The sequence below is a fragment of the Curtobacterium pusillum genome, assembly GCF_013359865.1.
In the GTDB taxonomy this organism is placed as follows: domain Bacteria; phylum Actinomycetota; class Actinomycetes; order Actinomycetales; family Microbacteriaceae; genus Curtobacterium; species Curtobacterium pusillum.
The window spans coordinates 1-57671 of record NZ_JABMCE010000082.1; the positions used below are offsets into that span (position 1 = coordinate 1).

The window sequence follows — 57671 nt, forward strand, 5'->3', positions numbered from 1 at the left end:
ACCCCGCCCGCGGCCGCGACCCCACCCGCGGGCCGTGCCCCGCCCGGGTCAGTCGGCGTCGGGGGCGAGCCAGATCGCGGACGCGGCGGCCGCCGGCAGGTCGACGAGGGACTCCTCGCCGTCGGCCGACCGCCGTGACACCGCGATCACGCCCGCGTAGTCCCGCACCCGCTCCACCCGCAGGTGCGTCCCGAGACCGACCCCGAGCTCGTCGAAGTACCGCAGCAGTGAGGGGTCGTCGTCGGACACCCGGTCGACGGTGCCGCAGGCTCCGGGTTCGATCGCCCCGAGCAGGGTGCCGGGGGAGTCCGGCACCGTACCGTCCGCGCGGGGGATCGGGTCGCCGTGCGGGTCGTGCGTCGGGTGTCCGAGGTCCTCGTCGACCCGGTCGAGGAACGTCTCCGACACGGAGTGCTCGAGCGCCTCGGCCTCGGTGTGGACCTCGTCCCACGAGTACCCGAGCCGCTCGACCAGGAACGTCTCGATGAGCCGGTGCCGCCGGACCATCGCCACGGCGACCTGCTGCCCGAGGGGGGTGAGCACGACGCCGTAGTACGGGGTGTGCTCGATGAGGCCGTCGCGGTCGAGCTTCCGGAGGTTGCCCGACACCGTCGACGCGGAGACCTTCAGCGTCGCCGCGATGTCCCTCGTCGCCAGACCGGGCCCGCCGCGCTCGCTCGCCTTCCAGACGAGCTTCACGTAGTCCTCCGCCATGGTCGACAGGGAGGGCAGGCGCATACCGCCAATCGTACGGCTGCCCTGGTACAAACAGGACGTGGAACAACCCCGCCGCCGCCGCTGGCCAGTCCCGCCGTCCCTGCTGGTCGCCCTCGCACCGATGGTGGTGTTCGCAGCGATCAGTGCGTGGCGCTCCCGACCGAGCGACGACTACCCGACGCTCGGGCAGACGGTCGACAGCGTCGTCCGGTCGCTCGTCCTCCCGGAGGGCATCGCCGCCGTGGCGCTCTGCCTCGTCGTGACGGGACTCGGGTGGTGGCGGATCGCGACGATCGACGCGACGAGGACGCGGCTGAGCTGGACGTGGCTCGCCCCTGCGCTGATCGTCGTGATCTGCCTCGTCCGACTGCCGCTCGTCGACTGGTCGGCGCTGCCCGGTCACTACTTCCTCCTCCTGGGCGTCGGCGTGCTGTTCGTCGGGTCCTTCGAGGAGCTGATGGCCCGCGGCGTCCTGCTCGTCGGGCTGCGGCGACGGCTGCCGGAGTTCGGCGTGTGGATCGTCTCGTGCGTGCTGTTCGGGCTGCTGCACCTGCTCAACGCGCTCGCGGGTGCGGGCCTCGGGGCGACGCTGGTCCAGGTGGTGTTCGCCGCCTCGTTCGGTTCGACGCTGTACCTGGGCCGCCGACTGTCCGGGAACCTGCTCCTGCCGGTGCTGCTGCACGCGTTCTGGGACTTCGGCTCGATCGCGCTCTCGGCGACGGCGGACGTCCACGACCCGGCGAAGCTCGTGCTCGTCGGGGGCGTCGGGCTGCTCTCGTTCGGGGTGCTCGCGCTCGGCATCGTCGCCGGCGGGGTGGTCGCGTGGCGGGACGGCCGGCCGCGCCGCCTGCGGCGCCGGTGGCGGACGGTACCGCCCATGGGGGCGTACGCGGTGCGGGAGGACGAGCCGCGCCTCCCGGCCGTCACGTGGTGACCACCGTCGGTCCCGTTCGCTCCCGCGGGACGGGGGTCACCCCGAGCCGCACATCGGCACGGCTGGGGTGACTTCCCGACAGCGCGTCGCTGCTCAGCCCGTGGCGCCGCCGATGATGGCCGGACGCTCGGTCGGGTCGTGTTCCTCGACGAACGTGACCGCCTGGGCGCGGAGCTGATCGACCCCCTCGGTGTCGAACCGCAGCGACCCCGTCCAGATCGCGCCGGCCTCGACGAACCGGTACGCCTGCTGCGTGTCCACGATCACGTGGTCGTCCGGGGTGCCGGCGAACGCCGTGGCGTCGATGCTGACCCAGCGGGGAGCATCGCACTCGATCTCCCACTGGACGGTCCCGCTCGTGTGGTCGGCGACCATCGTGGTCGTGTTGCAGCCGGGCGCCTGGGGGTCGCGCGGCTCGGCTGCGGAGGCCGAGGCGGGGAGGGCGCCCGAGGCGATGCCGAAGATCGCGGTGCCGACGGCGGCGAGGGTGAGGATCCGCTTCATCGTGGAACTCCAATCTGATGTATCAGGAGTTCTGAGTCTGGACCGCTCGCAGGCCGAGCGCAACCCCGGGCGGCAACACTGCCGCCACGGATCGAGCGCGTCGCTACAGCTCGACCTCGAACGGTTCGGTGCGGACGAGTTCGTGCACGCCCGAGATGACCTCGCTCGGGCGGAACGGGTACCTGTCGATCTCGGCCTGGTCGCTGATGCCGGTCATCACGAGCACGGTGTGGAGCCCCGCCTCGATGCCGGCCTGCACGTCGGTGTCCATCCGGTCGCCGATCATGCCGGTGTTCTCGGAGTGCGCCCCGATCCGGTTCATCGCCGACCGGAACATCATCGGGTTGGGCTTGCCGACGACGTACGGCTGCTTGCCGGTGGCCTTCTCGATCATCGCCGCGATCGCCCCCGTGGCGGGGAGGACGCCCTCGGCGCTCGGGCCGGTGGCGTCGGGGTTCGTGACGATGAAGCGGGCGCCGTCGCGGATGAGGCGGACGGCCTTGGTGATCGCCTCGAACGAGTAGTTCCTGGTCTCGCCGACGACGACGTAGTCGGGCGCCGTCTCGGTCATGATGAAGCCGGCCTCGTGCAGGGCGGTGGTCATGCCGGCCTCGCCGATGACGAACGCCGAGCCGCCGGGCATCTGCGACTTGCAGAAGTCCGCGGTCGCGAGCGCCGACGTCCAGATCCGCTCCTCGGGCACCTCGAGCCCCGACCAGCGGAGGCGGGCGCTCAGGTCGCGGGGCGTGAAGATCGAGTTGTTCGTGAGGACGAGGAACTCGGTGCCCTCGTCGAGCCACTGCTGGATGAGCTCGGGGGCTCCGGGGAGGGCCTGGTTCTCATGGACGAGCACGCCGTCCATGTCGGTCAGCCAGCACTCGACCTCGTCGCGGGTTGCCATGGTCCTCACCCTACTGGGCGCGTGTGACGGCCCGGCTCGGGGTCGCCTCGGAAAGGGCCGGGAGGAACGGATCGGCTCTTGTGCCCAGCGTGCGGAGCCGAGATGGTCGAGACACCGAATGCCGGTCGGCTTTGCCCTAGGCTTTTCAGGACACGTACCGAATCAAGGAGAAGCACCGTGCTCGTCGAACCCGGAACGCCGACCGCCGCACCCCGAGCCGCCCCGGCGTCGGACCGCGTGGACCCGGCACCGCGACGACGCCGCGGCCGCCCGAACGTGCTCACCCGCGAGCAGGTCATCGACGCCGCCACGGTCATCGCGAACGAGGACGGCCTCGACCGGCTCTCGTTCCGGGCCCTCGGCGTCCGGCTGGGGGTCGCGCCGATGACCGTGCACCGGACGATCGGCGGCCTGGACGACCTGCACGCGGAACTCGTGCGGCGCACCGTCGACGAGTTCACCGCCACGTTCGTCTGGCCGTCGGAGTGGCGCGACGTCGTGCGGGTGTTCGCCACGACGTTCCGGGACCTCATGCGGACGCACCCGCTCGTGCTCGAGTCGCACAGTCGCCGCGGCGCCCTCGTGTCCACCGAGTCCGACGCCGTCGTGGCGAAGGTCGTCGGCGCGCTCCGCTCCGCCGGGCTGCCCGATGCCGAGGCGATGTACGCGTTCTTCGTCGTGTACGACTTCGTGGTCGGACACACGAGCGTGCAGGTCGGCCGCGGCTCGTCCGAGGCGGGGCGGCCGGAACGGCACGCGCTCGTGGGCGAGCTCCTCGGGTCGCACTCGTACGACGACCGCTTCGCCCTCGGGATCGACATCCTCGTCGCCGGGATCGAGGCCCGCGTCCGCTGACCCCGGGCGCGCCCTACGCTTGGGACGTGACCGCAGCGCCCGAACCGTCCCACGAGCGGACGACGAACGGGGTCGGTCCGCACCCCGAGCCGTGGCCGGACGACCCCCGGCTCGACCCGGAGCTCCTCGTTGCGGGCGACACCCGCAACGTGGTCGACCGTTTCCGGTACTGGTCGATGGAGGCGATCGTCGCCGACCTCGACACCCGACGGCACGCGTTCGACGTGGCGATCGAGAACTGGCAGCACGACCTCAACATCGGGTCGATCGTGCGCAGCGCCAACGCGTTCCTCGCCGGCACCGTCCACATCATCGGGCGCCGCCGGTGGAACAAGCGCGGGGCGATGGTGACCGATCGGTACCAGCACGTGCGGTACCACACCGACGTCGCGGCCTTCCTCGCCTCGATGCACGACGAGGGTCGCCCGGTGATCGCGATCGACAACACCCCCGGGGCTTCGCACATCGAGACGGCCGCGATCCCCGAGCGGTGCGTGTTCCTGTTCGGGCAGGAGGGTCCGGGGCTCACCGACGAGGCCGTCGCCGGCGCGGACGGGCACCTCGAGATCGCCCAGTTCGGATCGACGCGGAGCATCAACGCCTCGGCGGCGGCGGCGATCGTCATGCACAGCTGGGTCGTGCAGCACGCCGACCTCGGCTGAGGGCCACCGTCGGGTACCGCCTGCGTGAGGCCACCCCGGCGGTGAGCCGTCAGGGCGCTGTCAGCGTGCCGCCGTCGTCCTCCGGGCGACCAGCCGCGGTTCCACGAGGACCTCGGTGGCGGCGAGCCCCGGGTCGGCGATCCGGGCGAGCAGTCGTTCGCCGGCCCCGCGCCCGATCTCGACACTCCGGTCGTCGATGCTCGTGAGCCCGACGTACCGTGTCGCCGCGAGCGGGGTGTCGTCGTAGCCCATGACCGAGACGTCCTCGGGGACGCGCAGCCCGCGCGCAGCGAGCTCGGACAGTGCGCCGAGCGCCATCACGTCGTTCGCCGCGAACACCGCGGTGACGTCGGGGTGGTCGTCGAGCAGCTGCGCCACCGCCCGGGAGCCGGCGTCCTCGGTCGCCTCGCCGGGCAGGATCGTCACCGCCACGTCCGCCGCAGCGCCGACCGCCGCTTCGAACCCCGAGCGCCGCTCGGCCGACGCCGCGGAGGACGCCCCGATGAACCCGAGCCGCACGTGCCCGAGCCCGAGCAGGTGCTCCGCGGCCATCCCGCCTCCGGCACGGTCGTCGTTCGCGACGGTGTCGGCGCGGGGGATCGACAACCGTCCGCCGGCGATGACGAGCGGCGTGGACGCCGGGATCGCCAGGTCGGTGTCGGGCTCGCCGGCGATGACGAGACCCTCGACGCGCATCGAGAGGAAACCCTCCACCGGGGAGGCGTCGAGCCCCGTGTTCAGGAACCGGTCGGCGACGACGAGACGGTGGCCCTGGTCCTGCAGCGCTTCGCGCAGGCCCGTCAGCAGGTCGACGAACCACTGGTTCCTGAAGTCGTCGAGCACGACGCCGATCGTCCGGGAGCGGGTGCCGGCCAGCGAGACCGCCGCCGTCGAGGGGCGGTAGTCGAGCTCCTGGATCGCCTTGAGCACCGCTTCGCGCCGCTGCTGGCTCACCCGGGGGGAGCGCTGCAGCACGAGCGAGACGAGGGACTTCGAGACCCCGGCGCGCGCGGCGACGTCGTAGATGGTCGCGGGTTTGCCGGCTCCCATGATCTGCATCGACCTCCGTGGCTCTCCCGTCGATGGTAGCGGGGGCCGTGACAGGCGTGCGGTTCGGCCTGGAGGCTCGGCGCGGCTCCGTCCCGCCGCTCGCCTCCCATGGTCAGTCGCGTGCGCGGCCGAGCGGCTGCCTCGCCAGGCCCCCGCCGAGGAACTCCGCGTCCTCCGGCGGCAACTCGTCGCGCTCCTCCGCGTCGAGCACCGCCGACGCGTCGTCCACCGGCCGGAACCCGATCCGTTCGCCGGCCGTGAAGTCCGCCGGAGCGCCCGTGTTCCGCGAGACCGCCCACACCACGTGGTGTCCCGGTTCGGTCAGCTCGACCGTCGCCTGCACGAGCCGGGCCAGGTCGTCCGGCGAGGTCCACATGAGCAGCGCCCGCGCCGAGTTCGGCCGGTCGCCGAACGCTCCGATCCGGGCGGACACGATCGACATCTCGAACCGGTCGGCGAACAGGCTGCCGAGGAGCTCCATCGCGGCCTTCGTCACGCCGTAGTACGAGTCGGGGCGGGGAATCCGGTCGCCGGGGACGCTGCCCGGGGCGTCGGGTCGCTCGGGTACCCGGCCGACGGCGTGGATGGAGCTCGCCTGCACGACGCGGAGGACGCCGTTCGCGGCGGCCGCCTCGAGCACGTTCTTCGTCCCGGTGACGTTCGCGTCGAGCAGCGCGTCCCACTCGTCCTCCGTGGGGATCCCGGCCAGGTGCACGATCGTGTCGACGCCCGGCAGTGCCGTCTCGAGCGCCGAGCGGTCGTTCACCGACCCGGGGACGAAGCGTTCGCGATCCCCGACCGGTGGCTCGGGTGGGCGTTCGTCGAGCAGGACGAGGTCGTGTCCGGCGGCCAGGAGTCTCGGACGTAGTGCGGTCCCGATCCGTCCCGTGGCCCCGGTGATGAGCAGCGTCGCCATGGCCCGGACGCTACCCGCGGTCCGCGTCTACCCGATCAGGCTCGGCCGCAGGTCGCGCAGGGTCCGCGAGCGGGTCTGCCGTGCCGTGACCACGAACGCCACGAGCAGCGAACCGAGCAGCCAGCACGCGAGCACCCCCGCGTCCGACCACGCCGTCCCGAGGTTCCCGCCGTACATGGTCTGCCGGATCGCGTCGACCGAGTACGTCATCGGCAGCGCGAAGTGCAGCGCCGCCAACGGCCCGGGAAGCGTCTGCCACGGGAACGTCCCACCGGCGGTGACGAGCTGCACGAGCATGAGCACCAGGCCGAGGAACTGCCCCACGGAGCCGAGCAGCACGTTGAGCGCCATGATGATCGCCGCGAACGTGGCGGATGCCAGCACCATGATCCCGATCGTGGCTCCGGCGTGCACGACGTTCAGGTCGAGGGCGAACCGGACGATGAAGAACAGCGCGACCATCTGCACGACCCCGAGCAGCACGGGCGTGAGCCACCCGCCGAGCACCACCTGCAGCGGCTTCCGCACCGCGGTGATCGCCCGCTTCGAGATCGGCTTCAGGATGAGGAACAGCGCGTACATGCCGATCCAGGCCGCGAGCGAGATGAAGAACGGCGCGAGGCCGGCGCCGTAGTTCGACGCGGAGGCGACGTCGTCCGTGCCGACCTTCACGGGGTCGGAGATGACCGATGCCTGGTCGTTGCGCTCGGAGGCGGTGGACGCGGGGATCTTGGTGCGTCCCTCGTCGAGCTTGTCGGCGAGCTCGGACGAGCCGCTCTGCAGCTTGGTCAGACCCGATGCGAGTGACTTCGCACCGTCGTCGGCCGATGCCGCACCGGTGGCGAGCTGCGACGCCCCCGACGACAGCGAGGGTGCCGCCGCGGCGAGCTGCGACGTCCCGGCAGCGACCTGCGACGACCCCGACGCCAGCTGCGACGCGCCGTCCGCCGCCGTGGCGATCCCCGAGGCGAGCTGGGGCGACTTCGCGGCCAGCTGCTGGGTCCCTGCGGCGACCTGCGCCGATCCGTCACGGAGCTGGTCGACGGAGGACTTGGTCGCGTCGTACGTGGTCTTCGCGTTCGCACCCGCGGTGTTCACGTCGGTGACGGCCTTCGCGATGGCCGCGGTCTGCTCCTCGCTGAGCGTGACGCCTTCCGGCAGGTTCGCCTCGATCTGTGCGATGACCGTCTCCGCGTCGACGGGCTGCAGGCCGTCGACGTCGCTGCTGAACGAGTCGACCGTGTCGGCCAGCTTCTTGTTGCCCGCGGCGACCTTCTGCGCGCCCTCGTTGAGCTGCGCGGTCTGCGCGGGCAGTGACGCCGTCTGCTGCTTCGCTGACTGCAGGCCGGACGACAGCGATGCCGCTCCCGAGGCGAGCTTCTGCGCTCCGTCGTTCAGCTTCGTCATCTGCGCCGGCAGGTCCTTCGTCCCGGCCGCGAGCTGAGCCGCACCGGACGACAGCTTGCCCGTGCCGTCCGCGAGCGTCGTTGCGCCGTTCGCGGCGTCGGCAGCGCCCGAGGCGAGCTGCCCCGCCCCGTCGACCGCGTCGCCGAGGCTGTCCCGCACGTCGGCGAGTCCGACGAGCAGCGTCTTCGCGGCCTGCTTCCCGACGCGCTCCGCCACGGCGGTGCGCATGGTCTTGCCGGCCTGTTCGGCGATCGTGGACGCCAGGTACGAGTTCGTGTCCGCCGTCGTCATGACGAGCTTCGCCCGTTTGGGGTCGTCGGACTGCGCGGACACCAGGGACTCCGAGAAGTCGTGCGGGATGGTCACGACGAAGTCGTACGTGCCGTTGCGCACGCCGGAGCGCGCATCCGCCGCGGAGGTCTTCGTCCACTTGAAGTCGGCGCCGTCGATGGCCTCCTTCGTGACGTCCTTGCCGTAGTCGACGTGGTCGCCGTCGAGGGTGGCGCCGGCGTCCTGGTCCACGATGGCCGCGGGGACCTGGTCGAGCTTCGCGTAGGGGTCGCGGTTGGCCCAGAGGTAGGCACCGCCGTAGAGCAGCGGCACGACCATGAGCGCGATGAACGCGAGTCGAGCGAGCGGGGTCGCGGTGAGTCGCGCCAGTTCGGCGCGGACGAGCGAGGTGGTGGTCACGCGGTCGCCTCCGTGGGCAGGGTGTCGGTGTCGGTGGGGACGTCTCCGTCGGGTCGGTCCACGTCCTCGGGGTCCTCGGTCTGGACGGTGTCGAGCGGCTCGATGGTGTCGAGCAGGCGCTCGATGGTCGTGGCGGCGGCCTTGGAGGTCACCAGCACGACGGTCACGCCGCGACGGGCGACGTCGCGGACGACCGCGAACCACCCCTCCACGGCGCCCCCGTGTCGCTCGGGCGAGGTGATCACGAGTCCCGTCACGCCGTCGCGCAGCAGGGCGAGCTCGACGAGCAGCCGGATCCGGACGTCCGTGGGTACCCGTTGCACGTGGGTGTCGGCGTAGTCCCGTAGTCCGAGCTCGTCGAGCACGGTGTCGACGTGCTCGCGGGAGGGGCGCTGCCCCGCGAACGCGAGTTCCTCGCGCACGATCCGCTTGACGCTCATCACCGGGAAGGGCTCCGCGACGCCGGGGGTGTCGACGAGGGCGAACGCCTTCCGTACGGCTGCGGCGTCCTCGTGCCCGTCGAGCAGGAGCCGACCGCTGTCGGGCTGCATGCGGCCGCCGGCGACGAGGGACGCGAGCACGGGCGCCTGCTCGGTCTCGACGGCGACGATCCCGGGACGTCCGGGCGCGGCGACGGCGGAGACGACGGGCAGCGCGGCACCGGGCTCGTCGCCGATGCCGACGTGGTCGAGTTCGAGGGTCATGCTCGGTCCTTACTGGGGGAGGCCTTCGTGGGGGATGTCGGGGCGACGGGCTCGGAGAGCATCGCGGTGCGCCAGTCGATGCCTGCCATGCCGAGGGCCGAGAGCACCACCATGCGCCGGCCGTCCTCGTCGGACGTTCCGGACCGGGTGGCTTCGTCGAGCACGGCGATGCAGGCGCCCTCGACGAGTCGGCCGAGCGTGGCGGGGTCGACGTCGTCGCGCATGGCGCCCTCGGCGATCCCGAGCGCGCAGGCTTCCCGGACCTGGGCGCGCAGGGGGGCGAAGACCTCGGCGACCGACTCGCTGAACGGGCTGCGGATCGCGACCCGGGCCATCGACCGGACGTGCGAGACCTCCGCCCAGAGCGTCACCGCGATGGCGGCGAGCCGGGCCGCCGGCGGCAGGGCCCCGAGGTCGGACGTGGTCGGCATCGCGGCCGCGACGCGAGCGGCTCCGGCGGTCACGACCTCTCGAACGAGGTCGTCCCGGGACGGGAAGTGTCCGTAGACCGCACGTCGCGACAGCCCGGCGGCGGTCGCGATGGTCTCGAGCGACGCGTCCGGGTCGCGCTGGAGGACGGTCCTCGCGGCCTCGATCAGCGCTGCGCGGTTCTCCGTCGCGTCACGGCGGGGTGCGCGTCCGGAGTGGTCGGTGGTGGTCACGGGCCCATCGTAATAACCTGCACAGCAGTGTGCAAGTTATGGATGCTGTACCCCCGAACAGGGGCCAGTCCCCCAAAGAGCGGACTGTGCGACCTGAGAGCGAACGCATAACTTCACAGCAATTCCATGCGAACCACGGACGGAGCCCAGAGGTGCGCCTTTTGAACCGTGCAACACCGAACAACGACCCGAACCCGGACCCGCACCGCATCGCGCGCGTCCTCACCGCCGGCCTCGCCGCCGCGGCCCTGGCGTGCGGCGGCCTGGCCGTCGGAGGAGCGGCCTCGGCAGCTCCGTCCGGTCGGTCCGCCGCCGACCTCAAGCTCTCGCAGCCGCTGCGTGACGCGAAGCCCTCGAAGACGATCGCCGCCTTCGTACGGACCACCGGTCAGGGCGCGCTCGAGGTCGACGCGCAGGCGAAGGGCGGCGACCTCGCGGGGCCGAAGACGCAGTCCTCGGCCGCCAAGCAGCGCGTCAAGGCCATCGGCTCGACGGTCGACGCCGTGCGCACCGCCGTCAAGCAGTCCGACGCCGACGCCACGGAGCTCTACTCGACCGAGTACACCGTCCCGGGGGTCGCCGTCGTGGCCGACGTCGCGGCGCTCCGGAAGGTCGCGGCCCGTGCGGACGTCGAGAGCATCATCCCGCTGACGCCGAAGAAGATCGTCGACCCGACGGTGAACGCCGACTCCGCCGCCGCACCGTCCGGCGTCGACCCGAGCCTGACGACGCCCGGCGCGGACGGCGTCACGCCGAAGAACGCGGCGAGCGACGTCTACACCCGTTCGCTCGACGCCTGGCAGCAGACCGGCCACACCGGCAAGGGTGTCAACGTCGCCGTGCTCGACACCGGCCTCGACTACACCCAGGCCGACTTCGGCGGCCCGGGCACCACGGCCGCCTACCAGGCCGCGCTCGCGAACACGGGAGCCCCGACCGCCGGTTCCTACGACGGCGAGAAGTTCCTCGGTGGCTACGACTTCGCCGGGCCCACGTACAACGCGGACTCGACGAGCCCGGCCTACGACCCGACCCCGAAGCCGGACGAGAACCCGATCGACGGCACGGGCGGCGACCACGGCACGCACGTGTCGGGCACGATCGCCGGCTACGGCCTCGACGCCGACAAGACGACCTTCGACGGCGACTACACGAAGCTGACGACGCAGCAGGTGCAGGACATGTGGATCGGTCCCGGCACCGCGCCCGAGGCCGGCCTCTACGCGCTCAAGGTCTTCGGTGACGGCGGCGGCTCGACCGACCTGACCGGTGCCGCCCTCGACTGGGTGGGCCAGGCGCTGACCGAGGGCAAGGACATCAACGTCCTCAACCTGTCGCTCGGTTCGGACTACGGCGCGCCGGACGACCCCGACAACGCCAAGATCGACGCGCTCACCGCACGCGGCGTCCTGCCGGTGATCGCCTCGGGCAACGCCGACGACTTCACGGACATCGGCGGTTCGCCGGGCAACGCCGAGGGTGCCCTCACGGTCGCCGCGAGCGCCACCGGCCAGTCGCTGTACGACGGTGTCGAGGCGACCGCCCCGGCGGACGTCACGAAGACGTACCGCGCGCAGTACTCGCAGAACTACACGGGCACGCTGCCGGTCGAGGGTGACGTCGTCGTCCCGAGCACGGACGTCGACGGCTGCGCCGCGTTCAGTGCCGACGAGGCAGCGAAGATCGCGGGCAAGGTCGTCTGGCTGCAGTGGACCGATGCCGCACTCGAGTGCGGGTCCGCTGTCCGGTTCGACAACGTCCAGGCCGCCGGCGGCGTCGGTGTCCTGCTGGCGGGGACGATCAACACGTTCGACTCCGGCATCGCGGGGAACCAGGCCATCCCGGGAGCCGAGCTGACCAAGGACAGCGTGTCGAGCCTCCAGGCAGCCGCCCAGGCCGGGACCCTGCACGTGCGGTTCGCCGACGAGCTCAAGGGCTTCGAACTCGCCACCGACCCGGAGACCGTGAACACGCTCGCCTCGTTCACCAGCCGCGGCGTGCACGGATCGTTCGACGACATCGTCAAGCCGGACATCGCGGGCCCCGGGGTCAACGTGATCTCCGCGGCCAACGGCACCGGCGACGGCCGACTCTCCATGAGCGGTACGTCGATGGCGACGCCGGACGTGGCGGGCATCGCCGCGCTGACCTTCCAGTCGCACCCGACGTGGACGGCACCACAGGTGAAGGCCGCGCTGATGAACACGGCGACGCACGACGTCAAGGACGGCGACGGGAACGCGACCCTGCTCCGCCAGGGCACCGGCCGCGTCGACGCCCTCCAGGCGGTCACCGCCGGCACCACCGTGCGCAGCATCGAGAACGACCAGCTCGTCACGGCCTCGTACGGGGTCGTCGAGGTCGCCTCGAGGACCAGCCAGCGGCGCACCCTGCAGATCGAGAACACCGACGGCCGTGCGCACACCTACGACGTGGCGTACCAGGCGCAGGTCTCGCAGCCGGGCGTGGCCTTCGCCCTCAGCACGAAGCGCGTGACCGTCCGTGCGCACGGCACGGCGACCGTCACGCTGACGTTCTCGATCGCGGACCCGACGAAGCTCCGCCGCGTGATCGACCCCACCCAGGAGTCGGTGCAGCAGGGCTACCAGCGGGAGTTCGTCGCAGCGGCCTCCGGACTCGTGACGTTCACGCCGACCGACAAGACGCTCAACCCGCTCCGGCTCGGCGCCTACGTCGCGCCGAAGCCGGTCAGCGCCGTGCACGGCTCGAACGTCACCTTCACCGGGTCGCAGCGCACGGCGGACCTCGCGCTGACGGGACGCACCGTCGACCAGGGCGACGTGACGACGGGCTACCACGCCTCCGTCGCACCGTTCGTGCTCGGTGGGACGGACGGCCGGGAGTCGTTCCCGGCCGGTTCGGCGAAGCAGTCCCTGCAGGCGGCGGACATCCGTGCCTACGGCGCGAACTACGACGCGGCGTCCGGCGCCCTCGCGTTCGGCGTGCAGACCGACGGGCCGGACGCCGACCCCGGCGCGGTGACCAACGTCGAGGTGCTCATCGACACCGACCGGGACGGCACGCCGGACTACCTCGTGTACGACGCCAAGTCCGCTGCGGTCGACGCGACGTTCGCCACGACGGTGGACCTCGCGACGGGTGAGACCGTGGACGCGCAGCCGCTCAACGGCGGGGCCCCCGGGCAGGACGTGAACACGTTCGACAGCACGGTCAAGGTCCTCACCGTGGACGCGGCGACGATCGGCGCCACCAAGGCGTTCACCTACTCGGTCCTGACCGAGTCGGCGTACGCCCCGGCACTGGCCACGAGCGGCTCGTACGTCGTCGACGAGACGGCGGACGCCACGTACGACCCGTCCGCGCCGGCGCTCACCTTCGCGCAGGGGAAGTCGACCGGCGTCCTGTTCGCCGACCGCGGCTCGCTCCAGGTCACCCGCGGCACCGGTGTCGCGAGCGCCCGGGTCCTGCTGCTGCACCTCGGCAACGCCGTCGGTGACCAGGCCCAGGCGGTCACCGCGACGACCGTCGCCCCGACGCTGTCGCTCGTCAAGGGCAGTTCGGTGAGCGTCACCGGCACCACCAAGGTCGGCAAGCGGCTCACCGCTCACCACGGCACGTGGAACGCGAACGGTGTGACGTACACCTACCAGTGGTACCGCGACGGCTCGGCCGTGAGGGGTGCCACGAAGTCGACCTACACGCTGGGCTCGTCCGACGCCGGACAGCGCCTGCAGGTGAAGGTCGTCGCGAAGGCGAAGGGGTTCCAGGACGGTTCGGCGACCTCGAAGCCGACCGCGAAGGTCTCCCGCCGCTAGCCGCACCGTCGATCCACTCCGGGCCCCGCCACCACCGCGTGACGGGGCCCGGAGTGCGTCAAGAGGACATGTAGTTAGACAAACTAGTTATCCGGTGGGAGGCTGGCCGCATGCAGACGCAGAGCACCCTGAAGCAGCTCCGGGCCGACCCGTTCGAGTGGCGTCGCCGTGGGCTCACCCCGCCGGAGGTCATCCAGTCGATGATCGAGCAGCGCCTCGCCGAACCGGGCCACTCACAGCCCGTCGGCGACCCGTCCTACCAGGACTTCTTCCGGAGCTGACCCGGACCCGCCGTCGCGATTCGGGACGCGACGGCGTACACACTGGAGGCGCGGTGCCAGCTGGCACCGCGCCTCCAGTCCGTCGTGACGAGTGGTCTCGACCTACTTGCCGATCTTGTCGTCGGCGGCCTTCTCCGCCTTGTCGATCTGGTCGCCGTGACCGCCGCCCGTCGCCTTGTCGGCGGCGCCGGCCGCCTTGCCGAGACCGGCGTCCGTGGCCTTCTCGCCCTTGTCGCTGTCCGCGAAGTCCTTCGCCTTGTCGCCGAGGTCGCTCATGTGCTGCTCCTTCTCTGCTGTGGATCCGACGTGTCCGACGCTGCGCCGCGCTCGGTGCGTGCCCTCCCAGGTCCACGCGGTCCGCTGCGTCCGCCGTCTCCACGGTCGGGTAGCGGTGGAGTGGCCGTCCGATAGACTCGGGTGGACCACCGACCGACTGGTCGTGTGAGGTCCTCCGCCAACGTGAGGAGAACCAGATGCCCGCTGCAGTGATCATCGGAGCCCAGTGGGGCGACGAGGGCAAGGGGAAGGCCACCGACCTCCTCGGGTCCCGCATCGACTACGTCGTCAAGTTCAACGGCGGCAACAACGCCGGGCACACGGTCGTCGTCGGCGGCGAGAAGTACGCGCTGCACCTGCTCCCCTCCGGCATCCTCACGCCCGGTGTCACGCCGATCATCGGCAACGGCGTCGTCGTCGACCTCGAGGTCCTCTTCCAGGAGCTCGACGCGCTGCGGGCCCGCGGCGTCGACACCTCCAAGCTGCTCGTGTCGGCGAACGCCCACGTCATCACGCACTACCACCGCACCATCGACAAGGTGACCGAGCGGTTCCTCGGGAAGCGTCAGATCGGCACCACCGGCCGTGGCATCGGCCCGACCTACGCCGACAAGATCAACCGCGTCGGGATCCGCATCCAGGACATCTTCGACGAGAACATCCTGCGGCAGAAGGTCGAGGCGGCCCTCGACCAGAAGAACCACCTGCTCGTGAAGGTCTTCAACCGCCGCGCGATCGACGCCGACGAGGTCGTCGAGTCGCTGCTGTCCTTCGCCGACCGACTGCGCCCGATGGTGGCCGACACCGCGCTCGAGATCCACCGCGCCCTCGAGCGTGGCGAGACCGTCCTGTTCGAGGCCGGCCAGGCCACCATGCTCGACGTCGACCACGGCACCTACCCGTTCGTGACGTCCTCGTCCGCGACGGCCGGCGGGGCGGCGACCGGTTCGGGCATCGGCCCGGGCAAGCTCGAGCGCATCATCGGCATCGTCAAGGCGTACACGACCCGCGTCGGTGCCGGTCCGTTCCCGACCGAGCTGTTCGACGAGTCGGGGGAGTTCCTGCGCGCGAACGGCTTCGAGTTCGGCACCACCACCGGCCGCCCCCGCCGCTGCGGCTGGTACGACGCGCCGATCGCCCGGTACACGGCACGCGTGAACGGCGTGACGGACTTCGTGCTGACGAAGCTCGACGTCCTCACCGGCCTGGAGACGATCCCCGTCTGCGTCGCGTACGAGGTCGACGGGGCGCGCGTGGACGAGGTCCCCGTGAACCAGTCGGACTTCCACCACGCGAAGCCGATCTACGAGGAGTTCCCCGGCTGGACCGAGGACATCACGGGCGCCCGCTCGTTCGAGGACCTGCCCGAGAACGCGCAGGCGTACGTGCTCGCGGTCGAGGCGATGTCCGGTGCCCGGATCTCCGCGATCGGCGTCGGCCCCGGTCGTGACGCGATCGTGGTCCGGCACGACCTGCTCGGCGCTTCCTGAGCATGCGGATCCTGTTCGTCTGCAGCGGGAACCTCTGCCGCTCGGCGCTCGGCGCGCAGGTGCTCGTCGCTCGGCTCGGCCCGGACGCCTCCGCGTTCGAGGTCGAGTCGGCCGGCACCATCGCGCAGGACGACACTCCGATGGACGACGCTGCCGCGGCCCAGTCCTCGCGGCTCGGCGGCGATCCCTCGTCGCACCGGTCCCGGTACCTGACCGCTTCGATCGCCGGTGCCGCCGACCTCGTGCTCGCCGCGGAACGCTCGCACCGTGCGGCCGTCGTGTCGCTCGCACCCCGGGCGGCGAAGCGGGCCTTCACGATCAAGCAGTTCGCCCGTGTGCTCGAGGGGCTCGAGCCGGGGGATCTCTCCGGCGTCGGGACAGCGGAGGAACTCGTGGAGCGGGTCGCTCGACTCCGCGGTACGGTCCCGCCGCCCGCGGACCCGGCGGACGACGACATCGACGACCCCTACCGGCGGTCGGAGGCGACGCACGTGCGCGTGGCCGATGAGATCGACGCGGCGCTCGTGGTCATCGCGGACGCGCTGCGCGCCGTGCGCTGAGCGGCGCAGCGCGTCAGCCGCGCGCGAGCACGTGCCGGTCGCGACTCGCCGCCATGCCCGCGACGAGCTGGACCACGAGGAGCGCCAGCAGCACCGCGATCGGCACCGTCCAGCCTCCGGTCGCGGTGTGCAGCAGCCCGATGCCGAGCGGCCCGAGCCCGGCGAGCAGGTACCCGGTGCCCTGCGCCATGGTCGACACGTGCGCCGTGTGCCGGGCGTCGGGTGACCGCCACACGATGTAGCTCAACGACAGGCTGATCGCGCCCCCCTGCCCGAGCCCGAGCAGGGTCATCCACGCCCAGGCGCCTGCGGCCGGTGCCACGAGCAGCCCGCCGAACCCGGCCGCGCAGAGCACCACCACGACCACGACCGGCAGCCACGTGGGACGGAGGCGCCGAGCGATCGCGGGCCCCGTGACGCCCGTGACGATGCCGGGCAGGCTCGAGTACGCCAGCATGAGCCCGGCCTCGTGTGCGGAGACCCCGGCGTCCTGCAGGACGGTCGGCACCCAGGTGAGGAACGCGTAGTACGACAGGCTCTGCAGCCCCATGAACCCGGTGACGGCGATCGCGACCGGGTCCCGGAACAGCCGCGCGAAGGTCGGCTCGTCGGCGGCTTCCGGCAGGGCGTCCGCCACAGTGCTCGATCCCCGGACGTGCCCCGGGTTCCGGAGCGCCCGCGGCAGCCACACCACGGCGGCGACGACCGCTGGGACCGCCCAGAACGCCAACGCCGGACGCCACGACCCGAACGCCGCCATGAGCGGGACGACCGCGGCGGACGCGATCGCGGCGCTGAGGAACAGAGCCGTCGAGTAGAGCCCCATCATGAGTCCCACGCGGTGCGCGAAGTCGCTCTTGATCGCCGCGGGCATCAGCACGTTCGCGACGGCGATCGCGGCGCCCGCGAGCACCGTGCCGCCGTAGAGCGCCCACCCGTGCGGCTCGAGGCGGAGCGCGATGCCGAGCGCGAGCACCGCCATGGTCAGCCCGAGCAGTCGGTGCAGCCCGATCCGACGCGTGAGCACCGGGGTGAGGAACGCGAATGCCCCGAACGCGAAGACCGGGATCGTCGTGAGCAGGCTCGCTGCCGACGGGGAGAGGTGCAGCGATCGCTCGATCGCGCCGAGCACCGGCCCGACCGACGCCACGCCCATCCGCAGGTTCAGCGCGACGAGCATGAGGCCTGCGCCGACGTACCAGGCGGCGAGGAGTCCACGCCGTCGATCGGCGGTCGGAAGGGGGACGGCAGCGGTGGTCATGGACCGATCACACCACCGCTGCACCCTGACGCGGAACACGTAGACTGCCGCTCGATGTCGGATTCCAGCCAGATCGCGCTGGAGGAGTTCCCCGAGCGCACCGAGGCCGCCTTCTGGTTCGCGCACGCCGAGACCGTTCCGCCGCACACCCATGCCCTCGGTCAGTTCATCCATGCGGCGAGCGGCGTCCTCTCGCTCATCACCGACGACGGCACCTGGATCGCACCGCCGAACCGAGTCACCTGGGTGCCGGCCGGCGCTGAGCACCGGCACCGCGCCCACGGGGTGACCGACATGCGTGTCGTGTACCTGTCCCCGGATGCCGCCGCGCGCCTCCCGTCCGGCCCTGCCGTCCTGGCCGTCTCGTCGCTCGCACGGGAGGCGCTGCTCGCGTTGACGACGCCCGGCTCACGCTCCGAGGTGGCCAGGTCGCACCTCCGGGCCGTCGTCGTGGACGAGGTCGCGTCCGCGCCGGAACAGCCGTTGCACCTGCCGGAGCCGCGCGACCCGCGCCTCCGGCAGGCCGCGCGGATCGTCGAGGAGGACCTCGCCGAGCCGAGGTCGCTCGGGGAACTCGCGGTCGGCATCGGAGTCGGCGAGCGGACGCTCACGCGCCTGTTCCGTCACGAGACCGGGATGGGGTACCGGCAGTGGCGGTTGCAGCTTCGGGTGCACCGCGCACTCGTACTGCTCGCGAGCGGCCGGACCGTGACGGACGTCGCCGCCGCGTGCGGGTGGGCGACCACGAGTCAGTTCATCGATCAGTTCACGCCGCTGGCCGGGATGACGCCCGGGGCGTACCGACGGGCGGCCCTGACCGTCCGTGTGTGACCGGGGGAATGGACGGCGAACGAGTACCCCGATCGGTCCTCTGTACCCCGGAAATGCGTCGCATGACCCCGGAAATCCGGGCTTCTTCGATGGGGCCCATAGACAGAACCCGTGAATCGGCGCCGATCGGTGGCAGCCACCCCACTCGTTCTCGTAGCGTTCTGGTGTCAGCAGATGTACCCCGGATCGCGAAGAAGGAGAGCGACATGAGCACCATCGTCACCACCGACAACCGAGCTGAGGTCACCCTCGACACCGACACGGTCGACACGATCGCGGTCCTCGAGGCGCAGGCCGAGACGCACTCCCGTCCGGAGCGGGCCAAGCTGGCCTGGACGCAGGAGGACGACGGGGAGTGGGTCGCCAACTACGGCGGCCACTTCGGCGGCTCGATCGACAAGCGTGACGGTCGCTACGTCGCTTCCGACACGTTCGGACTCGTCGTGGGTGACTTCGATTCGCTCGAGCAGGCGCAGGCCAAGCTCGCGGACCAGCTGCACGTGATGCTGCCGTCCGTCATCCACCCGGTCGGCTAGTCCTCCCGCTCGCACCCGCACCACTGCACGCCCGTACCACCGCAAGGAGCATGACCGTGAGCACGACCGTCGCCCGCCGCGAACAGGCCGAGGTGACCCTGGACACCGCAACGATCGCGGCCATCACCGAGATCGAGGCCCAGGTCGTCGCTCCCGGTCCTGCCGCGCATCCCCGGATCAGCTGGTCCCGTCCCGACACCGGGCTGTGGGCCGCGAACTACGGCGGCTACTACGGCGGCACCGTGGACCGGCAGGGCAGCCACTACTTCGTGTCGGACACGTTCGGGCAGTACGTCGGTGACTTCCGGTCCCTCGAAGAGGCGCAGCAGCGGCTCGCCGAGCGGCTCCAGGTCGTCCTGCCCGACGTCCTGCGCACCGTCTGACACGGCACTCGCGGCACCATCCAGAACACCCCGTCGCTCGCGGCGGGGTGTTCCGCTCCGGTCAGCGGGGCCAGGTGGCGACGACGGCGACCGCGTTGAAGAGCACGTGGGCGAGGATCGCTCCGCCGATGCGTCCGGTCATCGCGACGAGCGTGCCGGTGAGCAGGCCGAGCAGGAACGTGGTGACGAACACCTGGACGCCGCCGAGCGGCGTCGTGCCCGCCCCGAGGAGCAGGTGCAGGAACGCGAACAGGAGCGCGGTCAGGAGCACCGCCAGGAACCGGGTGCGCGGGGTGAGCTCGGCGGCGAGACGCTGCTGGAAGAGACCGCGGAAGACGATCTCCTCGAGGAACGGACTGACCAGCACGATGCCGATCGCCGAAACGATGAGCAGCCCCACGTCGGGCGTCCCGAGCGTTGGTGCGGGGGCCAACCCGGTGCTGCCGGTGAACGCGATCGACAGGACGACGTCGACCGCCCGGCAGACGACGACGATGCCGATCGCGAAGACGACCGCGCCGAGGTCCAGGCGCAGCCTGGAGAGCATCACCGATCGTTCGGCGTGCCGGAGCACCCAGCCCGCGCCCACGACGAGGGGGAGCCAGACCGCCAGGTCTGCCGCCAGCACCTGCAGGACGGGTGACGGGATGCCCCCAGAGCGGGTGATCCCGGAGACGACCCGGGCGAGCACCACGGCAGCACCGAGGGCGACGAGCAGCACGACGAGGTCGCGCTGCCGGGTGGAATCGGGCTCGCTGGTGATCTGGGCCGACTCGGAGCTCATGGGCCCACCGTAGAGGACGCGAGGCGTTCATCGGCTGCTACAGCCGAGTAGCGCTCAGACCTGTGGCAGTATTTGAATGCCGTGCGCTGGGAAAACCCCGGTGCTCCTGTGATGGGACCACAGGGAACGGATCGGATCGGGGAAGGCAGGCGCGTGGAGCTACGCGACTACATCACGGTGCTGCGCAAGGGATGGGTACTCATCCTCGTGCTGGCACTGGTCGGGGTGGCAGCCGCTGCGGGCTTCTCGCTGATCAAGAAGCCGGTGTACTCCGCCTCGGCGCAGGTGTTCGTGTCGACGGAGACGTCGGGCAGCGCGAGCGACCTGGCGCAGGGCAACACCTTCACCCAGCAGCGCGTCCTGACGTACTCGAACCTGGTGTCCACGCCGATCGTGCTGCTGCCGGTCATCTCCTCGCTCAAGCTCGACATGACCGCCGAACAGCTGGCACCGATGGTGACCGCCACGGCACCGACGAGCACGACGCTCATCTCGATCACCGTCGAAGACACCGACCCCGTACAGGCGGCTGACATCGCCAACGCGACCTCGCAGAGCCTGACCAACGTCGTGCAGGACATCGAGGCGACGGACGCGAACGGCACCAGCACGGTGAAGCTCACCCGTGTCAAGCAGGCGCAGGTCCCGAGCACGCCGGTGAGTCCGAACGTCCCGGTCAACGTGGCACTCGGCCTGCTCGTCGGGCTTGCACTCGGCGTCGGCATCGCGGTCCTCCGCGAGACGCTCGACAACCGGGTGCGCACGGAACTCGACGTCGAGAAGATCAGCGACAAGCCGGTGGTCGGCGGCATCGCGTTCGACAACAAGGCGTCGGAGCGGCCCCTCATCGTGCAGGTCGACCCGCGCAGCCCGCGCGCCGAGTCGTTCCGCACGCTGCGCACCAACCTGCAGTTCCTCGACCTGGGGACGGGGTCGCGGACGTTCGTCATGACCTCGTCGGTGCAGTCCGAGGGCAAGAGCACCACGGTCGCGAACCTGGCGATCGCCCTCGACAGCGCCGGCTTCCGCGTCATCCTGATCGACGCCGACCTGCGCCGTCCGCGCGTGGCCGAGTACATGGACGTCGACGGGAGTGCCGGTCTGACCGACGTGCTCATCGGCCGCGCCACGCTCGAGGACGTCGCGCACCCGTGGGGACGCGGCAACATGGTCGTCCTGCCGTCCGGTGCGATCCCGCCGAACCCGTCGGAGCTCCTGGGTTCGCGTGCGATGCAGGACCTGATCACGCTGCTCGAGCAGCAGTTCGACTACGTCCTGTTCGACGCGCCGCCGCTGCTTCCCGTGACGGATGCTGCGATCCTGGCGAAGAAGGCGTCCGGCGCCATCCTGGCCGTCGCGGCGGGCAAGACGCACAAGGGTCAGCTCGCTGCAGCGGTGGCGTCCCTCGAGAACGTCGGCGCAACCATCGCCGGCTTCGTCATCACGATGATGCCCGTCAGGGGCCCCGGTGCGTACGGCTACGGCCGCTACGGGTACGGCTACGGCTACGGAACCGGCGATGACGAGGCTGCTACGGCTGCCGTGCGTGCACCCAAACGAACCGGCAAGAAGGCCGGCGTCCTCCGTCGAGCAGAGCGCTGAGGGGGCTGGGGGACATGAACAGTCGCCGAGGAACCCGAAACCTCGGCCGCGCGCTACCTCGTACGACCCTGATCTGGGTCGCCGTCGCAGTCGTAGCCCTGGTCGTCATCGACGTCGTGCTGGTCGCTCTCGCGCTCGGCCGGACGGATCCGCAGCAGCACGGGTCAGCCGGTCCGATCCCCACCTTCACCAGTACCCCTGACACGACCGAAACCCCGTCGTCGAGCGAGTCGCCCTCAGCGGCGCCGTCGGCCAGCGCCGACCCCGCATCAGCAACCGCATCGGGTCGCCGTCTCCTGTCGGCAGTGAGCAGCCTGGAGGCATGGCGCGCTTCCGGTGGGACGTGTGGCGGTGAGCGGCCGGTGCTGGAGCACACCGTGGACGGCGGGGCAACGTGGGTCCCGACCACGCTCGGAACGGATGTCGGTTCCGTGATGGCGATCCGTGCCTCCAGTACGGCCCTGTCGATCATGGTGGGGACCGGCCCGGACTGCGCAACCACCCTGCACACCACCACCGACGGTGGTGCGTCGTGGTCACCGGCCGATGACGGCGCCGCCGGCGCCGGGATCGACGCCGAGGGCGTCGTCCTGGCGTCGAGCACCATCCAACCGCCGTGCGCGGACCCGATCGAGGCGTTCCAGGGTGAGCGCACCACGGTCGTGATCTGTGACGGCCAGCTTGAGTGGCGGGCCGGCTCCGCCTCGTGGGTCGACGTCCCGCTCGGAGGCGTCCGCTCGCTCGCCGTCGACGGCGACCACTACGTGTTGGCACGTGTCGGAGCCTCTCGGTGCGCCGGCGTGCAGATCGAGAAGATGCCGGCGATCGGCGTGACCGCTGCCACGCAGACGGACATCATCGGATGCGCAGACGGCCTGGACGATGTCACCAACGTCTCGATCGCCCGGGCTGGGGACGACCTGTGGTTGTGGGCCGGCGACGACGTGAAGGTGTCAGCGGACGGTGGCGCCACATGGTGACGTGGCGGCGAGCATGACGGCCGCCTCCACCCGCACGACGCCGGCCATGGGCTCTGCCCAGGACTGGAGCCGCTCGTACTCGCATCGGGTGCTGTTCACCGACCTGCTCGCCTTGGTCTGGGTCGTGTTCGGCGTGCAGATCGCATGGCTCGGCCTGGAGTCGAACCTCGCCACGAACACCGCGGACGTACGGCTCAGCTACTTCGCCATTTCGGTCGTGGTCATCCTGGTGTGGATGGGGGCGCTGGCCCTCTACGACACCCGGGGCGACCGTGTGATCGGTGTCGGGAGCACGGAGTACCGCCTCGTCGCGGACTCGAGCGTGCGCGTTTTCGGGCTGCTGGCGATCGCAGCGTTCTTGCTGCACGTTGATCTCGCGCGCGGCTACGTGCTCATCGCTTTCCCGATCGGCATCCTGGTCCTGCTGCTCTCCCGCTGGATGTGGCGGCAGTGGCTCGTGGCCCAGCGCAAGCAAGGCGCCTACTCCGCCAAGGTCCTGCTCGTCGGGTCGGTACCGAGCGTCCTGCACCTCGCCCGCGAACTCGCGCGGTCGCCCGAGGCCGGCTACCAGGTCGTGGGAGCTGCGGTGTCGACCGCGCACCGGGGGCGTCTGCCGGGCTCGGCGGTGGAGAGCTACGGCGGTTTCGACGACCTGACCGCAGCGCTCGACGAGACCGGCGCGGACACCGTGGTCATCACGAGTTCCGACGACCTGCCGCCCAACCGCGTCCGGGAGCTGAGCTGGTCGCTCGAACCTGGGCGTCAGCACCTGGTCGTGGCGCCGAGCCTCACCGACATCGGTGGCCCCCGCATCCACACCCGCCCGGTCCAGGGCCTTCCGCTCATCCACGTCGAGACCCCGACCTACTCGGGCCGCAAGCTCTACACGAAGCGGATCTTCGACCTGATCGGGTCCAGCCTGCTCATCATCGTGCTGTCGCCCGTGCTGCTGGTCCTCTCCGTACTGGTGAAGACCACGTCACCGGGCCCGGTCTTCTTCCGCCAGGAGCGCGTCGGCTTGAACGGCAACTCGTTCCACATGCTGAAGTTCCGCTCGATGGTCGTGGACGCCGAAGCCCGCCTGCAGGAGCTCAGCCAGCTCGACCGTGCTGAGGGCAACGACGTCCTCTTCAAGATGCGCAACGACCCACGCGTCACCAAGGTCGGTGCCTTCATGCGCCGCTACAGCCTCGACGAGGTGCCGCAGCTGTTCAACGTGCTGCTCGGCAGCATGTCCCTCGTCGGCCCCCGTCCGCCGCTCGCGCGTGAGGTCGCGCAGTACGACACCCATGTCCACCGTCGCTTCCTGGTCAAGCCCGGAATGACCGGGCTGTGGCAGGTCAGCGGGCGTTCTGACCTGTCGTGGGAGGACTCAGTGAGGCTGGACCTGTTCTACGTGGAGAACTGGTCAATGCTAGGAGATTTTATTATCTGCTGGAGAACGTTGCGAGCTGTGACTCAAACCGAAGGAGCATACTAATGGTCGTTCCCGAACGAGCTCGCGTCATTCCTCTCGCTGAGGCGCCAGGTGGTGGGTCGGTGTGGGAAGGGTCGGTCACTCGTGCACTCATATGGTCGATGGTGGAACTGGCAGTCGTACGGAACCCTTGGCAGGTAAGTTCCCGGATCCGTTGCTCGGCCATCCGCCTTTTCGGTGGCAAGGTCGGCCGCGGGGTTACAATTCGCCCGAGCGTGCGGATAAAAGCTCCGTGGCGGCTCAGCATTGGAAACAACAGTTGGATTGGGGAGGGGGTGTGGATCCACAATCAAGACTTCGTTTGCATCGGGTCCGACTGCGTGATATCTCAGGAAACGATGATCACGACGGGTAGTCACGCGCTGCGTAGAGACATGGCGCTTATCACGTCGCCAGTTGAAATACACGATGGCGCATGGGTCTCGACCCGGTCTCTGATATTAGGGGGGTCAACCATTCCCCGATCCGCAGTAATCATGCCGATGTCGGTCGTCCGACGTGAACCTATTCCGGAAGCCACTATTTGGGGCGGCAACCCTCTTGCACAGAGGGGGCCTCGGTTCGACATTGAACGAGCTGGGAACCGAGATGACTGAGGCCCGAGAGAAGCGGTACGCAATGAACATTGCCTTGCTTATGCCAGCTTACAACCCCGGCAGTTACCTTGAAGCTGCGCTCAATTCTGCCGTTGCACAGTTGACGGTTGTGGACCGAATCATTGTGCAGGATGCTGGCTCATCCGACGGGTCACGGGAGGTATACGCGCGAGCAGACGAGCGGGTGCAGGTTGCGATCGAGGCGGATGGGGGACAAGCCGACGCCCTCAACAAAGCGCTCGCTCGTACTGACGCAGACTGGGTTGGATGGCTTAATGCCGACGATGTTCTGTACGAGGCTTCGTTAGCGCGAATTCGTGAAGCAATCCTAAGAAATCCCGACGCCAATGTGATTGTTGGAGGCTGGGCAACGATCGATGATCGAGGGTCGGAGATTCAGCGCCGGAAGGCCCACCAGCCGACCGTCCACAGTCTCCTTCGGGGCCTGTCGATGCCTTTCAGTGGATCACTTTTCATCCGAGCGGATCACCTGCGCCGCATCGGTGCGTTTAGGGCTCAGTTTCACTATTGCATGGACTACGACCTTTACGTCCGCTTGTGGGACGATGTTGAGACACGAACGGTCACAGTCGATGGCGTGCTGGGTGCGCTGCGCATAGTCCCCGGGACGAAAACTTCCGAGCATCCTTGGCGCTTCGTGAAAGAGGCAATGCGGATCAGGAAAGCTCACGCGAGCGGCATTTGGCGCGGGCTCGAGGCAGTGCTTGGGGTCTTCATTCACTCAGTGCTTGTAGCGTCGACTCGGGTTCGCGGATCAGATATATACCGGCAGGCAAGAACTCGGCTGCTCTCCGTGAGGGGGTACGTGGAGCGATGAGGCTCACACTTCTATTGGTTGGAGCCCTTCCGTCATCGAGAGTCAAGAATCGGTTGCTCTCTCTTCACAGAGGGATTGACGTGTCGAAGTATGCACGTGTAGCGCCGATCATTCTCAGTGGTATTCGAGAAATGCGTCTTGACGCCGGGGTGACGATCGGCCCGTTCAATGTACTTCGCAACTTGAAAAGGGTGGAAATGGGGTCGAACTCGTCGGTTGGCCAGTGGAACTGGATCTCGGCCGCGCCAGAGCTTTCGACAGGCGTAGGCAGTGCGACGCTTTCGCTCGGTAGAGAATCGGCATTGACGTCTCGGCATTATATCGACGCTAGCGGCGGAGTAGTGATCGGTAAGTACTCGACGATCGCGGGGGTAAGGACAACTTTTATCACTCATGGGATTGCCTGGGGTACCGCGGAACAGCGCGCACGGCCCATCTCCGTCGGTGACTATTGCCTAATCGGGTCGAACTGCTCAATTGTCCCAGGCGCCGTGGTCCCGGACCGTACCGTCGTTGGCATGGGTACGACTGTGGATCGGATGGACCAGTCTGGCCTCGTACTGGGGTCACGCGGAACCGTCGTCAAAGCTGATCTTTCTGGTCGTTACTTTTCGAGGCTTATCGGCTATATCTCGGCCGTAAGTTCGGAGCGAGGCGATTCCAATGATTAGGCACGTACTCGCGTTGAGCAGCCTAGACAACCGCTACGGCGGGCCTTCAACTGTAGCGAGGAGCCAGTTTGAGGCGCAGCTCGGTGCGGGCGCTGCAGTGGAGTTGTGGACGGGGTGGGTCGGACCAAAGGCGCGCGTTATCGACGGTCTGCGGACTTTTCCGACTCGGATGTTGAGCACCAACTTTGCACTACTCTTCGCCCCACGGTTCGTGCTTACGGCTATTCTGACGATCCGAAGTGTTTCGCATCACCATGTCCATTTGGCTCGCGACACGGTTACGATGCCTATAGCATTGGTGTTGGCCCTGCTTCGTTTGTCGTATACGGTTCAACCTCACGGTATGCTCGCGCCGTCAACCTCGTCTTTTCGCCGTCTCTTCGACAAATTCGTGACAAGATTGGTGCTGGCTCGGGCGAAGGAAGTATACTTTCTCAACTCGGCGGAGGCGGCGGCACTTCAGAATCTCGGGGCGCGGGCGTCACAGTTGCACCGGCTTGGTAACGGTGTGGCATGTATTGACCGCCCGAGCGTTCGACATCCGTCAAGTGGCCTGCCGGTGCGCGTACTCTTTGCGGCGCGGCTCCATCCGCGCAAACGAGTCGGTGTCTTCTTGGAGGCCGCTGCCGACTTGATTCGCGGCACTTCCGGCGATGATTGGCGATTCATGGTAGTCGGACCGGACGAAGGTGATCTAAAGCTTGTACTCCGTTCAATTGAGTCTGAATCGTCCGCTGGTTGTCTTTCCTATGGCGGCGCATTGGAGCATTCGCAGCTGCTGAAACTCATGAGACAGACAGACATTTTTGTTCTCTGCAGTGAAGACGAGCCCTTTGGGCTTGCGGCGTTAGAGGCGATGGCAGCAGGAAGCGCAACCGTCGTCACCGAGGGTACTGGGCTCACTGAATACCAAACTGTGGAGAAATCCATCGCCACGTTCGATGGATCTGCATCTGGTCTCGCGGCGGCAATCGTGAACGTTAGGCGGGAAATCGGAACTTACTCGCGTGCAGCGCTCAAGCAGGCTAGTAGCCCGGAATTGAACATTAATGAAATAGCGTCAAGTCTTCTGCGCAGATGGGGCGGATTGTGATTAGCGAAGGAGTCGGGGCTAGATCGGGGTCATACGTCGGCGCGGCCGCTGTCGGTGTGTCAGCTGCCTTCTTCGTCCCCGTAGGCGGGCAGTTGTATCTCGTCGAGGTGATCTCGTTAGCCGTCGTCTTCCTGGTGATCGCGTCGCGCGGCTACCATCCTGGCTGGCGTGGAAAGACCGTACTATTCTTGGGTCTCATTTGGGCGGTAGCCTTCTCGATATCCTCCTATGTTCACGAATCTGCTTCAGTGGATTGGCGTCCAGGAATAGCCGCGATTCTATTTCTGCCCGCGGTTGTTCTCTGTATCCGCATCGTTGGTGTGACTCGATCCCATTATCGCTGGCTATTTAGCGCCTATCTGCTCGGGTCGCTCGTTGCGGCGTCCGTCCAGCCTGCCGAACTCTTCGCGGAGTCGCGCTGGAAGTTTGGGTACGGACTTCCGGCTACCCTGCTCTTGGTCCTTCTCGCTTCAAGATCGCGCGGCGCTGCCGTGAGGTGGTTGAGCATGTTGGGCGCAGTTGTCTTGAATGTCGCCTTCGACTACCGGTCCCTCGCCTTAATCGTGACTTTCGTGTTAGCGATTGATTTTGTCCGTGTGGTGTTTAAACCAAAGCTTCATTCGTTCCCCGCCCGTGCGACGTTCGCCGTTGCTGCATCGGGCGGGCTGATTCTGATTGGGGCGATAGTCGCCCGCGTTTACAGTCGGCTCGCTCAGGAAGGGGTCCTAGGGCCTAGCGCCGCGCTGCGGCTACAGCTGCAGGGCGGCGGAGCTGTATGGACCATGCTTCTCGGCGGACGGAATGAAGGCTTTTACTCAGTTCCGGCGGTGCTTGAGCACCCATTCGCGGGCTACGGCGCGAGTAAACCCCTACCTCTGCTTATTCAAACTACCGCTCAGCGCTCACTGCAGGCGTTGGGGCTTGGCCAATTGAGCGACTTCGGCCATGCGAATGGTCAGATTCCGACTCACTCGTTCCTGATGGACGCGTGGGTCACGTCAGGCCTATTAGGGGGACTGTTCTGGCTGTTTGTGTTGTTCCTTACGGTAGCGGCGCTGTTTGCCGTAGTGCGGAACTATGGCGAAAACGGGTGGGTGTTCCCGGGGATGCTGTTTACTCTCCAGGCGTGGAACATCCTTTTCAGCCCGTTTGGTGGGTCTTCGCGAATACTGGCAGCGATAACGCTGGCAATGGCGCTCTATGAATTAAGTCGGGTATACGGCGGCGGGGCACGTCAGGGGTCTCTTAGTACGAACCGATCAACGCCGGGTCAGCCAGGCCCGCTTGCGGCACGCGTGCGAGCATCCGCTCGTAGCGACCTATTTGCTCCTGTAGTGAGGCCGGAAGGAGCGGCAGTTGCGGTCGGTAAAGCCTAGGGTTGCTTTGGTGGGAATCGGCAATTTCGAGAGCGGCTTCCAATCTGGTCGGCCGCGAGCCGTGTACCGCGCCGCAGAGCAGGTTGCGGAGGTCGTCCCAATCTCTTTGCCGGCTCCCTCCGTGATCGCGCGCGGCTACGGCCGCGTGCTGAATGTGGGTAGCACAACAAGACGGCTTCCCGATCGGGATCTCCGCCTTCTGCGTGCCTATTCTTCAATACAGGCGAGGAAGATTAATGAAATCCGTCCCGACGTGGTTATATCCACAACCACGCTGAGCTTCTTGGAACCGTTGTCGGTTCCGTCTGCGAGCTGGGCGGATGCCCCGTTCAATCTTATGATTGGACAGCCGGAATATCCGGTGTTGTTTGCGGGGTCGCGCCGACTGATCCGTCAGCAGTGCGCGCTTGAGGCGCGTCTACTGTCGAACTGCACGATTGCTGCCTTCCCCACATCTGCTGGGTGCTCGGCTGCGAACGAACTCGCACCTCGTTCCAGGGTGGAGGTCCTCCCGTTCGGGCAAAACGTGAGTCAAGCTGCGATTGCCGCTGCTCGAGAGGCTCGTCAGCGCGCGCGGAGAGACCCGGGCAACGCATTATTCATCGGTCTGGATTGGGTGCGAAAGGGAGGGCCGCTGGCGCTCCGGGTGGTCGAAGTACTGAATTCGCGCGGTTTCAAGATGGGGCTTACGGTGATCGGTAGGTGTCCACCAGCGGTCGCCGCGCATCCTTTGGTGACCTTCGTAGGTGAGTTGGACCTTGAGCGCGCGGCGGATTTTGCTATTTATTGTCACTGTATAGCGAGTGCCTCATTCTTCCTTTTTCCAAGCAGGGCCGACAACTTCGGCGCCGTGGTGTCAGAAATGGCTGCGATGGGCGTCCCGGTGCTTGCTGATCCGAGAACCGGAGCGTCGGAGTACGTAGAGAAGGGTCATTTTGGACTAGTTGCGCCTGGTCATGTTACGACCGACGAGGTCGCTTTGGAGGATTGGTTCGTCAGCGCTGGACAAGCACTCTTAGACGACGACGAAATGCGCCTAGGAATGAGCGACAGGGGAATTACGGCGAGCATGGAAGTATTGAACTATGGAGCGTCTCTAAGGCGGCTGCTGAAGATGCTGATTGAGTGAAGGCGCTCAGTTGAAGTCACAATTTGTCTCGGTCCTATTTGGCCGAGGACTTGCCAGTGTAGTGCAGGCGATCTCGATGATCTTGGTCGCTCGGTCTTTATCAGTCACGCAATTCGGGCTGGTTGGAATCGTCATCTCGGTCGGTACGATCGCGTCGTTGATTGGTGATCTCGGACTTACCACCTATATTGCTCGAGCACGCGCGATCCGCGACGAGGCAGCGGTGCGGGCCGGACTCCTCCTCAATCGGTGGAGCGCCGCGATAGGTGGTGCGCTGCTCATTTCGGTGGTAATCGTGGGTGCGCTGAATGGTGGTTGGCCCTGGTGGCCATTGCCGTTGCTGGCCGGCTTTATGGTGGAAAAGGCTGTCGACACGGCGTCCTCGGTGCTGATCGCGGACGGTAGGAATATCACAGCAAATCTCGCGCTGCTTGGGCGACGCGTCGTGGTTCTCATGTGCGTCGTGGCGGGGAGCGTCATCGCTTTCGATGCCGCTTGGACGTTCTCAGTTGGTTACCTTTTCTCGGCGATCGTTTCTCTCATATATGTTGCAATCTCCCTATTGGGCTCTCCGGACGCATATGCCGGGTCGCGTTCCACAACTGTCCGGATCGTTGCCCGCGAAACGCTCCCTTACTTCTTTAGCAATCTTACCGCGGGCGTGCGACTTTTAGACACCGCTATCATCGCGTCGATCGCTTCTCCGCACGCGGCCGGCTTGTACGCTGCTGCCAGTCGGGTCACTAGCCCTGCGTATCTCATTCCGCAAACACTGACCACGGTGATTATGCCCCACGCTGCTCGAGCAACCGGGAAAGCTGTACGCGCGATGGGCAACCGGCTCCTTCTAGCCACCGTGGGCCTCTCTATCGTCTTAGCCGCGCTGTCTCCTCTCGTGATCTGGTTCGCAGACTTGATTCTTGGCGATCAATACGCCGGGGCGGCGTTGCCCCTGCTCTTGCTATTGATTGGGTTGCCGTGGGTTGCGGCATCTTCTCCGTTCGGTTCACTGCTTCAGAGTCGTGGTCAGGCGCGATTTGTAGCGGTGAACGGCGTCGTGTTCGCTGTGGGTGTTGTCGCCGCACTGATCGTTGCTTCGCTGCTGTGGGGTGCAGCTGGAGCAGCCGCAGCGGTGGGGGCCCTATATGCGGGTAAGACAATCGTCCTCGACCTCAAACTGAGGCGTACGGGTGTCGGTCGGGGTGGTGATTGATGAGTAGGTTGCTTTTAGGTTTCCCTATTTGTTATTGCGTCGCACGCCGAGTCCGCATTGCTAGTTGAAGGGACTGAACTCAGATGAGCGTATCGAGCACGAGCTACAGGAATCGGGTACTCATCCTTGGGCTTAACTTCGCGCCTGAAAGTACTGGGATAGCACCTTATACGACAGGCCTCGCCGAGGAGCTTGCTAAGCGGGGCATGGAGGTGAGGGCAATCACGGGATTCCCGCACTACCCGCAATGGCGTTTCTCGTCGCCGAAGCCGCCACTCTGGCGGGAGTCCTTTGAGTCTGGCGTGAGGGTTGTTCGTCGAAGGCACCTCTTGCCCAAGAGACCGGACGGTCTATGGCGAGCACTCTCTGAAATATCATTTGGCCTTTCCTCTGTTTTTGCTCGTTTCGGTAAGCCGGACGTTGTCGTGCTGGTGTCGCCAGCGTTGATCTCGAGCGCAATTGGTCTCTTGAAGGTGCGCCTGCTCACGCGGCGTCCCACCGCCGTTTGGGTACAGGACTTATATACGCTTGGGCTGCGTGAGCTCGGCGAAGGGAGAGTGGGAATTGCCGAACGCGCCATCGGCGCGCTCGAGCGGTGGTGCTTGCGGAGCGCCGACGCCGTGATTGTCATTCACGACCGGTTCCGCGCCACGGTAGTTGAGGAGCTCGGAGTGGCGCCGGAGAAGGTCATGGTCGTGCGCAACTGGTCGCACTTGGAAGAGGCAGAACCGGTGGATCGATCTACTGCTCGAGCTGAGCTCGGTTGGGCCGAAACGGATTTCATCGTCTTGCACGCGGGGAACATGGGTGTGAAGCAGGGACTTGAGAACGTCGTGGAGGCAGCCAGACTGGCCACGGCGAGCGGCAGTAGCCTGCGGTTCGTCTTGCTCGGGGACGGAAACCAGCGTGAGCACCTCTCGGTGCTTGCAGCAGAGGTACCGTCGCTAACAATGATTGGGTCTCTCCCCGACGGTGAGTTCCGGAAGGCACTGGCCTCAGCTGACGCGCTGCTGGTCAACGAACGCAGCGGAGTGGGTGGTATGGCGGTCCCGAGCAAGCTGACGTCCTACTTCAGCACAGGTCTCCCGGTTATTGCCGCGACGGACTCGGGAAGCGTGACGGAGAGCGAAGTACTACTCGCTGCCGCTGGGCCTGTTGTTCCCGCAGGGGATCCCCAGGCCTTGGTGGACGCTGCGCTGGCGTTGGCGCAGAACCCGATTGCAGCGCGTGCCATGGGAGCAAGCGGTAGCCAGTTCCGGTCGACGCGTCTCACCGCTCGCTCTTCATTCGATAGATTTACTCAGCTGCTGAGGGGTTTGGCCACCGGCCGAGGTCCCTCCTCCACCACAGAATCGGGGACTGATTGACCAAGCGCGCGCTCATAACGGGCATCACGGGACAAGATGGGTCATACCTGGCCGAGTTGCTTCTTCGCAAGGGCTACGAGGTCCACGGGCTGATCCGCCGAGCTTCGACCTTCAACACCTCACGGATCGACCACCTGTACGTCGATCCGCACAACCCGGATGCCAAGCTCTTCCTGCACTACGGGGACCTCGGCGACGGTGCGCGGCTCGTCAGTCTGCTCGGCGAGCTGAAGCCGGACGAGGTCTACAACCTGGCGGCGCAGTCGCACGTGCGTGTGTCGTTCGACGAGCCTGAGCACACCGGGGACGTCACGGGTGTCGGCTCGATGCGCATGCTTGAGGCCGTCCGCATGTCGGGCATCCACACGCGCTTCTACCAGGCGTCGTCCTCAGAGATGTTCGGTGCGACGCCGCCGCCCCAGAACGAGGAGACGCCGTTCTGGCCGAGGTCTCCGTACGGGGCAGCGAAGGTCTACAGCTACTGGGTGACCCGGAACTACCGTGAGGCCTACGGGATGTTCGCGGTGAACGGCATCCTGTTCAACCACGAGTCGCCGCGGCGGGGTGAGACTTTCGTGACGCGCAAGATCACCCGTGCCGTTGCGCGCATCAAGGCCGGCCTTGAAGACCACGTCTACCTCGGCAACCTCGACTCCGTGCGCGACTGGGGTTACGCGGCCGAATACGTCGAGGGCATGTGGCGGATGCTGCAGGCCGACGAGCCGGACGACTTCGTCCTGGCGACCGGCGGCGACTTCACCGTCAAGGACTTTCTGTCGACTGCGTTCTCGCACGCGGGCCTGAACTGGGAAGACCACGTCCGGTTCGATGAGCGCTACCTGCGGCCGAGCGAGGTGGATGCCCTCGTGGGTGATGCTTCGAAGGCCAAGGAGAAGCTCGGCTGGGAAGCAACTGTCGATACAGCAGAACTCGCGCGGATCATGGTCGACGCTGACATCGAGGCGCTCGAGCACGAAGGGCGCCCCTGGATCGACACCGTCCGTCTCGAGAGCTGGGGTTCCTGATGACCACGACCGATTTCACTCCGGGTCCGATCGATCGGGCCGAGCGGGTCTACGTTGCTGGCCACCGAGGACTCGTCGGCTCTGCCGTGTGGCGAAAGCTTGAATCCGAGGGCTTCGAGGACATCGTGGGGCGGACCTCGTCCGAGCTGGACCTGAAGAATCGTGCCGCGGTGTTCGAGTTCTTCGCCGAGCAGAAGCCCAAGCACGTCGTGCTCGCCGCCGCGAAGGTCGGCGGCATCATGGCGAACAACACCTACCCGCACGACTTCCTCAGCGAGAACCTGCAGATCCAGGTCAACGTGATGGACGCTGCCGTCGAGCACGGGGTCGAGCGTCTCGTTTTCCTCGGCTCGTCGTGCATCTACCCGAAGCTGGCCGAGCAACCGATTCACGAGGACGCTCTGCTCACGGGCCACCTCGAACCGACGAACGACGCGTACGCGATCGCGAAGATCGCCGGCATCCTCCAGGTGCAGGCCGTTCGTCGCCAGTTCGGACGCCCGTGGATCTCTGCGATGCCAACGAACCTCTACGGCCCCGGCGACAACTTCTCGCCGACGGGTTCGCACGTGCTGCCCGCACTCATCCGCCGGTACGACGAGGCGGTGCAGTCCGGCGCGGAGCGGGTGGAGAACTGGGGAACCGGAAGCCCCCGCCGGGAGTTCTTGCACGTCGACGACATGGCCGCGGCGGTCTTCCACCTGATGGAGCACTACGACGGGCCGGAGCAAGTCAACGTCGGCACCGGTTCGGACGTGACCATCAAGGAGATCGCCGAGACCATTGCGAAGATCGTCGGGTTCGAGGGCGAGACGGTCTGGGACACCACGAAGCCGGACGGGACACCGCAGAAGCTGCTCGACGTGTCGAAGCTGGCAGGCGAGGGGTGGACGTCGCAGATCGGCCTCGAAGAGGGCCTGCGGAGCACCATCGACTGGTATCGCGAACACGCGGACACCATCCGCCAGTAAGGGCGATCGGACATGAGGAACCATAGGATTGCCTCATGTCCGACCTGCCCGAGTCGCGACGCACTGCAGCACGCCGGGGGGCTCGTCCTCGGCTCGTCTTGTGGATCGTCCTTGCCCTCGTCCTGATCCTGATCCTCGCCGTCGCATGGGTGGGGGTGCGCGCGTTGCTTGCGAGGGGACACCTCGAACGTGCTGTCGGTGACGTGGACACGCTGCGGGCGCAGCTGACCGATGGTGACTCTGCCGCAGCGAAGAACACGGCTAAGCGGCTGGAAGACGAAGCGGGCGCGGCCAGGGCGTTGACGGGCGATCCGGTCTGGGGCGCGGCGCAGTACACGCCATTCTTCGGGGCCAACCTGCGCGCAGTGCGCCAGGTATCCGTGGTCGTCGACGACGTCGCACGCAACGCGGTGAGCCCCGTCGCAGGGGTCGTCGGGAAGTTGGACTCGGACTCCTTCGCCCCGAAGAACGGCAAGATCGACCTGCAGCCGATCGAGGACGCGCAGCCGGCGGTCGCAAAGGCGACGAGAACGCTCACGAAGGCGGATCGCGATGCCGATGCGATCGACACGAACAGGACGCTCTCGCCGGTCACTACCGCCGTCGCGGAACTGCGGAACGCGTTGCAGACGGCGTCGGCCCAGGCTGACGGGGCGAACCGCATCGTGCAGCTGGCACCGGCCATGCTCGGTCACGACGGTGACCGGAACTACCTGCTGTTGTTCCAGAACAACGCCGAGTTGCGCGCAGGCGGGGGTATCCCTGGATCTGTGGCGCTCCTCCAGGCCCATGACGGGTCCCTTGCCCTGCAGAACCAAGCCGCTGGCTCATCCTTCGGGCCGTACGACCAGCCGGTCCTGCCGCTTTCGGCCGACACGACCGGGCTGTACGGCAAGATCACCGGCGAGTACATGCAGGACGTCACGCTCACGCCGCGGTTCGACGTGTCAGCGAAGCTGGCACAGGCGATGTGGAAGCAGAAGTTCGGTCAGCAGGTCGACGGCGTGCTCGCGATGGACCCGGTGACGCTCAGCTACATCCTGAAAGCGACCGGACCGGTCCAGCTGCCGACCGGCGACACCCTGACGTCCGACAACGCGGTGAAGCTGCTGCTCAGCGACGTCTACGCGAAGTATCCGGACCCGACGATGCAGGACGCGTTCTTCGCAGCGGCGGCGAGCTCGGTCTTCGAGAAGGTCTCCACCGGCGGTTTCGACACGAAGAAGTTCATCGCCGCGCTCGCCCTGGGCTCCGACGAGGGGCGGCTGCGCCTGTGGAGCGCGACGAAGGGTGAGCAGAGCCGGATCAGTGGCACGGCGGTGGCGGGCGAGCTCCCGACCGTCTCGAAGGCGGCGCGGCAGTTCGGCGTGTACCTCAACGACGGCACCGGCTCCAAGATGGACTACTACCTCGACAAGACCGTGTCCGTCGGCAGCTCCGTCTGCCGCAAGGACGGCAGACCGACGTCCGTCGTCGAGGTGACCTTGAAGAACAGCGCCCCGGCCGACGCCGCGACCAGCCTGCCCGAGTACGTCACCGGAGGCGGCGCCTTCGGCACGGAGCCGGGCAAGATCAAGACGCTCATCGCCGTGTACGCGCCGGAGAACGCGATCTACCTCGGTGCGACCCAGGACGGCAAGGAGGCCGCGCTGCAGACCGCGACCGATGGTGGGCATCCCGTCGCGCAGCTCCAGACGATGCTCGCTCCGGGGCAGAGCGTGACGTTCCGTGTGGTGTTCCTCGGCCAGGCGAAGTACGCCAAGGCCGCAGTACAGGCGATGTCGACGCCCGGCGTCGATCAGGCCGAGACAGAGCCGCTCTCGTTCGAGTGCTCCAACCCGACACACGCAGGCTGACGGCAGCTGGCCCCCGGTTTTGACCAGCCGCGGGGTGCCGATGGGCGGCGAACCATACGACACCGAGCCATGCCAGAGCGCGAGCCGCGATCGTGTTCCTCCAGAAAACGCGGCTGGCAGGCCCCCAGAACGAGGCGCAGTTGGTTCAGACCTTGCTGCGGTGACAGGTGAGCCGCAGGGTGTCCGGCTTGCTGCCATCCTGCATGCTCACCCCGTCTGGCCAGGGGTTCCCGAGCTCCGGAGTGCGCCCGTTGGGCAGTGAGCACCTGGTTCCGGCCATCCGTTCCGCGCACTCGCACTCCGAAGTTCACCGGATTGTTGCGTTGAGCATGGCAACAGGCTGAGAAGTTCCGATAGATTGAGTGAACTTCGTCAATCGCGCCCGCTATGACCAGGCCGGGGGAGGGGATGAGGCGAAGAAGCGGACTCTGGACGTCAGGGTCTGAAGGATCAGATCAGTAGGGGAACCACTCCATGAAGAAGCTCATCGCTGCGATCGTGCTGGCTGGCGCCGCGCTGCTCGCGACGCCGGCCGCTGCCAACGCCGCCGGTTACACGCCCGACTCGAACGTCTCCGTCTCCGGCAGCTTCACCGCCGGCGGCACCGCTGTCGTGAACTTCAGCGAGGGCGCGTTCCAGGACAACGAGACCGTCAACGTCCAGGTGACGGGTGCCGGTGCGGTCACGCTCGGCGCGCTGCCGACCACGACCGTCTCGAAGGCCTACACCGCCTCGTCGGACGGCTCGCTCGCCGTGACCGTCACCTTCCCGCAGGGCGCCTCGGGCACCTACAGCCTCACCGCCACCGGTGCGACCTCGGGTGTCGTGGGCTACGCGTCCTTCACCGTCGCGCCGGCTGACGCCACCGCGGTCTCGACCGCCAACGGCTCCGGCACGGACGGCACCCTCGCCTTCACCGGTTCGACCGTCTCCGCGCTCGCTCTCTGGGTGGCCGGCGGCGCTGTCGTCCTCGGTGGTGGCCTGCTGCTGGTCCGCGGTTCGGTCCGTCGCCAGCGCGAGACCGTCTGAGTCATCACGCACTGACGGAAGCCCCCGGAGCCATCGGCTCCGGGGGCTTCGTCGTGCTCGGAGCGTGCTTCGCTCCGGGGCGCCTTCGGCCCGTGACGGACGTCGTCAGGCGACCTGCAGCATCACGAAGACGACGCCGACGGTGAGCAGTGGGCCGACTACCCAGATCCACCACGGATACGCCTGGGCTCGGCGGAACGGCCGGGGCGCGGCGTAGAGGTCCGGGTCGTACGAGTACGACGAGCGAACGCGGGTCGGGTACACGTCGATCGTGGTGCGGGACTGGGTCATGTTTCGCACGCTACGGAGCGGGGCCGCCGGAGCGAAAGTTCCTCAACATGGTCCTGCGGTGACCCGCAACACCCCTGCGTGATCCCTCAGCGGCTGCGGTGTCGCGCAGCCCACCCGAGCGCCACGACGCCGATGAACGCGCCGATCACGGCCCCACTCGTGTTCGCCAGCACGTCGTCGAACGACGCGAACCGCGTCGGCAGGAACAGTGCCTGCCCGGTCTCGATCGCGCAGCTCACGACGAAACCCGCGAGCGCGCCGACCCACCACCGTCGAGCGCCGAGACGCAGCACCACGAGCAGCCCCAGCGGCAGGAAGAAGACGACGTTCGCCGTGAACTCGAGCGCGCCGTACCCGAACCAGGCCGGCACACCCAGGCGGTGTGCCACGTCGAGCGCACCGACGATCCCCGGGTGCACGCCCGCGTCGACGGGAGAACCGGTGAACCCCACGAGCAGCACACCGACGCCGTAGACGACGAGCACCCACGTGGCGACCCGACGCGTCACGGGAGTGGCCGGGGCCGTCCGTGAGCGCCGCACGCCGAGCGCCAGCCATCCGAGCAGGAGGCCGACCGCCGATGCCATCGTGATCGCGACCCAGGTCGTCCCGGGGGTCGGGCTCCGCAGGGCGGCCACACCCGCCAGTACCGCGGTGCCGACGGCGGCCCAGCCCGTGGCGCGGCGCCCGGATGTCGGGACGGCTGCGGCGACGAGCGCGGGCAGCAGGGCGGTCACCGCCGTCACAGCCATCGCGCTGACGAATCCATCCTCGACGGAGAGGAGGCCGTGTCCGGCTCCGCGGAGCACCGTCACGACGGCGCGGAACGCGTCCACCGCCGCGCTCGCTCCCCAGGGCAGTGACGCCAGGGCGATCACGACGGCGAGCCCGACGGTCAGCACGCCCCGCGCCAGCGTGATCCGTGCCGGAGGAGTCATCCGGCTGACGTTACCGTGCCCCGACTGCATGACAGATCGCTCTGCGGGGCGTTGGGCGGACAAGCCTGTACCCCGGAATGGGGCTTCGTCCTGGTCGGTCTCGAACGCGCCCTGCCACTAGCGTGAGAATGCCTCGTCGCGACAGCACGTCCGGGGCCTCATTGCCGCTGCCCTGACCCGACAGGACCCTTCTTCGTGTTCGCATCCGCGAGCGCTCGTCACCGAGCGCGCCCGAAACTCGCCCGCCGTCTCGCCGTCCTCGGCGCGGCCCTCGTCCTCGGCGGGGTGTCCGTCGGCATCACCACGGGCGCGGCGAACGCGATCGACGCGAACAACGTCTCCGGCTACGCAGCCGAGACGTTCACGAAGGCGACGGTCAGCGGCGTGCAGGCCCCGGCCGTGCCGAACAACGGCGCGATGGTGATGACGAACTCCGCGTGCCTCACGGCGGCGTCCGGCACGGGGACGGCGAGCGGGACCACGATCCCCGGCTGCGCCACCACGGCGACGGACGCGGCGGGCAGTGGAGCGCTGCGCCTGACCGGCGCGAAGGGCGACCAGGAGGGTGGCATCGGCGCGACGGGCGCCATCCCCACGGGCCAGGGCCTCGACGTCACGTTCAACTCGTACCAGTACGGCGGATCCCAGGCGGACGGCATCGTCTTCTACCTGGCGACGACCGACCCGTACTCCCCGGAGGTACCGACGGCGATCGGGGCGAAGGGCGGGTCGCTCGGTTACTCGGCCTCGAAGTACAACAGCACCGTGGTGAACACGAATGGCCTGGCGAACGGCTACCTCGGCTTCGGGCTGGACGCCTTCGGCAACTTCCACACCACCGACTACCAGGGGACGGGGTGCACGACCACCTCGAGCGAGCGCGTCGTCGTCCGCGGGCCCGGCAGCGGGACGAGCGGCTACTGCCTGCAGCCGACCACGTCGAACACGGCGACCGGCCTGACGAACTCCAACCTCAGCGCCGGCACGACCACCTCGACCCGGGCAGCCGCGAAGGTCCCCGTCGAGATCGTCGTCAACACCGGCTCCTCGGACATCCAGTCGTCCGGGTTCTCGAGCGCGCTCACGCAGCAGACCGTGCCCGCGAAGTCCTGGGCGCTCATCTTCAAGCCCCTCGGTACGAACCAGACCACGAAGATGATCACCGGGGCGCTGCCGAAGCTCACGGACAACAGCTACGGCGCCTCGTCCGACTGGTACGACCCGACCACCGGGCTGCCCTACAAGCTGACGTACGGCTGGGTGGCCTCGACCGGCGGGTCGACGGACGTCCACGAGATCAACCAGTTCACCGCGACCTCGGCGAACGGCCGCACGCCGGTCCTCGCCGGCACCGCTGACGTCTCCGACGCGAAGCCGCAGCAGGGCGCGTCCGGCACCTACACCGTGCACCCGACGACCACGACCGCCGGCGGCGCGGAGCTCGGCAAGGTCCGGATCAGCACCACGTTCGAGAACGGCGTGACGCCGAAGGCCGGCACCTTCACCGCTGGCGCGTACTCCTGCACGACGACTGGCCAGAAGGTCGTCTGCACCACCCCGGCCGCGTTGAACGTCGCCGCGGGCAGCGCCCTGCCCGACCTCGCCATCCCGTACACCAGCACGGCGGCGATCGGCACCACGGTGAACGCGACCGCGACCATCGCGTCGACCGACGCGCTCACGACGGCTCCGGCCTCGGCCGCGCTCGTCGTGCAGAAGGTCCCGACCACGACCACCGCGAGCGCCAGCAGCACCCAGGTCACCGCGGGCGACACGACCACCATCACCGCGAACGTCGTCGACGGCGCCGGCAACAAGGTCCCGTCCGGCTCGGTCACGTTCAGCGAGGGCACTACGGTCCTCTGCGCCGACGTCCCCGTGGCGAACGGCAGCGCGTCCTGCGCGGACGCGGTGAGCACGAAGGGTGACCACCCCGTCACCGTGACGTACAACGGCGACGCCACCTACGCGGGTTCGGCGAGCTCCCAGACGATCACCGCCACCGCCAAGTCCACCGCGTTCACCATCCAGGCGAGCCCGGCGCAGATCCAGTACGGCCAGACGTCCACCGTCACCGTCTCGGGCCTGCCCGCAACGGCGACGGGGAACGTGACCATCACCCAGAAGGACGACTCCGGCCAGACGTCCCCGTTCTGCACGGTGCCGGCCTCGGCCGCGAAGAACCCGGGCTGCACGACGCCCACGAACTTCCCCGCGGGCGGGCACACCTTCACCGCCTCGTACGCGGGTGACGAGACGAACGCCGCCTCTACATCGCAGAACGTCGCGCTCGTCCAGGTGACGAAGATCAGCACCGCGCCGGAGGTGACCGTCGACGGCGGCTCCACCGCCACGCGCACCTACGGGTCGTCCGCTCCCATCGCGACCACGGGCCTCCCGTCTGACGCCACCGGCACCGTCACGTACTCGATCGACGGCACGGAGCTGGACACGGTACCCGTCGGCACCGGGCTCTCGACGCCCGCCGACCTCGCCACCGGTTCGCACGCCGTCACCGTCTACTACTCGGGTGACGCCACGCACTCCGCGTCCACCTCGACGTCCGCAGCGACGCTGACCGTCGAGAAGGCGACGACCCCGATCACGGCGAGCGCGTCCGCGGCGGCCCCGGTCCACGGCGACACCGTCACCTTCACCACCGGAGGACTCCCCGCGGGCGCCTCGGGCACGGTGACCTTCACGGACGGCACGACGGTCCTGTGCACCGCGACCATCGTGAACCAGACCGCGTCCTGCGCTCCGGCGACCCCGCTCGGCACCGGGACGCACGCCGTCACCGCCAGCTGGGACGGCGACTCGGACCACCAGGCCGTCACGAGCACCCCGGTGACCGTCACGGTCTCCAAGGCGACCTCGGCGATCGGCGCGACCGTGCAGGACGCCCGGACCGCCAGCGTTGCCTACGGAACCGCCGCGACGTTCCGTGCCACGGGCCTCCCGTCCGACGCCGACCCGACGTCGGCCGTGACCTTCGTCGACGCGGGCGAGAAGACGGTCGCCACGGCGACCGCCGGTGACCCGACCTACACGACGTCGAAGGACCAGCCGGTGGGCGACCTCGTCCTCACGGCGAAGTGGGCCGGCGACGCTGACCACACCGGCAGCACGGCCCTCGCGGTCACGCTGCACGTGACGAAGGCGACGCTCACGATCACCCAGACGGTGGACGACTCCGCACAGGACACCATCACGCACGGCCAGACCGCGGCACTCGCGACGGTCGGTCTGCCGAAGGGCGCCACCGGCACCGTGACGTACACGGGCGTCGACCGCAACGGCAAGTCGGTCGAGCTCGGCACGGGCGACGCGTCGAAGTCGGGCGCTCCCGTCACCACCGACGAGAAGCTCGGTGCGGGTGACTACACGATCACGGCCGTCTGGTCGGGCGACGACCGGTACGAGTCAGCGACCGCGGCGACCGTCGACCTCGTCGTGACCCGGGCGAAGCCGGACCTCGCCGGCACCGTCGACGGCTCCTCCGACCACGCGACGACCTCGTACGGCACCTCGGTCCCCGTCGACGTCAGCGGCATCCCCGCTGACGCCACCGGCACCGTGGACTTCTCCATCACGACGGCCGACGGCACCGCGGTGTTCTGCATCGTGACCCTGCCGGCGACCTCGTGCACCACGCCCGAGCAGCTGCCCGCGGGCACGTACGACGTCACCGCGACCTACAGCGGCGACGACGACAACGCCCCGAACACCACGAAGAGCGCCGTCCCACTGACGATCGAGAAGGCCGTCGCGCCGATCACCCTCTCCGCGTCGGACGACGACCCGACGTACGGTGCGCCGATCACGCTGACCGCCGGTGGGCTCCCCGCCGACGCCCGTGGCACGGTCGAGTTCCGCGACGCCGACGGCACCCTGCAGTGCACCGGCACGATCTCGGACGGCACCGCGACGTGCGACACCGAGCAGCCCCTCGCAGCCGGCACGCACGAGGTCACCGCGACGTGGACGGGTGACGCGAACCACGCGTCGGTCACCAGCGACGCCGTGGCGGTCACGGTCGCGAAGGCGACGGTCACGATCGACGCGGCCATCGACGGGCACCTGGCCCTCACCGTCGAGTACGGAACCGGCGCGACGGTCACGGCCACGCGCCTGCCGGCGGACGCCGACGGCGACTCGGTCGTCACGTTCACGGACGGGGCAGGCACGATCATCGGCACCGCGACGGCGGCGAAGCCGACGCTCGCGATCCCGACCGACCAGCCCGTCGGCGACCTGGACATCACCGCGACCTGGGAGGGTGACGCGAACCACGAGCCCGCCACGGCGGACGTCGTCACGCTCACGGTCGCGAAGGCCACGGTCGCGTTGACCGAGACCGTCGACCAGACCTCCGAGACGACGATCACCCACGGCGACACCGCGACGCTCGAGGTCGATGGGATCCCGAAGGGCGCCACCGGCACCGTGACCTACACGGCCGTCGACGCGAACGGTGTGACCACCGAACTCGGGACGGGTGACGCTGCCGACACGGGAGCGCCGGTCACGACCTCGAAGAAGCTGCGCACCGGTGCCTACACGATCACCGCGGTCTACTCGGGTGACGACAGCCACCTGACGGCCACCGCGCCGGAGGTCCGGCTGTTCGTCGCGAAGGCGACGCCGCAGCTGGCCATCGGCACCGCCGCTCCGTCGACCTCGTACGGCACCAGCACGACCGTCACGGTCGGCGGGCTGCCCGAGGACGGCCAGGGCACGGTGACGGTCACCGCGAAGCAGGGCGACACCACAGTCGAGGTCTGCACGTTCAACCTGCCGGCCACGACCTGCGCCACGCCGGTCGACCTGCACGCCGGCGAGTACGAGCTCACCGCGACGTACTCCGGTGACGCCGACCACGAGGTCGACACCACCGCGGAGACGACCACCCTCACGGTCACCAAGGCGGCGACCTCGGTCTCCGTCGGCGACGGCTCGGGGACCGAAACGTCGCTCGGCGGTACGTACGGCGACCCGGTGACCCTGCCGGTCAGCGGCCTGCCGACCGACGCCACGGGTACGGTCGAGTTCCAGGACGAGGACGGCGACACGGTCTGCGCCGTGACGCTCCCCGCGACCTCGTGCGCCACGCCCATCGACCTGCCCGTCGGGTCGCACACGGTGACGCCGGTCTACCCCGGCGACGCCGACCACGCCGGCTCGACGGGTGACCCGGTGACGGTCGTCATCGCGAAGGCCCCGACCGCACTCACGGTCGCCGCCGGCGCATCGCACCGGTGGGGCTCCTCCACCGAGCTGACCATCGGCGGTCTGCCGGAGGGCGCCACGGGCAGCGTCGTGCTCAGCGTCAACGGCGCGGAGATCTGCACGATCGCGCTGCCGACCAGCTCGTGCACCACCGACGTGATCGAGCCCGGCACCGTCACGGTCAGCGCGACCTGGGGCGGCGACGCCTCCTACGAGGGGTCGTCCGCCACCACCGAGGCCACGGTCTCGGCGATCCACACCGTGAACCCGACGCACGTGCAGTCCCCGTCGCGGACCTCGGGGCAGCTCGTGTGGCCCGCGATCCAGGGAGCGGTGTCGTACCAGACCACGATCGCGACCGACCAGGGCCTGTCGAAGGGCGTCCGCACCGTCACCGTGCACGCTCCGTCGACGACCAGCGAGCTCGACGGGCTCACGGCCGGCACGACGTACTGGTACCGCGTCGCGACGGTCTCGGCCTCGGGCACCGTGCTCTCCACGCACGACGCGGTCCTGGTCACCGCTGCGGCCGCAGCAGCTGCCACGACGCCGACCAGCGACCCGAGCGCTCCGACTGCAGCAGCACCGGCCCCGCAGGGGACCCTGCAGGTCGGCCAGCTGGCCTTCACCGGGCCGACCGTGGCCGTCGGCATGATCGGCTTCGGCGCACTCCTGCTGATGCTTGCCGGCGCGTTGCTGCTCCTCGCCCGTCGCCTCCGCGACGAGCAGGGTCCGGTCGGGCCGCTCCGCAAGGGGTAGGGACACGCACTGGACTGGAGGCTCGATCACGTGAGCAGATCTGCTCACGTGATCCGGGCCTCCAGTCCATCGGGCTGTCCCTCGGGGCGGCGGCGCCGCCCTACGCAACCCGCTCGATGAGCTGGGGTCCGTCGTTCTTCACACTGTTCACAGCACGGGACACCTCGTACTGCTCCAGCCCCGCGGCGACCGTGAGTGACTCGCGGTCGAGCAGCGCCAGCAGGTCGTCCGCGCCGAGGCCGCCGTCGAGCCAGTCGTCGTAGCCGTCGGGCGTCAGGAACGCCGGCATCCGGTCGTGCACCTCGCCCGGGGCGACGTGGGCGTCCCGCGTGATGATCGCGAGCGACAGCCGCCACTTGTCCGGGTCACCCTCGGGCTTGGTCGGGTCGGGCCAGGCGCTCACGACACCGGCCATCGCCAGGGCACCGCCGGGTTCGTGGACGAAGTGCGGCTCCTTGCCGTCCTCGCGCACCACCCACTCGTAGTACCCCTGCGCCGGCACGATGCACCGGTTCGTCGCGAAGGCGCGCTTGAACATGCCGCTCGTCGCCACGGACTCGATGCGAGCGTTGATCGGCTTCGGGCGCTGCTTCTGGAAGTCCTTCGACCAGGACGGCACGAAGCCCCAGCTGATCCGGGGGAGTTCCCGCTGCCCGTGCCGCTGCCGTACCGCGAACACCTCGTCCGTCGGAGCCACGTTCCAGCTCGGCACGAGGCCGGTGCCGACCACGCCGGTGTCCTCGTCGACGTGCTCGGTCCGGTCGGCGAGTTCACCGATGAGTTCCGGCAGCAGATCGGCCGTGGTGTCGGAGACGACGAACCTTCCACACATGCAGCCCAGTGTGCCCGTCGCCACCGACACCGGTTCACTCCCCGGGCAGCCTGATCTTCGACCCCAGGGGATCACGTCGCCGGCTCGCGCGGGGAGCGGCCGCGTCCTCGGGAGGCGGTGGGGCCGCGAGGGCAGCGAGCCGGGCCCGCTCGGTCCTGCCGAGCAGGCGCACCATGCCCGGCAGGGCGAAGACGTACATGATCGTCGACGCCGTCGACACGAAGTGCCACCCGCCCACGATGAGCGCGGTGACCCCCAGCAGTGCGACGCCGAGCGTGAGCGGACCGAACCGCGTCATCCGTCGGATCAGGGCGCGCTGGACGAGGGGGACGTCGGTCAGGACCGCCTCCCGGTCCACGCTCTCGACCGGTCGCGGCCGGGCGCTGAAGTACGGCTGAACCGGCTCCCGGGCGGCGAGTCGTTCGTCAGGGCGCACCGGCCGGCCGTTGATGGTCGCGGCCGGATCAGGGGAGGTCGCCTTCGGGAAGCAGGCGAAGACGAGGAGCCCTGCGGCGCCCGCAACCAGGACGACGGCCAGGGTGGGGCGGACCGCGGTGTCGCCGGCCCACCGGAACACGACCTGCAGCACGACGAGACCGATGAGCACGAGGGTCGCGGCGGCTGCCGAGATCCAGGCGGCGCGGCGGAAGCGTCCACGGTCGATCGCGTCGTCGAAGCGCGTCCGGAACACCTGCCACCCGAGCTTGAACACGAGGTTCCTTCTACTCGGCGCGGGCTGCGACCCACCCCGGACACGCCCGACGGTCTGCCCGGCGCCCGGCCTTGCTGCCCGCTGTTCCGGGGCGTTCCAGCACTCGTACAGGAACGCACGATGCGGTCGGACCATGAGTCTCGACATCGTCTACACCGCAGCCGCCCACGCCACCGGCGGAGGCCGTGACGGTCACGTGCGCAGCGAGGACGACCGCCTCGACCTCGACACGCGACCGCCGAAGGAGATGGGCGGCAGCGGTGAGGGCACGAACCCGGAGCAGCTGTTCGCCGCCGGCTACGCCGCGTGCTTCCTCGGTGCGCTGCACGCCGCCGGCAAGGAGCTCGACGTCGACACGACCGACGCGGAGGTCTCGGCCGAGGTCGGCATCGGCGGTAACGGGCAGGGCGGCTTCGGCCTCGCGGTCGAGCTCGACGTGTACGCCCCCTCCGCTCCTCCGGAGCAGCGCCGTCGGCTCGCCGAGCGCGCGCACGAGATCTGCCCCTACTCGAACGCCACCCGCGGCAACATCACGGTCGCGCTGGCCATCGTCGACTAGCGTTCCGGCGTGGTCACCGAGGAGTCGCGCTGCCCCTGCCTGAGCGGCAACCCCTACGGCGCGTGCTGCGGACCCCTGCACGCCGGGGCCGTGGCACCGACCGCCGAGCGGCTCATGCGGTCACGGTTCAGCGCGTTCGCGCTCGGCCTGCCCGAGTACCTGCTGCTCACGTGGCACCCCCGGACGCGGCCGGGCACGCTCGAACTGGACGCGGACCAGCGCTGGACGCGGTTGGACATCGTCTCGACGCGCTCTGGAGGCCCGTTCGACTCCCGGGGCACGGTCGCGTTCCGAGCATGGTGGCGTTCCGACAGCGAGCGCGGAACGCTCGAGGAGACGAGCGAGTTCGTGCGCGAGAACGGGCGCTGGTACTACGTGGACGGCGTGGTCAGCTGAGCGGCCGCTCGCCGATCGGACGTTCGTCGCCGATTGTCGGTGGCAGGCCCACGGAGGCGCGCATCGCCCGGCGCACGTCGGCCTCGGCCGGCAGGAGCTCGTCCTGGTCGCCGGTGAGGAAGAAACGGATCTGCCCGAGCGCCTGCTCGGCAAGCATGTCGAGGCCGTTCAACACCCGGCCACCGGCAGCCGCCCACCGGGTCGACGCCGCGGTCGGCCACGGCTCGTACGCGACGTCGAACAGCACGGCGTCCGGGCCGGACGGCACGAGCTCGAGGTCGTCGGCCGCGCCACCGGGCAGGGTCGAGACGACGAACCCGTGGTGCGTGCCCGGGAGTTCGGACAGGGGGAGCACCTCGAGCGAGACCCCGAGCCGGACGGCCAGGTCGACGAGCGCGCCGGCCTTCGCGGTGTCGCGGAGGAACAGCCGCACCAGGGTCGCCCCGAGTCGGACGGCCGCGGTCAGTGCGCTCGTCGCGGTCGCTCCGCCACCCAGGATCGTCGCCTCGCCGGGCAGGTGCCCGAGCGCCTCGACCGGTCGCACGAGCCCTTCGACGTCGGTGTTCGCGCCGTACCGCAGGACGGTGTCGCCCGAGGTCCGGAACGCGATCGTGTTCGCGACCCCGAGCTCGTCGACGAGCGGGGTCGTCCGGTCGAGCATGGGCAGCACCTCGCGCTTGAGCGGCATGGTGAGGCTCAGCCCGCGCCATTCCGGACCCAGCCCCGCGACGAACGCGTCCAGACCGCCGGACGCGACCTCGTGCCTCCCGTACGTGAACGGCACCCCGAGCACGTCGTAGGCCGCTGCGTGCAACGTGGGGGAGAGCGAGTGCGCGATGGGTGAGCCGAGCACCGCGAGGCGGGTGCGGCCGGGGTCGGTGTACGCCACGGTGAGTCAGCCTATCCAGGCGTTCTCCGTACCCGTTCCTTAGGTTAGGCTTACCTACGTGATCCGTACTCCTCACCGTCTCCGCCGAGTGGTCGCCGCAGTAGGCGCCGTCGTCGCAGCGTCCCTCGTCCTCGCCGGTTGCGCCTCCGGTTCCGGTTCGTCGTCCTCCTCCTCGTCCTTCTCAGGGTCATCGGACGGCGCGTTCCCGGTGTCGATCACGACCGCCCTCGGCACCACGAAGATCGACTCGCAGCCGAAGCGTGTCGTCGCCCTCGGCTGGGGCGACGCCGAGACGGCGCTCGAACTCGGTGTGCAGCCCGTCGGCGCGAGCGACTGGCTCGCCTTCGGCGGTGACGGCGTCGGACCGTGGCTGAAGGGTGCCTACACGAAGTCGCCGAAGATCATCCAGACGCTCGAGCCGAGCTACGAGGACATCCTCAAGCTCAAGCCCGACGTGATCCTCGACGTGAAGTCCTCGGGCGACAAGGACCGCTACGCCAAGCTGTCCGCGATCGCGCCGACCGTGGCGATCCCGAAGGGCGGGGAGAACTACCTCGCCTCGACGTCGCAGCAGGTCGACATGATCGCGAAGGCGCTCGGCAAGGAGTCCGAGGGCAAGAAGCTGCTGTCCGGCCTCGACGACGCCTACGCTTCCGCACGCAAGGCCCACCCCGAGTTCACGGGCAAGTCCGCCGTCGTCGGTGCGTACACGTCCGACGGGTTCGGTGCCTACGCCTCCACGGACAGCCGCTCCACGTTCATGCGGAACCTCGGCTTCACGATCCCGAAGGCCATCGACGAGCAGGCGGGCAAGGCGTTCTCGGTGCACCTGTCGGACGAGAACCTCGACCTGCTGAACGCCGACCTGACGCTGATCCTGCCGATCTACGTCGATGCGTCGAAGGCCGAGTCGGACCCGCTGTTCCAGAAGGTCCCGTCGGTCGAGGCCGGGCACGCGATCGTGTTCGACGACCCTGACGTCTCGTCGGCGTTCTCGATGGGCACGACGGCCGCGATCGAGTGGGCGCTGAAGAAGCTGCCCGACGAGTTCGCCGCGAAGCTCGGCTGACGCCGGGCGCCGGGCGCCGGGCCGTCTCCCGCGAAAGCGACAGGGTGCCGCCGGAGTTCGGCGGCACCCTGTCGCTTTCGCGTGCGGGACGGGGCGCGTGTGCGGCAGCCTGTCGCTTTCGCGTGACCGTGCGGGACGGGACTCGCCGCCGCGGTCAGGCGCCGAACGTCGACCCGAGGAACGCGAAGAGCAGGGCGATCAGCGGGAACGACCCCTGCACGAACGCCGAGTTGAGGTAGCGGCGGCCCGTCCCGGCGAGGATCACCGCGGCGCCGAGCATCGACGCCGTCGAGAACACGACGAGCGTCCACCCGCTCGCACCGTTGCCCGCCGCCACCAGCACGACACCGAGCACCGCACCGATCGCCAGGAACAGGTTGTAGAAGCCCTGGTTGAACGCGAGCGACCGGGTCGCCTGCACCTCGGTCTCCGACGACAACCCGAAGATCCGACGCACCCTGGGGCTCGTCCAGGCGACAGACTCGAGGAAGAAGATGTAGACGTGCACGAGGCCCGCGAGGACCGCGAACACGCTCGAGATCACGAGCAGGACCGACATGGCCTCCATTCTCGCAGTTCCGACGGTGCTCAGGTCCCGCCCAGGTTCGGCAGGCGTAACCGACACCTGCCGAGCAGCCGCGGCCGTTAGGCTCGGAGCATGAGCGACGACGACACCAGGCCCGAGTACGACCCGGCGGCCGTCGCCGAGCTGGGCAGCATCCGGCAGAGCATCGACAACATCGACGCCGCCGTGATCCACATGCTCGCCGAGCGCTTCAAGTACACGCAGCGGGTCGGTTACCTCAAGGCGGCCGCGGGGATGCCGCCCGCAGACCCGGGACGCGAGCAGATCCAGGTCGCCCGGCTGCGGTCGCTCGCCGCCGAGTCGCACCTCGACCCCGCCTTCGCCGAGAAGTTCCTCAACTTCATCGTCGCCGAGGTCATCCACCACCACGAGCAGATTGCCGGCGGCGACGAGTGAGCGGCACGCTCCCGACGCTGCTCGTCGGCTCGTACACGGCCACCGGTGGCGGGAACGCGACGGGGATCTCGATGATCGCGGGCGGCGCGGCTGACGCGTCGGCGGACGTCCGGACCGTCGCCGTCATCGACGACCCGTCGTTCCTCGCGGTCTCCGGCGACCGGGTGTACGCGGTCTCCGAGACCGTCGACGGGAGCGTCTCCGCGTTCCGCCGCGCCGGCTCGGCGCTCGAGCACCTCTGGGACGCGCCCTCCGGCGGGGACGCCCCCTGCCACGTGCAGGTCGACCCGTCCGGCACGCTCGTCGTCACCAACTACGTCTCCGGAACCGTCACCGCGGTCTCGCTCGCGGCCGCCGAGTCGCACTCCGCCTCGGTGCTCGCCAGCGACGGCGTCGTGGGGACGCACGGCAGCGACGACCGCGTGAACGTGCCCGACTCAGCCGTCGTCACCGAGGTCCTGCCCGACGTCAGCGGACCGGTGCAGGACCGGCAGGAGGGTCCGCACGCACACCAGTCGATCGCGACGCCGGACGGCACCGTGCTCGTCGCCGACCTGGGCGGTGATGCGCTGCACGAGTTCCGGATCACCGGTGCCCCGGCCATCGAACGGGTCCGCGTGCACCACCTCGCCCCGGGTGTCGGTCCGAGGCACCTGGCGTGGTACGACGGGGACCTCATCGTGGCGGGCGAGTTGGACGGGCGCGTGCACCGGCTTCGCCGTGACGAGTCCGGGTCGCTCGTGGTCGTCGCCTCAGCGGCGACCTTCGACGGTGAGGTCGGCGGATCGCTCCTCAGCCACGTCGAGGTCGACGAAGCCGGGCGGGTGTACGTCGCGGTGCGTGGCCGGGACCTCGTCGTCGTGCTCGACGCGTCCGACGGCGGGCTCACGCTCGTCGGCTCGGCGTCGTCCGGTGGCGTGTGGCCGCGGCACTTCGCGCGGGTGCCCGGGTTCGTCCTGGTCGCCAACCAGCTGTCCGATGCGATCGCCGTGCTCCCCGTCGGCGACGACGGCGTGCCCGGCGAGGCGGTCGCGCAGATCCCGGTCGGCACGCCGACCTGCGTCGTCCCGGTCTGAGCACCGGTCGTCGTCCTGGAGGCGCGGCTCCTGTCACCGGGATCGGTCCGACCGAGCGCATGGACGCGTCCGACCCCCTCGTCCCCGGCCCGCCACCGCTCGGCGAGCACCTGCGGCGTCGCCGAGAACGGGCCCGGTGATCAGGGCTCGATGAGGTTCTCGAACGGGCGCCCCTCGGCCAGCGCGGCCACCTGGCGACGCATGAGCTCGATCGAGCGCGGCACGCTGAGGTCGGTGTTCCCGCCGACGTGCGGCGTGAGGACCGTGTTCGGCGTCGTCCAGAGCGGGTGTCCCGCGGGGAGCGGCTCGGGGTCGGTGACGTCCAGCGCTGCCGAGAGTCGACCGGACCGCAGCTCGGCGACCAGGGCGTCGGTGTCGACGACCTTGCCGCGGGAGACGTTCACCACGAGGGCGCCGTCAGGCAGGGCACCGAGCAGGTCGGCGTCCACCAGCCGCTCGGTCTCGTCCGTCAGGGGTGTGATCAGCACGAGCGCGTCGGTGTGGGCGGCCAGCGCCGGCAGCTCGTCGAACGCGTGCACCTGCCGGCCGTCCTGCTCCCGGGCGGTCCGTGCGACGACGGTCACCTCGGTGCGGAACGCCTCGAACCGCGTGGCGATCGCCGAGCCGATCGCCCCGTAGCCGACCACCGTCACGCGGCGGTCGGCCAGGGAACGGGTCGTCCGGGCGTCCCAGACACCGTTCGCACGGTCGGCCTGGAACGCCCCGAGCTCCCGGAGCGACGTGAGCGCGAGCCCGACGGCGAGTTCTGCGGTCTCGTCGTCGTGGATGCCGCGGCCGTTCGCGAGCTGCGCGTGCCCGGGCACGTGCGGGACGGCGTGCTCGTACCCGGCGCTCGGCAGCTGCAGGAGCCGCAGGTTCGGCAGGTCGTGCACGTACTGCCAGCGGTGCCGTCCAGCGAAGTAGAACGGCAGGAGCGTGACGGCGACGTCGGCGCCGCGCGGGTACGGCCCCTCGACGTCCCACACGTCCAGCTCGACGCCGTCCGGCACGGGGCCGAACCGGTCGACGAGCTCCGCGAACGGCAGCGTGACGATCGGCATCCTGCGGGCCCCGCGGGTCAGGCGTCGGTGCGCGGCGAGAACGTGCCGTCGGAGTCGAGCGGACCGCGGCCGACGTAGCCCTCGGTGACGTCCTCGACGATGACGTCGCCGAAGCGGCTGGGCAGCGTCGCGCGGTGCGTACCGCGGAGTTCGTCGAGGGTCGCTTCGAACGCGCCCTGCACCTCGAGCGACCCGCTCGTGGCGTCCGTGACGCCGATGCGGAGCACCGGGAAGCCACGGCCGTCGCAGAGGCCCTGGAAGCGGACGTCGTCCTCGCGCCGGACGGTCACGATGACGCGGCCGGTCGACTCCGAGAACAGAGCGGTGGCCGTGTCGATGCCGTCGCGGGCCTCGACCTCGTCGAGCACGACGCGGGCGCCGATGCCGAACCGCAGCACCGACTCGGCGAGGGACTGGCCGAGGCCGCCGTCCGCGAGGTCGTGGGCGCTGGTGAGCAGCTGCTCGTTCGCCGCGGCGTGCAGGAGGTCCGCGAGGGCCTTCTCACGCTCGAGGTCGACCGCCGGCGGACGACCGCCGAGGTGGCCGTGCACGGTGCCGGCCCAGGCCGAACCGTCCAGCTCGAGCGAGGTGGTGCCGAGCAGGTAGATGTTGTGTCCGTCGTCCTGCCAGCCGGAGGGCACGCGCAGCGCGACGTCGTCGATCACACCGAGGACACCGACGACCGGGGTCGGGTGGATCGGGGTGGTGCCGGTCTGGTTGTAGAACGACACGTTCCCGCCGGTGACCGGGATGCCGAGTTCCATGCAGCCGTCCGCGAGGCCCTCGACGGCCTCGGAGAACTGCCACATGACCTCGGGGTTCTCCGGGGAGCCGAAGTTCAGGCAGTCGGTCACGGCGGCCGGGACGGCACCGGTGACGGCGACGTTGCGGTACGCCTCGGCGAGGGCGAGGCGCGCGCCCTGCTTCGGGTCGAGGTAGCAGTAGCGGCCGTTCGCGTCGGTCGCGATCGTCACGCCGAGCCCGGACTCCTCGTCGACGCGGATCATGCCGCCGTCGTCGGGGAAGGAGAGTGCGGTGTTGCCGAGCACGTAGGTGTCGTACTGGTTCGTCACCCAGTTCTTCGACGCCAGGTTCGGGGAGCCGAGCAGGCTGAGGAACTGCGCCTTGAGCGCGGGGCCGTCGGTCGGGCGCTCGAGGGAGGCGGCGGAGTCGGCCTGCAGCGCGTCGATCCAGGTGGGGTAGGCGACCGGACGGTCGTACACCGGGCCGTCGACGGCGACGGTCCGCGGGTCGACGTTGACGATCTCCTGGCCCTGCCAGTCGATGACGAGACGGCCGGTGCCGGTGACCTCGCCGAGGACGCTGGTCTCGACCTCCCACTTGCGCACGACCGCGAGGAACTCGTCGAGCTTCTCGGGGCGGACGACCGCCATCATCCGCTCCTGGCTCTCCGACATGAGGATCTCCTCGGCGGTGAGCGTGGGGTCGCGCAGCAGGACGTCGTCGAGCGAGATGTGCATCCCGCCGTCACCGTTCGAGGCGAGCTCCGAGGTGGCGCAGGAGATGCCGGCGGCCCCGAGGTCCTGGATGCCCTCGACCAGTTCCTTCTGGAACAGCTCGAGGCAGCACTCGATGAGGACCTTCTCGGCGAACGGGTCGCCGACCTGGACCGCCGGACGCTTGGTCGGGCCGCCCTCGGTGAAGGTGTCCGAAGCGAGGATCGACGCGCCGCCGATGCCGTCGCCACCCGTGCGGGCGCCGAACAGCACGACCTTGTTGCCGGCGCCGGAGGCGTTCGCGAGGTGGAGGTCCTCGTGCCGGAGGACACCGACCGCGAGGGCGTTGACCAGCGGGTTGCCCTGGTACACCGGGTCGAAGTAGGTCTCGCCGCCGATGTTCGGCAGGCCGAGGCAGTTGCCGTAGAACGAGATGCCGCCGACGACGCCGTGCACGACGCGCGCCGTGTCCTCGTGGTCGATCTCGCCGAAGCGGAGCTGGTCCATCACGGCGACCGGCCGTGCACCCATCGAGATGATGTCGCGGACGATGCCGCCGACACCCGTCGCAGCGCCCTGGTACGGCTCGACGTAGGACGGGTGGTTGTGCGACTCGACCTTGAAGGTCACCGCCCAGCCGTTGCCGACGTCGATGACGCCGGCGTTCTCGCCCATGCCGACCATCAGGTTCTTCGTCATCTCCGGCGTGACCTTCTTGCCGAACTGACGGAGGTAATTCTTCGACGACTTGTACGAGCAGTGCTCGGACCACATCACGGAGTACATCGCCAGTTCGCCCGAGGTGGGGCGGCGGCCGAGGATCTCGCGGATCTTCGCGTACTCGTCCGCCTTCAGCCCGAGCGCCTCGTACGGCTGCTCCTTGTCGGGCGTGGCAGCGGCGTCCTGCACGGTGTCGGGCTTCGGGCGCACGAAAGTCGTCACGGTGTTGTCGTTCCCTGTCACTGGAGTCGCGGTCACTTGACGAGCGTCGACTCGATCACGGAGGTGAAGAAGGTGAGGCCGTCCGTTCCGGAGGCCATGGCGGCGGCGGTGTCCGGGCCGAAGCCGGGCTCCGTCGCGTGCTCGGGGTGCGGCATGAGGCCGACGACGTTGCCGCGCTCGTTCGAGACGCCGGCGATGTCGTCGATCGACCCGTTCGGGTTCACGCCGACGTAGCGGAACACGACCTGGCCGTTGTCCTCGATGCGCTTGATCTCGTCGGCGTCGGCCACGAAGCGGCCGTCGGCGTTCTTCAGCGGGATGGTGATCTCCTGCTGCGCGGTGAAACCCGAGGTCCATGCGGTCGAGGTGGTCTCGACGCGGAGCTTCTGGTCGCGTCGGATGAACTGCTGGTGGGCGTTGCGGGTGTGGGCCCCGGGGACCAGGCGGGCCTCGGCCAGCATCTGGAAGCCGTTGCAGATGCCGAGTACGGGCATGCCCTTGCCGGCAGCGTCGATGACCTCGGCCATGATCGGGGCCTTCGCGGCGATGGCACCGGCACGGAGGTAGTCGCCGTAGGAGAACCCGCCGGGGAGCACGATCGCGTCGACGCCCTGCAGGTCGTGGTCGCCGTGCCAGAGGGCGACGGGTTCGGCGCCGGCGAGGCGGACCGCGCGCTGGGCGTCGCGGTCGTCGAGCGAGCCCGGGAAGGTGATGACGCCGATCCGCATCGAGGTCACTCGTCCCCGACCGTCACGGACACGACGTCCTCGATCACGGCGTTGGAGAACACGTCGGACGCGATCTCGCGGACCTCCGCGAGCTTCGCGTCGTCGATCGGTCCGTCGACGGTCACCTCGAAGCGCTTGCCGATCCGGACGTTGGTCAGGTCGGCCTTGCCGAGACGGGCGAGCGCGTTGCCCACCGCCTTGCCCTGGGGGTCGAGGATCTCGGCCTTCGGCATGACCTCGACGACGATCGTTGGCACGTGTTCACTCCAGCACTTCAGGGGATGGGTGGGACACCACCAGTCTACGGGGCGTGCGCGCCACGCCGGAGCACGTTGCGAGTCACTCCTCCAACGCGTATATTCCAATTCGAATAGACGGTTTGGAACACCATACAGGAGGCACGGATGGCGTCGCTCACGCCCCTCGCGTTCGCCGCGCTCGGGCTCCTCAACGAGGCCCCCATGCACCCGTACGAGATGTTCCAGACGATGCTGCAGCGTCGCGAGGACGAGAACGTCAAGGTCCGCCCCGGCACGCTCTACCACCAGATCGGGCGGCTGGTGGACCTCGGGTTCGCAGAGGCGCTCGGCACGGCGCGTGAGGGCAACCGGCCGGAACGCACGACCTACGCGATCACCGACCACGGGCGCACCGAGCTCCAGGCCGGGCTCCGTCGGATGATCGCGGAGCCGGCGGACGAGTACCCGGAGTTCCAGCTCGCCGTCTCGCACGTCGACAACCTGAGCGCCGCGGACGCCGTCACCGCCCTGCGGACGCGCGCGGAAGCGCTCCGCGACCAGCGTGCCGAGTACGACGAGGCCGCCACGGGCCTCCAGGCCAAGCATCTGGCCGAGCGCTTCTGGCTGGACGTGTCGTACGTCCGTGCCATGCTCCAGGCGCAGATCGAGTGGCTCTCCACCACGGCCGACCGCATCGCGAGCGGCGACATCCCCTGGGACGGCCCGGCCGTCCCCGAAGACACAGACATCCCCACGAACAGCAAGGAACCCACTCGATGACCATCGTCACGCGCCCGCGGACGACCGAGAAGAAGCCGTGGCCCGCCCTCTGGGCACTCGTCGTCGGCTTCTTCATGATCCTCGTCGACTCGACCATCGTGTCGGTCGCCACCCCCACCATCGCCCAGAAGCTCGACGCGGACATCAACTCGGTCATCTGGGTGACGAGTGCCTACCTGCTCGCGTACGCCGTCCCGCTGCTCATCACCGGTCGACTCGGCGACCGCTTCGGCCCGAAGATGCTGTACCAGGCCGGTCTCGTGGTCTTCACGCTCTCGAGCCTCTGGTGCGGTCTCGCCGGGTCGATCGAGATCCTCATCGTCGCCCGCGTCGTGCAGGGTCTCGGCGCCGCGATGATGACCCCGCAGACCATGGCGGTCATCACCCGCATCTTCCCGCCGCAGAACCGCGGAGCCGCCATGGGACTCTGGGGCGCGGTGGCCGGTGTCGCCTCCCTCGTGGGCCCGATCGTCGGTGGCCTGCTCGTCGACGGCTTCGGCTGGGAGTGGATCTTCTTCGTCAACGTCCCGGTCGGCGTGGTCGCCTTCGTGCTCGCGCAGCGCTTCGTCCCGACGTTCGAGCGGCACGGACACCGGTTCGACTCCCTCGGCATCGTGCTGAGTGCCGTCGGCATGTTCCTGCTCGTGTTCGGCATCCAGGAGGGCGAGACCTACGACTGGGGCGTCATCACCGGCGTGATCTCGGTGTGGTCGCTCATCATCGCGGGTCTCGTGGTGCTCGCCGCGTTCGTCGTCTGGCAGGGCGTGCAGAAGGGCGAGCCGCTGCTCCCGCTCGGACTCTTCAAGGACCGCAACTTCACGCTCGCGAACATCGCGATCACCGCGGTCGGCGTCGCGATCTCCTCGTTCGCCCTGCCCATCATGCTGTGGGCGCAGGACGTGCTCACGTTCAGCCCGACGCAGTCCGCGCTGCTGCTCGTCCCGCAGGCCATCCTCTCCGCCGGACTCGCGCCGCTGGTCGGCAAGAACCTGCACCGCTGGAACGCCCGCTGGGTCGCCGCGTTCGGACTCGCCTGCTTCTCCGGCGCGCTCTTCTGGTTCGGGTCGCTGCTGTCGTCCGGTGCAGACTGGGGCTGGGTGCTGCTCCCGTCCACGCTCCTGGGCCTCGCCAACGCGTGCATGTGGGGACCACTGTCCGTCTCCGCGACGCGCAACCTGCCGCCGAAGCTCGCCGGTGCCGGTTCGGGCGTGTACAACACCACCCGGCAGATCGGTGCGGTCCTCGGCTCCGCCGGGATCGCGGCTCTGATCGAGGCGCGCATCACGGCGAACTTCCCCGCGTCCACCG

53 protein-coding genes (1 of these 53 running past the window's edge) are annotated in these 57671 nt (G+C 68.8%); 32 read left to right on the top strand and 21 right to left on the bottom strand.

The features are described 5' to 3' along the window. Positions 1-48: 48 nt before the first annotated feature. Positions 49-738 carry a metal-dependent transcriptional regulator gene (locus HP507_RS12020; protein ID WP_175352028.1) on the bottom strand — a complete coding sequence of 230 codons (690 nt, stop codon included), beginning with the start codon at positions 736-738 and terminating at the stop codon, positions 49-51. A 37-nt stretch (positions 739-775) separates the two neighbouring features. On the opposite strand from HP507_RS12020, the gene HP507_RS18205 reads away from it, so the two are divergent. Beyond that, positions 776-1651, top strand: coding sequence for a CPBP family intramembrane glutamic endopeptidase (locus tag HP507_RS18205; RefSeq protein ID WP_175352029.1), 876 nt, complete (start codon positions 776-778; stop codon positions 1649-1651). A gap of 93 nt (positions 1652-1744) precedes the next feature. Here HP507_RS18205 and HP507_RS12030 read toward each other — a convergent pair whose 3' ends face one another. Together HP507_RS12030 and HP507_RS12035 are read right to left on the bottom strand one after the other, a co-directional pair. Next, a complete protein-coding gene (locus HP507_RS12030) occupies positions 1745-2155 on the bottom strand; it encodes a hypothetical protein (protein WP_175352030.1) in 411 nt (136 codons plus the stop codon). Positions 2156-2258: 103 nt separating this feature from the next. Continuing rightward, positions 2259-3056 (bottom strand): HAD-IIA family hydrolase, encoded by a 798-nt coding sequence (locus HP507_RS12035; RefSeq protein WP_175352031.1) that lies wholly within the window; start codon positions 3054-3056, stop codon positions 2259-2261. A 177-nt stretch (positions 3057-3233) separates the two neighbouring features. Between HP507_RS12035 and HP507_RS18435 the strand changes: the two genes are divergently transcribed. Next, positions 3234-3911 (top strand): TetR/AcrR family transcriptional regulator C-terminal domain-containing protein, encoded by a 678-nt coding sequence (locus HP507_RS18435; protein WP_175352032.1) that lies wholly within the window; start codon positions 3234-3236, stop codon positions 3909-3911. A 26-nt stretch (positions 3912-3937) separates the two neighbouring features. After that, positions 3938-4573, top strand: a complete 636-nt coding sequence (locus tag HP507_RS12045; RefSeq protein ID WP_175352033.1) for a TrmH family RNA methyltransferase — start codon at positions 3938-3940, stop codon at positions 4571-4573. 60 nt (positions 4574-4633) lie between these two features. On the opposite strand, the gene HP507_RS12050 is transcribed toward HP507_RS12045, so the two are convergent. From HP507_RS12050 to HP507_RS12070, 5 genes are all read right to left on the bottom strand, one after another. Then, a complete protein-coding gene (locus tag HP507_RS12050) occupies positions 4634-5632 on the bottom strand; it encodes a LacI family DNA-binding transcriptional regulator (protein ID WP_246328219.1) in 999 nt (332 codons plus the stop codon). Between the two features lie 103 nt (positions 5633-5735). Further along, complete coding sequence (locus tag HP507_RS12055) at positions 5736-6539, bottom strand: NAD-dependent epimerase/dehydratase family protein (RefSeq protein WP_175352034.1); 804 nt, start codon at positions 6537-6539, stop codon at positions 5736-5738. Positions 6540-6566: 27 nt separating this feature from the next. Further along, the gene (locus HP507_RS12060; protein ID WP_175352035.1) at positions 6567-8636 is read right to left on the bottom strand and encodes a YhgE/Pip domain-containing protein; all 2070 of its coding nucleotides are present in this window, start codon (positions 8634-8636) and stop codon (positions 6567-6569) included. Further along, positions 8633-9340 (bottom strand): hypothetical protein, encoded by a 708-nt coding sequence (locus HP507_RS12065; protein WP_175352036.1) that lies wholly within the window; start codon positions 9338-9340, stop codon positions 8633-8635. Before HP507_RS12065 ends, HP507_RS12060 begins: the two co-directional genes overlap by 4 nt. Further along, entirely contained in the window at positions 9337-10002 is a 666-nt protein-coding gene (locus tag HP507_RS12070; protein WP_175352037.1) for a TetR/AcrR family transcriptional regulator, read from the bottom strand. Before HP507_RS12070 ends, HP507_RS12065 begins: the two co-directional genes overlap by 4 nt. A gap of 161 nt (positions 10003-10163) precedes the next feature. Here HP507_RS12070 and HP507_RS12075 point away from each other — a divergent pair, with 161 nt between their 5' ends. Continuing rightward, complete coding sequence (locus tag HP507_RS12075; RefSeq protein ID WP_175352038.1) at positions 10164-13799, top strand: S8 family peptidase; 3636 nt, start codon at positions 10164-10166, stop codon at positions 13797-13799. Between the two features lie 110 nt (positions 13800-13909). Next, entirely contained in the window at positions 13910-14080 is a 171-nt protein-coding gene (locus HP507_RS12080; protein WP_175352039.1) for a hypothetical protein, read from the top strand. 102 nt (positions 14081-14182) lie between these two features. Here HP507_RS12080 and HP507_RS12085 read toward each other — a convergent pair whose 3' ends face one another. Beyond that, a complete protein-coding gene (locus HP507_RS12085) occupies positions 14183-14356 on the bottom strand; it encodes an Rv0909 family putative TA system antitoxin (RefSeq protein WP_175352040.1) in 174 nt (57 codons plus the stop codon). Between the two features lie 197 nt (positions 14357-14553). Here HP507_RS12085 and HP507_RS12090 point away from each other — a divergent pair, with 197 nt between their 5' ends. Both HP507_RS12090 and HP507_RS12095 read left to right on the top strand, forming a co-directional pair. Then, on the top strand, positions 14554-15846 hold the full coding sequence (locus HP507_RS12090) for an adenylosuccinate synthase (protein ID WP_175352041.1): 1293 nt from the start codon (positions 14554-14556) through the stop codon (positions 15844-15846). Between the two features lie 2 nt (positions 15847-15848). Then, entirely contained in the window at positions 15849-16406 is a 558-nt protein-coding gene (locus HP507_RS12095) for an arsenate reductase/protein-tyrosine-phosphatase family protein (protein WP_175352042.1), read from the top strand. Positions 16407-16419: 13 nt separating this feature from the next. Here the strand turns inward: HP507_RS12095 and HP507_RS12100 are convergent, their stop codons facing one another. Beyond that, positions 16420-17667 carry an MFS transporter gene (locus HP507_RS12100; protein ID WP_175352043.1) on the bottom strand — a complete coding sequence of 416 codons (1248 nt, stop codon included), beginning with the start codon at positions 17665-17667 and terminating at the stop codon, positions 16420-16422. Between the two features lie 54 nt (positions 17668-17721). On the opposite strand from HP507_RS12100, the gene HP507_RS12105 reads away from it, so the two are divergent. The 3 genes from HP507_RS12105 (at position 17722) to HP507_RS12115 (ending at position 19417) form a co-directional block, all read left to right on the top strand. Then, positions 17722-18498 carry an AraC family transcriptional regulator gene (locus HP507_RS12105; protein ID WP_175352044.1) on the top strand — a complete coding sequence of 259 codons (777 nt, stop codon included), beginning with the start codon at positions 17722-17724 and terminating at the stop codon, positions 18496-18498. Positions 18499-18704: 206 nt separating this feature from the next. Further along, a complete protein-coding gene (locus tag HP507_RS12110) occupies positions 18705-19034 on the top strand; it encodes a hypothetical protein (protein WP_175352045.1) in 330 nt (109 codons plus the stop codon). Positions 19035-19090: 56 nt separating this feature from the next. Further along, positions 19091-19417, top strand: a complete 327-nt coding sequence (locus tag HP507_RS12115) for a hypothetical protein (RefSeq protein WP_175352046.1) — start codon at positions 19091-19093, stop codon at positions 19415-19417. 61 nt (positions 19418-19478) lie between these two features. Here the strand turns inward: HP507_RS12115 and HP507_RS12120 are convergent, their stop codons facing one another. Continuing rightward, positions 19479-20201, bottom strand: a complete 723-nt coding sequence (locus HP507_RS12120; RefSeq protein ID WP_175352047.1) for a CPBP family glutamic-type intramembrane protease — start codon at positions 20199-20201, stop codon at positions 19479-19481. Between the two features lie 153 nt (positions 20202-20354). Between HP507_RS12120 and HP507_RS12125 the strand changes: the two genes are divergently transcribed. The 14 genes from HP507_RS12125 (at position 20355) to HP507_RS12190 (ending at position 37424) form a co-directional block, all read left to right on the top strand. Next, the gene (locus HP507_RS12125) at positions 20355-21803 is read left to right on the top strand and encodes a tyrosine-protein kinase domain-containing protein (protein WP_175352048.1); all 1449 of its coding nucleotides are present in this window, start codon (positions 20355-20357) and stop codon (positions 21801-21803) included. 305 nt (positions 21804-22108) lie between these two features. After that, a complete protein-coding gene (locus tag HP507_RS12130) occupies positions 22109-22783 on the top strand; it encodes a WD40/YVTN/BNR-like repeat-containing protein (protein WP_217508758.1) in 675 nt (224 codons plus the stop codon). A gap of 13 nt (positions 22784-22796) precedes the next feature. Continuing rightward, entirely contained in the window at positions 22797-24263 is a 1467-nt protein-coding gene (locus HP507_RS12135) for a sugar transferase (RefSeq protein ID WP_175352050.1), read from the top strand. A 564-nt stretch (positions 24264-24827) separates the two neighbouring features. Continuing rightward, positions 24828-25694, top strand: coding sequence for a glycosyltransferase (locus HP507_RS12140; RefSeq protein ID WP_175352051.1), 867 nt, complete (start codon positions 24828-24830; stop codon positions 25692-25694). A 197-nt stretch (positions 25695-25891) separates the two neighbouring features. Continuing rightward, positions 25892-26365 carry an acyltransferase gene (locus HP507_RS18560; RefSeq protein WP_376985096.1) on the top strand — a complete coding sequence of 158 codons (474 nt, stop codon included), beginning with the start codon at positions 25892-25894 and terminating at the stop codon, positions 26363-26365. Further along, a complete protein-coding gene (locus HP507_RS12150; RefSeq protein WP_254701088.1) occupies positions 26358-27458 on the top strand; it encodes a glycosyltransferase in 1101 nt (366 codons plus the stop codon). The genes HP507_RS18560 and HP507_RS12150 overlap by 8 nt, the downstream gene beginning before the upstream one ends. A 92-nt stretch (positions 27459-27550) precedes the next feature. Next, on the top strand, positions 27551-28834 hold the full coding sequence (locus HP507_RS12155; protein ID WP_175352054.1) for a hypothetical protein: 1284 nt from the start codon (positions 27551-27553) through the stop codon (positions 28832-28834). A 10-nt stretch (positions 28835-28844) separates the two neighbouring features. Continuing rightward, positions 28845-29963 carry a glycosyltransferase family 4 protein gene (locus tag HP507_RS12160; RefSeq protein ID WP_175352055.1) on the top strand — a complete coding sequence of 373 codons (1119 nt, stop codon included), beginning with the start codon at positions 28845-28847 and terminating at the stop codon, positions 29961-29963. Positions 29964-29973: 10 nt separating this feature from the next. Then, positions 29974-31176, top strand: coding sequence for an oligosaccharide flippase family protein (locus HP507_RS12165; RefSeq protein ID WP_271207305.1), 1203 nt, complete (start codon positions 29974-29976; stop codon positions 31174-31176). An 83-nt stretch (positions 31177-31259) separates the two neighbouring features. Further along, entirely contained in the window at positions 31260-32543 is a 1284-nt protein-coding gene (locus tag HP507_RS12170) for a glycosyltransferase family 4 protein (protein ID WP_175352057.1), read from the top strand. Continuing rightward, entirely contained in the window at positions 32540-33568 is a 1029-nt protein-coding gene (gmd, locus tag HP507_RS12175; RefSeq protein ID WP_175352058.1) for a GDP-mannose 4,6-dehydratase, read from the top strand. Before HP507_RS12170 ends, gmd begins: the two co-directional genes overlap by 4 nt. Further along, positions 33568-34539, top strand: a complete 972-nt coding sequence (locus HP507_RS12180) for a GDP-L-fucose synthase family protein (RefSeq protein WP_175352059.1) — start codon at positions 33568-33570, stop codon at positions 34537-34539. The genes gmd and HP507_RS12180 overlap by 1 nt, the downstream gene beginning before the upstream one ends. A 35-nt stretch (positions 34540-34574) precedes the next feature. Then, positions 34575-36395 (top strand): DUF4012 domain-containing protein, encoded by a 1821-nt coding sequence (locus HP507_RS12185; protein WP_175352060.1) that lies wholly within the window; start codon positions 34575-34577, stop codon positions 36393-36395. A gap of 474 nt (positions 36396-36869) precedes the next feature. Continuing rightward, positions 36870-37424 (top strand): hypothetical protein, encoded by a 555-nt coding sequence (locus HP507_RS12190; RefSeq protein WP_175352061.1) that lies wholly within the window; start codon positions 36870-36872, stop codon positions 37422-37424. Between the two features lie 105 nt (positions 37425-37529). Here the strand turns inward: HP507_RS12190 and HP507_RS12195 are convergent, their stop codons facing one another. Together HP507_RS12195 and HP507_RS12200 are read right to left on the bottom strand one after the other, a co-directional pair. After that, positions 37530-37715 (bottom strand): hypothetical protein, encoded by a 186-nt coding sequence (locus HP507_RS12195; RefSeq protein WP_175352062.1) that lies wholly within the window; start codon positions 37713-37715, stop codon positions 37530-37532. Positions 37716-37801: 86 nt separating this feature from the next. Next, entirely contained in the window at positions 37802-38653 is an 852-nt protein-coding gene (locus HP507_RS12200) for a VanZ family protein (RefSeq protein WP_175352063.1), read from the bottom strand. A 195-nt stretch (positions 38654-38848) separates the two neighbouring features. Between HP507_RS12200 and HP507_RS12205 the strand changes: the two genes are divergently transcribed. Beyond that, on the top strand, positions 38849-44641 hold the full coding sequence (locus HP507_RS12205) for an Ig-like domain repeat protein (protein ID WP_175352064.1): 5793 nt from the start codon (positions 38849-38851) through the stop codon (positions 44639-44641). Between the two features lie 100 nt (positions 44642-44741). On the opposite strand, the gene HP507_RS12210 is transcribed toward HP507_RS12205, so the two are convergent. Together HP507_RS12210 and HP507_RS12215 are read right to left on the bottom strand one after the other, a co-directional pair. Then, positions 44742-45473: an SOS response-associated peptidase gene (locus HP507_RS12210; RefSeq protein ID WP_175352065.1), complete on the bottom strand. Its 732-nt coding sequence runs from the start codon at positions 45471-45473 to the stop codon at positions 44742-44744. A gap of 34 nt (positions 45474-45507) precedes the next feature. Further along, positions 45508-46320 (bottom strand): hypothetical protein, encoded by an 813-nt coding sequence (locus tag HP507_RS12215; RefSeq protein WP_175352066.1) that lies wholly within the window; start codon positions 46318-46320, stop codon positions 45508-45510. Here HP507_RS12215 and HP507_RS12220 point away from each other — a divergent pair. Further along, positions 46319-46744 carry an organic hydroperoxide resistance protein gene (locus HP507_RS12220; protein ID WP_175352067.1) on the top strand — a complete coding sequence of 142 codons (426 nt, stop codon included), beginning with the start codon at positions 46319-46321 and terminating at the stop codon, positions 46742-46744. The two genes, HP507_RS12215 and HP507_RS12220, sit on opposite strands and share 2 nt — an antisense overlap. Positions 46745-46753: 9 nt before the next feature. Further along, positions 46754-47140, top strand: coding sequence for a YchJ family protein (locus HP507_RS12225; protein WP_175352068.1), 387 nt, complete (start codon positions 46754-46756; stop codon positions 47138-47140). Here the strand turns inward: HP507_RS12225 and HP507_RS12230 are convergent. Continuing rightward, positions 47133-48029 (bottom strand): shikimate dehydrogenase family protein, encoded by an 897-nt coding sequence (locus tag HP507_RS12230; RefSeq protein WP_175352069.1) that lies wholly within the window; start codon positions 48027-48029, stop codon positions 47133-47135. The genes HP507_RS12225 and HP507_RS12230 overlap by 8 nt on opposite strands. Before the next feature lie 58 nt (positions 48030-48087). Between HP507_RS12230 and HP507_RS12235 the strand changes: the two genes are divergently transcribed. Next, positions 48088-49098 carry an iron-siderophore ABC transporter substrate-binding protein gene (locus tag HP507_RS12235; protein WP_271207297.1) on the top strand — a complete coding sequence of 337 codons (1011 nt, stop codon included), beginning with the start codon at positions 48088-48090 and terminating at the stop codon, positions 49096-49098. Positions 49099-49252: 154 nt separating this feature from the next. Here HP507_RS12235 and HP507_RS12240 read toward each other — a convergent pair whose 3' ends face one another. Next, complete coding sequence (locus HP507_RS12240) at positions 49253-49657, bottom strand: DUF1304 domain-containing protein (RefSeq protein ID WP_175352070.1); 405 nt, start codon at positions 49655-49657, stop codon at positions 49253-49255. Between the two features lie 99 nt (positions 49658-49756). On the opposite strand from HP507_RS12240, the gene HP507_RS12245 reads away from it, so the two are divergent. Together HP507_RS12245 and HP507_RS12250 are read left to right on the top strand one after the other, a co-directional pair. After that, positions 49757-50080 carry a chorismate mutase gene (locus HP507_RS12245; protein WP_175352071.1) on the top strand — a complete coding sequence of 108 codons (324 nt, stop codon included), beginning with the start codon at positions 49757-49759 and terminating at the stop codon, positions 50078-50080. Beyond that, on the top strand, positions 50077-51156 hold the full coding sequence (locus HP507_RS12250) for a lactonase family protein (RefSeq protein ID WP_175352072.1): 1080 nt from the start codon (positions 50077-50079) through the stop codon (positions 51154-51156). Before HP507_RS12245 ends, HP507_RS12250 begins: the two co-directional genes overlap by 4 nt. 140 nt (positions 51157-51296) lie before the next feature. Here the strand turns inward: HP507_RS12250 and HP507_RS12255 are convergent, their stop codons facing one another. Genes HP507_RS12255 through purS form a run of 4 tightly spaced genes read right to left on the bottom strand, consistent with a single transcriptional unit; the run spans position 51297 to position 55601 of the window. After that, the gene (locus HP507_RS12255) at positions 51297-52217 is read right to left on the bottom strand and encodes a 2-hydroxyacid dehydrogenase (RefSeq protein ID WP_175352073.1); all 921 of its coding nucleotides are present in this window, start codon (positions 52215-52217) and stop codon (positions 51297-51299) included. Between the two features lie 17 nt (positions 52218-52234). Continuing rightward, on the bottom strand, positions 52235-54616 hold the full coding sequence (gene purL, locus HP507_RS12260; protein WP_271207296.1) for a phosphoribosylformylglycinamidine synthase subunit PurL: 2382 nt from the start codon (positions 54614-54616) through the stop codon (positions 52235-52237). Between the two features lie 32 nt (positions 54617-54648). After that, the gene (gene purQ, locus HP507_RS12265) at positions 54649-55344 is read right to left on the bottom strand and encodes a phosphoribosylformylglycinamidine synthase subunit PurQ (RefSeq protein WP_175352138.1); all 696 of its coding nucleotides are present in this window, start codon (positions 55342-55344) and stop codon (positions 54649-54651) included. A gap of 5 nt (positions 55345-55349) precedes the next feature. After that, a complete protein-coding gene (gene purS / locus HP507_RS12270; protein WP_175352074.1) occupies positions 55350-55601 on the bottom strand; it encodes a phosphoribosylformylglycinamidine synthase subunit PurS in 252 nt (83 codons plus the stop codon). A 147-nt stretch (positions 55602-55748) separates the two neighbouring features. Between purS and HP507_RS12275 the strand changes: the two genes are divergently transcribed. Together HP507_RS12275 and HP507_RS12280 are read left to right on the top strand one after the other, a co-directional pair. Next, the gene (locus HP507_RS12275) at positions 55749-56363 is read left to right on the top strand and encodes a PadR family transcriptional regulator (RefSeq protein WP_175352075.1); all 615 of its coding nucleotides are present in this window, start codon (positions 55749-55751) and stop codon (positions 56361-56363) included. Then, positions 56360-57671: the 5' portion of a DHA2 family efflux MFS transporter permease subunit gene (locus HP507_RS12280; RefSeq protein ID WP_175352076.1), read on the top strand. Its footprint extends 260 nt past the window's final position; only the first 1312 of its 1572 coding nucleotides appear in the window; its start codon is at positions 56360-56362; its stop codon lies off the right edge, out of view. Before HP507_RS12275 ends, HP507_RS12280 begins: the two co-directional genes overlap by 4 nt.

What these genes read in the sequence shown, in the direction of transcription:
- HP507_RS12215 (WP_175352066.1), bottom strand. Translation starts at nt 46,320, where the DNA reads ATGGTCCGACCGCATCGTGCGTTCCTGTACGAGTGCTGGAACGCCCCG.
- HP507_RS12120 (WP_175352047.1), bottom strand. Translation starts at nt 20,201, where the DNA reads ATGAGCTCCGAGTCGGCCCAGATCACCAGCGAGCCCGATTCCACCCGG.
- HP507_RS12135 (WP_175352050.1), top strand. Translation starts at nt 22,797, where the DNA reads ATGACGGCCGCCTCCACCCGCACGACGCCGGCCATGGGCTCTGCCCAG.
- HP507_RS12150 (WP_254701088.1), top strand. Translation starts at nt 26,358, where the DNA reads ATGATTAGGCACGTACTCGCGTTGAGCAGCCTAGACAACCGCTACGGC.
- HP507_RS12065 (WP_175352036.1), bottom strand. Translation starts at nt 9,340, where the DNA reads ATGACCCTCGAACTCGACCACGTCGGCATCGGCGACGAGCCCGGTGCC.
- HP507_RS12275 (WP_175352075.1), top strand. Translation starts at nt 55,749, where the DNA reads ATGGCGTCGCTCACGCCCCTCGCGTTCGCCGCGCTCGGGCTCCTCAAC.
- HP507_RS12055 (WP_175352034.1), bottom strand. Translation starts at nt 6,539, where the DNA reads ATGGCGACGCTGCTCATCACCGGGGCCACGGGACGGATCGGGACCGCA.
- HP507_RS12210 (WP_175352065.1), bottom strand. Translation starts at nt 45,473, where the DNA reads ATGTGTGGAAGGTTCGTCGTCTCCGACACCACGGCCGATCTGCTGCCG.
- HP507_RS12100 (WP_175352043.1), bottom strand. Translation starts at nt 17,667, where the DNA reads ATGACCACCGCTGCCGTCCCCCTTCCGACCGCCGATCGACGGCGTGGA.
- HP507_RS12035 (WP_175352031.1), bottom strand. Translation starts at nt 3,056, where the DNA reads ATGGCAACCCGCGACGAGGTCGAGTGCTGGCTGACCGACATGGACGGC.
- HP507_RS12085 (WP_175352040.1), bottom strand. Translation starts at nt 14,356, where the DNA reads ATGAGCGACCTCGGCGACAAGGCGAAGGACTTCGCGGACAGCGACAAG.
- HP507_RS12255 (WP_175352073.1), bottom strand. Translation starts at nt 52,217, where the DNA reads ATGCCGATCGTCACGCTGCCGTTCGCGGAGCTCGTCGACCGGTTCGGC.
- HP507_RS12200 (WP_175352063.1), bottom strand. Translation starts at nt 38,653, where the DNA reads ATGACTCCTCCGGCACGGATCACGCTGGCGCGGGGCGTGCTGACCGTC.
- HP507_RS12110 (WP_175352045.1), top strand. Translation starts at nt 18,705, where the DNA reads ATGAGCACCATCGTCACCACCGACAACCGAGCTGAGGTCACCCTCGAC.
- HP507_RS12050 (WP_246328219.1), bottom strand. Translation starts at nt 5,632, where the DNA reads ATGCAGATCATGGGAGCCGGCAAACCCGCGACCATCTACGACGTCGCC.
- HP507_RS18560 (WP_376985096.1), top strand. Translation starts at nt 25,892, where the DNA reads ATGGGGTCGAACTCGTCGGTTGGCCAGTGGAACTGGATCTCGGCCGCG.
- HP507_RS12030 (WP_175352030.1), bottom strand. Translation starts at nt 2,155, where the DNA reads ATGAAGCGGATCCTCACCCTCGCCGCCGTCGGCACCGCGATCTTCGGC.
- HP507_RS12095 (WP_175352042.1), top strand. Translation starts at nt 15,849, where the DNA reads ATGCGGATCCTGTTCGTCTGCAGCGGGAACCTCTGCCGCTCGGCGCTC.
- HP507_RS12220 (WP_175352067.1), top strand. Translation starts at nt 46,319, where the DNA reads ATGAGTCTCGACATCGTCTACACCGCAGCCGCCCACGCCACCGGCGGA.
- HP507_RS12245 (WP_175352071.1), top strand. Translation starts at nt 49,757, where the DNA reads ATGAGCGACGACGACACCAGGCCCGAGTACGACCCGGCGGCCGTCGCC.
- purQ (WP_175352138.1), bottom strand. Translation starts at nt 55,344, where the DNA reads ATGCGGATCGGCGTCATCACCTTCCCGGGCTCGCTCGACGACCGCGAC.
- HP507_RS12080 (WP_175352039.1), top strand. Translation starts at nt 13,910, where the DNA reads ATGCAGACGCAGAGCACCCTGAAGCAGCTCCGGGCCGACCCGTTCGAG.
- HP507_RS12090 (WP_175352041.1), top strand. Translation starts at nt 14,554, where the DNA reads ATGCCCGCTGCAGTGATCATCGGAGCCCAGTGGGGCGACGAGGGCAAG.
- HP507_RS12190 (WP_175352061.1), top strand. Translation starts at nt 36,870, where the DNA reads ATGAAGAAGCTCATCGCTGCGATCGTGCTGGCTGGCGCCGCGCTGCTC.
- HP507_RS12240 (WP_175352070.1), bottom strand. Translation starts at nt 49,657, where the DNA reads ATGTCGGTCCTGCTCGTGATCTCGAGCGTGTTCGCGGTCCTCGCGGGC.
- HP507_RS12170 (WP_175352057.1), top strand. Translation starts at nt 31,260, where the DNA reads ATGAGCGTATCGAGCACGAGCTACAGGAATCGGGTACTCATCCTTGGG.
- HP507_RS12185 (WP_175352060.1), top strand. Translation starts at nt 34,575, where the DNA reads ATGTCCGACCTGCCCGAGTCGCGACGCACTGCAGCACGCCGGGGGGCT.
- HP507_RS12020 (WP_175352028.1), bottom strand. Translation starts at nt 738, where the DNA reads ATGCGCCTGCCCTCCCTGTCGACCATGGCGGAGGACTACGTGAAGCTC.
- HP507_RS12105 (WP_175352044.1), top strand. Translation starts at nt 17,722, where the DNA reads ATGTCGGATTCCAGCCAGATCGCGCTGGAGGAGTTCCCCGAGCGCACC.
- HP507_RS12180 (WP_175352059.1), top strand. Translation starts at nt 33,568, where the DNA reads ATGACCACGACCGATTTCACTCCGGGTCCGATCGATCGGGCCGAGCGG.
- HP507_RS12195 (WP_175352062.1), bottom strand. Translation starts at nt 37,715, where the DNA reads ATGACCCAGTCCCGCACCACGATCGACGTGTACCCGACCCGCGTTCGC.